Annotated in this window: 52 protein-coding genes (1 of these 52 running past the window's edge); 26 read left to right on the top strand and 26 right to left on the bottom strand. The window is 37.2% G+C overall.

Translation table 11 applies throughout. The features are described 5' to 3' along the window. The first annotated feature begins 51 nt into the window (after positions 1-51). From MM214_RS09550 to MM214_RS09475, 16 genes are all read left to right on the top strand, one after another. Positions 52-879, top strand: coding sequence for a tetratricopeptide repeat protein (locus MM214_RS09550; RefSeq protein ID WP_241294706.1), 828 nt, complete (start codon positions 52-54; stop codon positions 877-879). A 661-nt stretch (positions 880-1,540) separates the two neighbouring features. Then, entirely contained in the window at positions 1,541-2,653 is a 1,113-nt protein-coding gene (locus MM214_RS09545; protein WP_241294704.1) for an ATP-binding protein, read from the top strand. A 551-nt stretch (positions 2,654-3,204) separates the two neighbouring features. Next, entirely contained in the window at positions 3,205-3,711 is a 507-nt protein-coding gene (locus MM214_RS09540) for a winged helix-turn-helix domain-containing protein (protein WP_376856819.1), read from the top strand. 459 nt (positions 3,712-4,170) lie between these two features. After that, positions 4,171-5,385: an ATP-binding protein gene (locus MM214_RS09535; protein ID WP_241294700.1), complete on the top strand. Its 1,215-nt coding sequence runs from the start codon at positions 4,171-4,173 to the stop codon at positions 5,383-5,385. A 905-nt stretch (positions 5,386-6,290) separates the two neighbouring features. Further along, positions 6,291-6,893, top strand: a complete 603-nt coding sequence (locus MM214_RS09530) for a DUF6624 domain-containing protein (protein WP_241294698.1) — start codon at positions 6,291-6,293, stop codon at positions 6,891-6,893. Positions 6,894-7,026: 133 nt separating this feature from the next. After that, positions 7,027-8,268, top strand: coding sequence for an ABC transporter ATP-binding protein (locus MM214_RS09525; protein ID WP_241294761.1), 1,242 nt, complete (start codon positions 7,027-7,029; stop codon positions 8,266-8,268). Then, on the top strand, positions 8,253-9,113 hold the full coding sequence (locus MM214_RS09520; protein WP_241294696.1) for an FkbM family methyltransferase: 861 nt from the start codon (positions 8,253-8,255) through the stop codon (positions 9,111-9,113). Before MM214_RS09525 ends, MM214_RS09520 begins: the two co-directional genes overlap by 16 nt. Further along, positions 9,106-10,110, top strand: a complete 1,005-nt coding sequence (locus MM214_RS09515) for a glycosyltransferase family 2 protein (protein ID WP_241294694.1) — start codon at positions 9,106-9,108, stop codon at positions 10,108-10,110. Before MM214_RS09520 ends, MM214_RS09515 begins: the two co-directional genes overlap by 8 nt. Positions 10,111-10,317: 207 nt before the next feature. Continuing rightward, positions 10,318-11,253: a glycosyltransferase family 2 protein gene (locus MM214_RS09510; RefSeq protein ID WP_241294692.1), complete on the top strand. Its 936-nt coding sequence runs from the start codon at positions 10,318-10,320 to the stop codon at positions 11,251-11,253. Next, positions 11,240-12,085, top strand: a complete 846-nt coding sequence (locus MM214_RS09505; protein ID WP_262916610.1) for a glycosyltransferase family 2 protein — start codon at positions 11,240-11,242, stop codon at positions 12,083-12,085. Before MM214_RS09510 ends, MM214_RS09505 begins: the two co-directional genes overlap by 14 nt. 1 nt (position 12,086) lies before the next feature. Continuing rightward, a complete protein-coding gene (locus MM214_RS09500) occupies positions 12,087-12,983 on the top strand; it encodes a glycosyltransferase (RefSeq protein WP_241294688.1) in 897 nt (298 codons plus the stop codon). A gap of 5 nt (positions 12,984-12,988) precedes the next feature. Beyond that, positions 12,989-13,858 (top strand): glycosyltransferase family 2 protein, encoded by an 870-nt coding sequence (locus MM214_RS09495; RefSeq protein ID WP_241294687.1) that lies wholly within the window; start codon positions 12,989-12,991, stop codon positions 13,856-13,858. A gap of 4 nt (positions 13,859-13,862) precedes the next feature. Beyond that, positions 13,863-15,545: a hypothetical protein gene (locus MM214_RS09490; RefSeq protein WP_241294685.1), complete on the top strand. Its 1,683-nt coding sequence runs from the start codon at positions 13,863-13,865 to the stop codon at positions 15,543-15,545. Position 15,546: 1 nt separating this feature from the next. After that, positions 15,547-16,662 carry a glycosyltransferase gene (locus MM214_RS09485; protein WP_241294683.1) on the top strand — a complete coding sequence of 372 codons (1,116 nt, stop codon included), beginning with the start codon at positions 15,547-15,549 and terminating at the stop codon, positions 16,660-16,662. Between the two features lie 12 nt (positions 16,663-16,674). Next, positions 16,675-17,805 (top strand): glycosyltransferase family 4 protein, encoded by a 1,131-nt coding sequence (locus MM214_RS09480; RefSeq protein WP_241294681.1) that lies wholly within the window; start codon positions 16,675-16,677, stop codon positions 17,803-17,805. 989 nt (positions 17,806-18,794) lie between these two features. Further along, positions 18,795-20,549 carry a DUF6044 family protein gene (locus MM214_RS09475; RefSeq protein WP_241294679.1) on the top strand — a complete coding sequence of 585 codons (1,755 nt, stop codon included), beginning with the start codon at positions 18,795-18,797 and terminating at the stop codon, positions 20,547-20,549. Positions 20,550-20,775: 226 nt separating this feature from the next. Here the strand turns inward: MM214_RS09475 and MM214_RS09470 are convergent, their stop codons facing one another. From MM214_RS09470 to pdxA, 18 genes are all read right to left on the bottom strand, one after another. Further along, a complete protein-coding gene (locus MM214_RS09470; RefSeq protein ID WP_241294677.1) occupies positions 20,776-21,717 on the bottom strand; it encodes a ketopantoate reductase family protein in 942 nt (313 codons plus the stop codon). Between the two features lie 476 nt (positions 21,718-22,193). Then, the gene (locus tag MM214_RS09465) at positions 22,194-23,375 is read right to left on the bottom strand and encodes an MFS transporter (protein ID WP_241294675.1); all 1,182 of its coding nucleotides are present in this window, start codon (positions 23,373-23,375) and stop codon (positions 22,194-22,196) included. A 213-nt stretch (positions 23,376-23,588) separates the two neighbouring features. Then, positions 23,589-24,690, bottom strand: a protein-coding gene (prfB, locus tag MM214_RS09460) for a peptide chain release factor 2 (RefSeq protein WP_241294673.1) whose coding sequence is annotated in 2 segments (ribosomal slippage) — positions 23,589-24,629 and positions 24,631-24,690 — 1,101 coding nt in all. Because the reading frame shifts where the segments join, the coding sequence is not laid out codon by codon here. A gap of 58 nt (positions 24,691-24,748) precedes the next feature. Continuing rightward, positions 24,749-25,267, bottom strand: a complete 519-nt coding sequence (locus tag MM214_RS09455) for a hypothetical protein (RefSeq protein WP_241294671.1) — start codon at positions 25,265-25,267, stop codon at positions 24,749-24,751. Between the two features lie 132 nt (positions 25,268-25,399). Beyond that, positions 25,400-26,467, bottom strand: coding sequence for a branched-chain amino acid aminotransferase (locus tag MM214_RS09450; protein WP_241294669.1), 1,068 nt, complete (start codon positions 26,465-26,467; stop codon positions 25,400-25,402). A gap of 4 nt (positions 26,468-26,471) precedes the next feature. Further along, a complete protein-coding gene (locus MM214_RS09445) occupies positions 26,472-27,020 on the bottom strand; it encodes a cob(I)yrinic acid a,c-diamide adenosyltransferase (RefSeq protein WP_241294667.1) in 549 nt (182 codons plus the stop codon). A gap of 79 nt (positions 27,021-27,099) precedes the next feature. Beyond that, positions 27,100-27,822: an ABC transporter ATP-binding protein gene (locus MM214_RS09440; RefSeq protein WP_262916609.1), complete on the bottom strand. Its 723-nt coding sequence runs from the start codon at positions 27,820-27,822 to the stop codon at positions 27,100-27,102. Between the two features lie 206 nt (positions 27,823-28,028). Then, positions 28,029-30,839 carry a tetratricopeptide repeat protein gene (locus tag MM214_RS09435; protein WP_241294665.1) on the bottom strand — a complete coding sequence of 937 codons (2,811 nt, stop codon included), beginning with the start codon at positions 30,837-30,839 and terminating at the stop codon, positions 28,029-28,031. Beyond that, entirely contained in the window at positions 30,839-31,126 is a 288-nt protein-coding gene (gene gatC / locus MM214_RS09430) for an Asp-tRNA(Asn)/Glu-tRNA(Gln) amidotransferase subunit GatC (RefSeq protein ID WP_241294663.1), read from the bottom strand. The genes MM214_RS09435 and gatC overlap by 1 nt, the downstream gene beginning before the upstream one ends. Before the next feature lie 14 nt (positions 31,127-31,140). Beyond that, positions 31,141-31,878 (bottom strand): lysophospholipid acyltransferase family protein, encoded by a 738-nt coding sequence (locus MM214_RS09425; protein ID WP_241294661.1) that lies wholly within the window; start codon positions 31,876-31,878, stop codon positions 31,141-31,143. Continuing rightward, on the bottom strand, positions 31,875-32,246 hold the full coding sequence (locus MM214_RS09420; protein ID WP_241294660.1) for a globin domain-containing protein: 372 nt from the start codon (positions 32,244-32,246) through the stop codon (positions 31,875-31,877). The genes MM214_RS09425 and MM214_RS09420 overlap by 4 nt, the downstream gene beginning before the upstream one ends. A gap of 77 nt (positions 32,247-32,323) precedes the next feature. Beyond that, complete coding sequence (gene accC / locus MM214_RS09415) at positions 32,324-33,673, bottom strand: acetyl-CoA carboxylase biotin carboxylase subunit (RefSeq protein WP_241294659.1); 1,350 nt, start codon at positions 33,671-33,673, stop codon at positions 32,324-32,326. Between the two features lie 29 nt (positions 33,674-33,702). Then, complete coding sequence (gene accB, locus MM214_RS09410; RefSeq protein ID WP_241294658.1) at positions 33,703-34,173, bottom strand: acetyl-CoA carboxylase biotin carboxyl carrier protein; 471 nt, start codon at positions 34,171-34,173, stop codon at positions 33,703-33,705. A 104-nt stretch (positions 34,174-34,277) separates the two neighbouring features. After that, entirely contained in the window at positions 34,278-34,841 is a 564-nt protein-coding gene (gene efp / locus MM214_RS09405) for an elongation factor P (protein WP_241294657.1), read from the bottom strand. Between the two features lie 26 nt (positions 34,842-34,867). Next, complete coding sequence (locus MM214_RS09400) at positions 34,868-35,866, bottom strand: beta-ketoacyl-ACP synthase III (RefSeq protein WP_241294656.1); 999 nt, start codon at positions 35,864-35,866, stop codon at positions 34,868-34,870. 280 nt (positions 35,867-36,146) lie between these two features. Beyond that, positions 36,147-36,338, bottom strand: coding sequence for a 50S ribosomal protein L32 (gene rpmF, locus MM214_RS09395; RefSeq protein ID WP_241294655.1), 192 nt, complete (start codon positions 36,336-36,338; stop codon positions 36,147-36,149). Between the two features lie 24 nt (positions 36,339-36,362). Continuing rightward, positions 36,363-36,929, bottom strand: a complete 567-nt coding sequence (locus MM214_RS09390; protein ID WP_241294654.1) for a YceD family protein — start codon at positions 36,927-36,929, stop codon at positions 36,363-36,365. Positions 36,930-37,081: 152 nt separating this feature from the next. Then, positions 37,082-38,107: a 4-hydroxythreonine-4-phosphate dehydrogenase PdxA gene (pdxA, locus tag MM214_RS09385; RefSeq protein ID WP_241294653.1), complete on the bottom strand. Its 1,026-nt coding sequence runs from the start codon at positions 38,105-38,107 to the stop codon at positions 37,082-37,084. Positions 38,108-38,248: 141 nt separating this feature from the next. Here pdxA and rsmA point away from each other — a divergent pair, with 141 nt between their 5' ends. The 4 genes from rsmA to MM214_RS09365 all read left to right on the top strand — a co-directional run bounded on the left by rsmA (position 38,249) and on the right by MM214_RS09365 (position 43,416). Next, on the top strand, positions 38,249-39,031 hold the full coding sequence (rsmA, locus tag MM214_RS09380) for a 16S rRNA (adenine(1518)-N(6)/adenine(1519)-N(6))-dimethyltransferase RsmA (RefSeq protein WP_241294651.1): 783 nt from the start codon (positions 38,249-38,251) through the stop codon (positions 39,029-39,031). Beyond that, the gene (gene mgtE, locus MM214_RS09375; RefSeq protein WP_241294650.1) at positions 39,019-40,386 is read left to right on the top strand and encodes a magnesium transporter; all 1,368 of its coding nucleotides are present in this window, start codon (positions 39,019-39,021) and stop codon (positions 40,384-40,386) included. The genes rsmA and mgtE overlap by 13 nt, the downstream gene beginning before the upstream one ends. A 202-nt stretch (positions 40,387-40,588) precedes the next feature. After that, on the top strand, positions 40,589-42,238 hold the full coding sequence (gene pgi / locus MM214_RS09370; protein ID WP_241294649.1) for a glucose-6-phosphate isomerase: 1,650 nt from the start codon (positions 40,589-40,591) through the stop codon (positions 42,236-42,238). A 170-nt stretch (positions 42,239-42,408) separates the two neighbouring features. Then, a complete protein-coding gene (locus MM214_RS09365; RefSeq protein WP_317208455.1) occupies positions 42,409-43,416 on the top strand; it encodes a zinc-binding dehydrogenase in 1,008 nt (335 codons plus the stop codon). A gap of 6 nt (positions 43,417-43,422) precedes the next feature. On the opposite strand, the gene MM214_RS09360 is transcribed toward MM214_RS09365, so the two are convergent. Continuing rightward, positions 43,423-43,755 carry a tetratricopeptide repeat protein gene (locus MM214_RS09360; RefSeq protein WP_241294648.1) on the bottom strand — a complete coding sequence of 111 codons (333 nt, stop codon included), beginning with the start codon at positions 43,753-43,755 and terminating at the stop codon, positions 43,423-43,425. 76 nt (positions 43,756-43,831) lie between these two features. Here MM214_RS09360 and MM214_RS09355 point away from each other — a divergent pair, with 76 nt between their 5' ends. From MM214_RS09355 to MM214_RS09340, 4 genes are all read left to right on the top strand, one after another. After that, positions 43,832-44,569 carry an electron transfer flavoprotein subunit beta/FixA family protein gene (locus MM214_RS09355; protein WP_241294647.1) on the top strand — a complete coding sequence of 246 codons (738 nt, stop codon included), beginning with the start codon at positions 43,832-43,834 and terminating at the stop codon, positions 44,567-44,569. Between the two features lie 30 nt (positions 44,570-44,599). Next, the gene (locus MM214_RS09350) at positions 44,600-45,568 is read left to right on the top strand and encodes an electron transfer flavoprotein subunit alpha/FixB family protein (RefSeq protein ID WP_241294645.1); all 969 of its coding nucleotides are present in this window, start codon (positions 44,600-44,602) and stop codon (positions 45,566-45,568) included. 5 nt (positions 45,569-45,573) lie between these two features. Continuing rightward, the gene (locus tag MM214_RS09345; protein ID WP_241294643.1) at positions 45,574-46,176 is read left to right on the top strand and encodes a bifunctional nuclease family protein; all 603 of its coding nucleotides are present in this window, start codon (positions 45,574-45,576) and stop codon (positions 46,174-46,176) included. Between the two features lie 170 nt (positions 46,177-46,346). Further along, complete coding sequence (locus tag MM214_RS09340) at positions 46,347-47,633, top strand: NupC/NupG family nucleoside CNT transporter (protein ID WP_241294641.1); 1,287 nt, start codon at positions 46,347-46,349, stop codon at positions 47,631-47,633. Positions 47,634-48,263: 630 nt separating this feature from the next. On the opposite strand, the gene MM214_RS09335 is transcribed toward MM214_RS09340, so the two are convergent. Together MM214_RS09335 and pckA are read right to left on the bottom strand one after the other, a co-directional pair. Next, entirely contained in the window at positions 48,264-48,701 is a 438-nt protein-coding gene (locus MM214_RS09335) for a peptidylprolyl isomerase (RefSeq protein WP_241294639.1), read from the bottom strand. 120 nt (positions 48,702-48,821) lie between these two features. Further along, the gene (pckA, locus tag MM214_RS09330; protein ID WP_241294638.1) at positions 48,822-50,423 is read right to left on the bottom strand and encodes a phosphoenolpyruvate carboxykinase (ATP); all 1,602 of its coding nucleotides are present in this window, start codon (positions 50,421-50,423) and stop codon (positions 48,822-48,824) included. Positions 50,424-50,962: 539 nt separating this feature from the next. Between pckA and MM214_RS09325 the strand changes: the two genes are divergently transcribed. After that, the gene (locus tag MM214_RS09325; protein ID WP_241294754.1) at positions 50,963-52,528 is read left to right on the top strand and encodes a peptide MFS transporter; all 1,566 of its coding nucleotides are present in this window, start codon (positions 50,963-50,965) and stop codon (positions 52,526-52,528) included. Between the two features lie 80 nt (positions 52,529-52,608). Here the strand turns inward: MM214_RS09325 and MM214_RS09320 are convergent, their stop codons facing one another. The 4 genes from MM214_RS09320 to MM214_RS09305 form a co-directional block, all read right to left on the bottom strand. After that, positions 52,609-52,761 carry a hypothetical protein gene (locus MM214_RS09320; RefSeq protein ID WP_241294637.1) on the bottom strand — a complete coding sequence of 51 codons (153 nt, stop codon included), beginning with the start codon at positions 52,759-52,761 and terminating at the stop codon, positions 52,609-52,611. Positions 52,762-52,883: 122 nt separating this feature from the next. Next, on the bottom strand, positions 52,884-53,096 hold the full coding sequence (locus MM214_RS09315; RefSeq protein ID WP_241294635.1) for a hypothetical protein: 213 nt from the start codon (positions 53,094-53,096) through the stop codon (positions 52,884-52,886). Positions 53,097-53,521: 425 nt separating this feature from the next. Then, positions 53,522-53,878: a response regulator gene (locus MM214_RS09310; protein WP_241294633.1), complete on the bottom strand. Its 357-nt coding sequence runs from the start codon at positions 53,876-53,878 to the stop codon at positions 53,522-53,524. Positions 53,879-54,016: 138 nt separating this feature from the next. After that, entirely contained in the window at positions 54,017-54,580 is a 564-nt protein-coding gene (locus MM214_RS09305) for a DUF4136 domain-containing protein (protein ID WP_241294631.1), read from the bottom strand. Between the two features lie 138 nt (positions 54,581-54,718). Here MM214_RS09305 and MM214_RS09300 point away from each other — a divergent pair, with 138 nt between their 5' ends. Further along, positions 54,719-55,618 carry a DUF3078 domain-containing protein gene (locus MM214_RS09300; protein WP_241294629.1) on the top strand — a complete coding sequence of 300 codons (900 nt, stop codon included), beginning with the start codon at positions 54,719-54,721 and terminating at the stop codon, positions 55,616-55,618. Between the two features lie 130 nt (positions 55,619-55,748). Here the strand turns inward: MM214_RS09300 and MM214_RS09295 are convergent, their stop codons facing one another. Further along, positions 55,749-57,671 carry the 3' portion of a PKD domain-containing protein gene (locus MM214_RS09295; protein WP_241294627.1) on the bottom strand. The gene runs 1,179 nt beyond the window's last position, so 1,923 of the gene's 3,102 nt are visible here — the last part of the coding sequence; its start codon lies off the right edge, out of view — the gene reads right to left on this strand; it ends in the stop codon at positions 55,749-55,751.

Below are 57,671 nucleotides of genomic sequence, written 5' to 3'. Positions count from 1 at the left end.
TGCCATTGGTAACTAATTACTAGTTGAGGTTTTTATTAAATATTGATAGTCATGCATATTAGAAGTTTGATTTTTGTAGTTTTTATATCTTTTTTGGGTAAAGCCGCCCATGCACAATACAATTGCGAATGGTTTAAAGCGCAAGGAAATATGGTAAGATACCAAGCTTGTCTCGAAGCAAATAAATCAAATGAATTCTATCAGTTTAGCAAAGAATTCCATGAAGTTTATGATAGAGTAATGGAAATGGATCCTACATGGGCTTTGCCTTATCGTGCAAAGTCTGTGTCTTACCTCAAATCAGGAGATTTTATCAATTGGAAAAAGCTTATAGACCAAGCTGTAGCATATGATACAGTTACTTACTTGGGCTATAGAGCAGGATGCAGGTTTCAGTTTTTTAGAGATTATAAAGGGGCTATAGAGGATTGTTTGCTTCTGAAAAAAGTTATGAATAACGATATGGGATATACTGCCAATGGTCAGTATCATTTGGATATCGTTTTGGCCTTGAGCTACAAGGCACTTGGAGACCCAAACAAAGCAATTGAGACAATATTGGAAAGACATCAGGAGGCTAATTACATGATGGGTATATTTGATATGCTTCACCTTGGAGTACTGTATGCAGAGCAAGGTGATTTACAAAAGGCAAAAGCATGTTTTGAAAAGCAAGAAGCATTCAATGACCTTGCGGAAAATAGGTATTACCTAGCTATGGTTTATAAAGAGCTTGGTCAAAAGGAAAATTATATCGAGCAATTGGAAAAGGCTAAATCACTTTATACTATAGGATTAAAGATGAACGATCCATACCAAGCTCCTATGGATAAAATTTATTTAAAGCAAATAGAGATAGCCCTGGCTGAGCATTTTTAGAAATACTGTGTTTTGTCATTCTTGTTTGGGATAATAGATTTGATGCACAAGACATAAGTTACCATACTCAAGATACGACACTCCTTTAAATCCCACATGGGTATTGATAAAGGATTTATATTTCGCCCTAGGCATATATCAACTTTATATCGCTTTGGCATATTTCACCCTTCATCAGTCTCTCAAATATTCTCTCTACATGGTACTTGGTACTTTATACTTCGTACTTTGTACATTTCTCATTTGCTATTTTCCCAACTATCAATAACTTTGCTACTGTTGAGTAAAAAAATTACTCATACAAGCTAAGTTCACCTGTGACTGACAGGGCGAAGCTGTGGACAGGGGAAACGTGTTAATCGTTCAATGTTCAACGTTAATCGTGCATCGCTCAACACTTAACACTCAACACTCAACACTTAACTTATAACAAACCCACGAACTTCGATAATGTTAATCGTTAATCGTTTTACGTTAATCGTGCATCGCTTAACGCACTATCTCCCAATCAACTATTAGAAAAGATCATTCTTTTTGTATAGTCTGATAAACATAAAATAACTATTTTTGTATAGTGTAATAAACAAAATCAATGGAATCTCTTTTTGAACTTTATTTTAAACTTTTGAAAACGACAAATTTGAGTTTTCAGAGGAGTATTATGAAGAAAATTAAGTGGGATCAAAGGTTGATTGGAATCACAGGTGCGAGGGGGGTGGGAAAAACGACACTTTTGCTTCAATACTTAAGTGAAAAGTATCAAAATAATAGAAATGCTTCTTTGTATGTATCATTAGACCACATCTGGTTTTCAAAAAATACATTGCTTGATTTGGCAGATCAATTTTCGAAATCAGGTGGAATTGTACTGGTGTTAGATGAAGTTCATAAATACCCAAATTGGTCCAGGGAAATCAAAAATATAAATGATTTTTATCCGGAACTTCAAATTATTTTCACTGGATCGTCACTATTGGAAATCTTAAATTCAGCAGCAGATCTAAGCAGAAGAGCTGTCATGTATGCACTCAAAGGGCTTTCTTTTAGGGAGTTTTTGAATTATGACCAAGGCTTTGATTTTCCGATAGTCAGTCTTGAAACTATCTTCAAAGATCATCTGCGTATTTCGGAAGAAATAATCTCTGAAGCAAAACCTTTGAAGTTTTGGAATGATTACCTGAGTCATGGGTATTATCCATTTTATAAAGAATTTGGAGATTTGTATCATCAGCAGGTTCGTTCAATTGTCAATCTGATTTTGGAAGTAGAGTTGCCAATGTTAAGAAAAGTAGAAGTAGCATATATTCCAAAGATCAAACAGCTACTAGCTATAATTGCTGATTCTGTTCCATTTACCCCAAATATCTCAAAGCTTAGCGAAAAAATTGGAATAAATAGAACTACGTTATTGACCTACTTACACTTTTTGGAAGAATGTGGGTTGATCTATGGACTTCATCAAAACGCTGAAGGAGTTTCCCTTTTGCAAAAACCTGAAAAAATATATTTAAACAATCCAAATCTTGCTTTTGCTTTGGGTTCAAATGTTGATGTAGGTAATGTCAGAGAAACTTTTTTTCTAAATCAGCTCAGTACCGAACATCAACTCTCCCTTCCAAGAAACTCCGACTTTCAAATCGATAAAAGCTGGGTGGTCGAAGTAGGCGGCAAAAACAAAAAAAGCAATCCAAATTGCGATATATATGCAATTGACAATATTGAATACGGACTTGATAAAAGAATCCCGCTCTGGCTATTCGGTTTTCTATATTGAATTTCATTGTTAATCGTTAACCTTTCAACGTTCACCGCGCACCACTTAACCCTTAACCCTTAACGTTTAACAAACTCACGACCTCAGCAATGTTAATCGTTAATCGTTCAACGTTCACCGCGCACCACTTAACCCTTAACCTTTAACGTTTAAAAAACCCACGACCTCAGCAATGTTAATCGTTAATCGTTCAACGTTCACCGCGCACCACTTAACCCTTAACCCTTAACGTTTAACAAACCCACGACCTCAGCAATGTTAATCGTTAATCGTTCAACGTTCACCGCGCATCGCTTAACCCTTAACCTTTAACGCTTAACAAACTCACGAACTCCGACAATGTTAATCGTTAACCGTTCAACGTTAATCGCGCATCACTCAACACTTAACACTCAACACATCCACCAACTCAGGCAATGTTAATCGTTAACCGTTCAATGTTAATCGCGCATAACTTAACACTTAAAGCTTAACACTTAACATTTAATACTTCCCCATATTTCGCCGGAGGCTTATATCTACAAATATCTACCATATATCATTATAACCCTTTGCTCTCCTCCATCGTTACTTCCAAAACAAGAATTAAGCTCCTTTTGAAGTTTTTTTCTCACAGCAACACAGGATACTTGCGTGCATTGGCAAAGGAGTTTGACGAATCGACCAATTCAGTACGGGTCGAACTCAATCGGCTGACAGAAGCAGGACTATTAGAGACTGCGGATGAAGGTAGACTTAAGGTTTACAAAGCCAATGAAAGTCATCCATTTTTCTCCGAAATCAGAAACATGGTTTCGAAGTTCTTTGGACTCGAGGAACTTATGGAGAAAATCGTCCGACGTATGGGTGCTGTAGAAAAAGCATATATCATCGGTGAATATGCCATGGGTAACGATACTGGGGAGATAGAAATCCTCCTGATTGGCAAAAACCTAGACCTTCAATACCTCGAATTTCTCAAAAACAAAACCTTTGAAAAACTCCAACGCAAAGTCATCGTCCACATCCAGGAAGATGAGCTGGCGGAAGTAAAGGGAATCATGATCTTTGGAAGCTAAGATTCTCTCGCAGAGTGCGCAGAGGGGCAAAGGAAGGCAGAGGGTTATGGAGAAGTAAAGTACCAAGTACGAAGTACTATGTATCAAGAGTCGATATCCGATAGTCTTGATTCTCAAATCTCACATTTCACAAAGACAAACACCCAAATTCAACAACCAACCTTACTTGATACTTGGTACATCGTACATGGTACAAAAATTCTCGTCTCTCCCAAAGACATACACCCAAATTCAACAACTAACCCCACTTTGTACTTGGTACATCGTACTTTGTACAAGGAGTCGAGATCTCACTGGTCTTGATTCTTGATTCTTGTTTCTTGTCTCTTGATTCTTGTTTCTTGTTTCTCGCTTCTCGCATCTCGCTTTTTCTTTTTTCGACAAGTAATATATTTTTTGGCTATAACCATAAAAAATAATCTTTAAGAAATATATTTGTGGCTATAACCCTAAATAATTATGATCAATAGAAACAGCTATATCGAAAAATTAAAAGCATTCATTGGTAAACCCCAGATCAAAATCATTACAGGTATAAGAAGGTCGGGGAAATCAACGGTACTGAAGTTATTGACCAACGAGATCATTAAAACAGATGTGAAAGCATCTGAGATTATATATTTGAACTTTGAAAGTTTCGCTAATTCTCATTTGACTTCGGCAAATAGCTTATACGAAGAAGTAAAAAGTAAAATCAAATCAACAAAAAAATATTATTTACTCTTCGATGAAATCCAAGAAGTAGAGCTCTGGGAGAAGGCTGTAAACTCATTCTTGGTTGATTTTGATGTTGATATCTATATCACTGGATCAAATTCCCATTTACTTTCTTCAGAACTCTCTACATTGTTGGCGGGTAGGTATGTTGAAATACCAATCTACACACTCTCATTTGGTGAGTTTTTAGATTTCAAAAAGTCCTATTCAGACAATTCCCAAAATAAGCATGTGCTTTTTGTGGAATACCTGAGAAAAGGTGGTTTTCCTGTTATCCATACACTGGATTATGAAGAAGAAACAGCATACCAAGTTGTAAGCGATATTTATGACTCTGTCATATTAAGAGACACAGTTCAACGCCATAAAATCAGAGATATTGAACTATTGAATCGGGTAATACAATATGCTTTTGATAACTTGGGGAGTACATTTTCAGGTAAAAACGTAGCGGATTATTTTAAAAGCCAACAACGTAAAATTGACATCAACACAGTCTATAATTACTTATCTGCTTTAGAAGGTGCTTTTATTCTTTATCGTGTCTCTAGATATGATATAAAGGGCAAAGAAATCTTAAAAACCCAAGAAAAATTCTTTTTAGCAGACATATCACTGCTCTATGCCACCATGGGGTATAGAGATAGAATGATCTCAGGAGTATTGGAGAATATTGTTTTCCTTGAACTTAAAAGAAGAGGATTTAAGGTTTTTGTCGGGAAATTTGACCATAGAGAAATTGATTTCGTTGCAGAGAAAAAAAATCACAAAATATATATACAAGTGGCTTATAGATTGGAAAGTCAAAATACGATAGACAGGGAATTTTCTGCCCTGCTTGCAATCAATGATCATTATCCTAAGTATGTGGTATCAATGGATGACTTCTTTACTGATACCATCGAAGGAGTAAAGCATATACACCTCAGCGATTTTCTCCTATCAAATGAAATTTAAACGATGAGCTGGAGGAAGTAAAGGGAATCATGATTTTCGGGAGCTAAGATTCTCTCGCAGAGTGCGCAAAGGGGCAAAGGAACGCAGAGGGTTTTGGAGAATTAAAGTACCAAGTACGAAGTACTATGTATCAAGAGTCGATATCCGCTAGTCTTGATTCTCAAATCTCACATTTCACAAAGACAAGCACCCAAATTCAACAACTAACCCCACTTTGTACTTGGTACATCGTACTTTGTACAAGGAGTCGAGATCTCACTGGTCTTGATTCTTGATTCTTGGTTCTTGTCTCTCGCATCTCGCTTCTTCTTTTTTCGACAAGTAATATGTTTTTTGGCTATGCTTGCAATCAATGATCATTATCCTAAGTATGTGGTATCAATGGATGACTTCTTTACTGATACCATCGAAGGAGTAAAGCATATACACCTCAGCGATTTTCTCCTATCAAATGAAATTTAAATGATGAGCTGGCGGAAGTAAAGGGAATCATGATTTTCGGGAGCTAAGATTCTCTCGCAGAGTGCGCAGAGGGGCAAAGGAACGCAGAGGGTTTTGGAGAATTAAAGTACCAAGTACGAAGTACTATGTATCAAGAGTCGATATCCGATAGTCTTGATTCTCAAATCTCACATTTCACAAAGACAAGCACCCAAATTCAACAACTAACCCCACTTTGTACTTGGTACATCGTACTTTGTACAAGGAGTCGAGATCTCACTGGTCTTGATTCTTGATTCTTGTTTCTTGTCTCTTGTCTCTTGTCTCTCGCTTCTCGCATCTCGCTTCTCGCATCTCACATCTCACATCTCGTCTCTCACAAAGACAAACACCCAAATTCAACAACCAACCCTACTTAGTACTTGGTACATCGTACATTGTACAAAAATTCTCGCTTCTCCAATATGCCTCACTACCCAGCCATAGCAGATAAACTGATCAGCCTTCGTGATGCTGATTTGGCACTTCGGGATAGGCTGATGCGTAGTGGAAAGCTACAAGAAGGGTATGCTGAGGACATGGAGGTATTGCACTTGAAGCATGCAGCCATGCTTGAGCAAGTGATCGATGAGATAGGTTACCCTACGATCAGCAAAGTAGGTGAGGAGGGAAGTGCAGCGGCTTGGTTGATTATTCAGCATGCGATCAGCAACCCAAGTTTTATGCGAAAGTGTCAGCAACTGCTCGCAGAAGCTGTAGATCAAGGAGAAGCTTCAGCGCTGGACTTGGCCTACCTCAGTGATAGGATTGCAGTACTGTCAGGACAGCAGCAGCTGTATGGGACACAGTTTGACTGGGACGATGAAGGAAAGCTGAGTCCCAATGCCTATGATGATATAGCCTTGGTCAATGAAAGAAGGGCCTCCCTCTGTCTCCCCACCTTAGAGGAACAGACCCAGTCCATCAGACTCCGAACCCAATCCGAAAACCACCAAGCTCCTACAAATCTTCAGCAAAGAAACCTAGAAATGAATGCATGGAGAAAGAAAGTGGGATGGTTGGATTGAGAGGGGTTGGTGTTGTTAGCGGGGTTGGGAGGTTTTGAGGGGTTTTACTGCATGGGAGATTTGGAGGGTATAAATATTCAAATATAATTGGCAGATCATATCAGGAATAAATGAGAAAAATTCATAAGATTAAATATCGATGTCGATAATTAAAGTAGAAGGAGTTTCCAAACGCTACCGGCTTGGCTTAAAAGAAAAACAAGCTAAAACCTTGGCTGGTCAGCTGGCTAATGTGATTAAATCGCCTTTTGAGAATTTTAAGCGGTTGAAAAGTTTGAGTAAGTTTGAAGGAAATGAGGATGAGTCTATATTTTGGGCTTTGAAAGATGTAAGTTTCGAAGTGCAGCAAGGTGAGGTATTAGGTATAATTGGAAAGAATGGAGCTGGAAAATCCACATTACTAAAAATCCTTTCTCAGATTACAGAGCCGACTTCAGGAAGAATAGAAATGCGGGGTAGGGTAGCATCCCTTTTGGAAGTGGGAACTGGTTTTCATCCTGAGCTTTCTGGTCGGGAAAATATCTATATGAATGGCACTATCCTAGGGATGACAAAGAGAGAGATAGACTCAAAACTGGATGAAATCATCGACTTTTCAGGTGTGGAAAAATTTATCGACACTCCAGTAAAATTCTATTCATCTGGAATGAAAGTTCGGCTTGGTTTTTCTGTAGCAGCTCATTTGGACCCGGAGATTTTGATTATCGATGAAGTGCTTGCAGTGGGAGATTATGAGTTCCAACAAAAGTGCTTGGGGAAGATGGAGGATGTGAGTAAGAATCAGGGGAGGACGGTGTTGTTTGTGAGTCATAACATGGGGGCAGTACAAGAATTATGTGACTCTGGCTTGATGATAAGTGATGGAAAAGTAATTTATAAAGGTAATCTTAATACTGTAATTTCAAGTTACTTAGAATTTCAAAAGGATGTTGACAACAATTATAAAGGTCCTAATCAATCTCTAAAAAAATATTGGATTAAAGAGATTTGTTATATTGATAATTCAAGAAAACGGGTTTCTGAGTATTTCCATAATGAAAGGGTGATAATTAATTTTGTGATTGGTTCAAATAATAAATTTCAGGATTCAAAGTATACACTTTTTTGTACAATTCTGAATGAACAAGGATCAAGGATTTGTTCATTTGAATCTAGTCAGTTATCTGAGTTTTTATATTATGAGTTAGACGCTGAATTTTTGGTAAGAGGAACATATTTTCTTCATGTTTTTTTACATGAACAAGGAATTGAAAAAATTGAGGAGCTCCAAAACGTTTGTAAATTAAATATTATAGACAAAGGGTCTAAGTTCCTTAAACATGGGAATTATAATTATGGAAATGTATTTTCAAAAGGAAAATGGGTAGACTTTTAATTATTAAAACTATTTTGTTGAATTTTCATCCACAAGAATTGATTTCAATTGCTAATTTTTATTTGAAAAGAAAGGATAAGCTGGGCAAGGAATTTATACGATTTGTCGAAAATTCATTTAAATATTACTACCATATTAGTAAAAAGAAGGAATTGACAAAGATTAAAATTTTTGTGAATTCAAAATTAACTTTAATTTTTATAAGAAGAATTTACCCAGACTTAATGGTGTTTAGGCAAATTTTTATCTTCGAAGAGTACTCTAGAGTAATAGAGGTTTTTGGAAAACATAATTTTCAACCTAAAACTATGATTGACGCAGGAGGTAACCTAGGTTTTACAAGTATTTATTTCAGTCGATTTTATAAAGATATTAAAATTTTAGTGATTGAGCCGAATCAAGCAAATTTTGAAATATTAAGAAAAAACAAAAAGATTAATGATTTAAAAAATATAAAATTAGAAAATAAAGGGGTTTGGTCTAGAAACACAACTTTAGGACCTATTGATGTTCAGAATGAAAAATCAACTGGTTGGGGATTTGAGACGAAAGAATCAATTGGTGGAGAAATTATGGGTGTTACAATAGAATATTTGTTGGAAATGGAAAAGATAGATTTAATTGACTTCATGAAAATTGATATTGAGGGTGCAGAGTTGGAGGTTTTTAAAGATCGTGATACTACTTGTAGGATTTTGAAAAAAGTGAATTCAATTGCTTTAGAACCTCATTCAGAGCAATTTGAAAATGAATTTAAAATTGTATTGCAAGAAGAAGGATTTGAAGTATTTTTATTTGGAGAATTGATATTTGGAATAAGGAAAAATATTATAATCCATGCCTAAAGTTACAATTTTATTGCCTGTTTTTAATTGCGAAAAGTATGTTAGTCAAGCAATAGAGTCAATTTTAAATCAATCTTTTACTGATTTTGAATTTTTGATAATAAATGATGGGTCAACTGATTCCACACCTGAAATTTTAAAAGAGTTTTCGGACTCAAGGATAAAAATTATTAATAATCTTTCAAACGAAGGTCTGGTTCCTACTTTAAATCGGGGAATTACATTAGCAAATGGTGAATATATTTTTAGAATGGATTCGGATGATGTTTCCCATAGAGAAAGAATTAAAAGACAAGTTCAGTTTATGGAAATAAATCCTAAAGTGGTAGTATGCGGAACCAATAGGTTTATATTAGGAAGAGAGAATTCAAAAGGAGGTAAGGCGTTAAAAAATTCTGATGTATTAGCAATTTCAATTTTCAATTGTCCATTGGTTCATCCAAGTGTATGTATTAGAAAAAGATTCTTGGATGAATATCAATTAAGATATAATGTTAAATATATTCATTCTGAAGACAATGCTCTTTGGCTAGCTATTTTAAAAATTGGTGGTGAAATTTCCGTATTATCAGAGAGGCTAGTTGGTTATAGGTTACATGATGACCAGGTCTCCAAGAGATTTGCTGAAAAACAAAAAGAGAGTAGTACGAAAGCTAGAGTTGATTTTCTAAATTATTCATTTGGAATTAGAATGAATGTATCTGAAATAAAACTGTATAGAGCATTGTCCTACAAAGAAGAAATCGAAAATATTGATATGTTACAAGTAATCCCAAGTTTTGTAGAGAAATTGAATTCTATAATATTGAATAATGGTACTTTAATTATAGATAGAGATGTTTTCTTGAAAATTCTTTATGAGAGATTAAGTTTGTTGTACTTGAAAAGCTCATTTATGGGCTTGACCTTAGTAGCTCATTATTTGACTCATTTTTTATTTAATAAAAATATTTATATAGGGTTCAAATTACTTAGAAGAGTTTTTTTAAAAATCTGATTATACGCTTTTTTGCCAGTAACTTCAATTCATTGGCACAACAGGTTGTTAATGGTCAATATCCATAAGTATACAATATCAATTTATATCGGAAGTTAGATAAATCGGAATATTGCAATGTTATTGGCAAAGTTCAGTATATCCATATTTTAAAAATAGTAAGAGAGTTTAAAAGGTTAAAAAGAGAAATAAAATATATATAGTTTCATGAAGATTAAATCGGATTTTTTTAAGATTTCTGTAATAATTCCTGTTTTTAATACCTCTAAATTTGTTAGGAAAGCTGTAGAATCAGCTGTAGACATAACTGAAGTAGGAGAAGTTATTCTTGTTGAAGATGGTTCTACAGATAGTAGTTTGATTGAATGCATTGATCTAAACAATCAATATGAAAAAGTTCGATTGTTTAGACATCCAAATGGTGAGAATAGAGGAGCAGGGGCGTCTAGGAATTTAGGGATTGAAAAATCAACATGTGATTACATAGCTTTTTTAGATGCAGATGATTGGTATTTGCCAAATAGATTTACGAAAGATAGAATGGTATATGATAAATTCCCCAATGCAGATGTGATTTATTCATGTTCTATCTACGAAGAAGATTTCATCCAAAACAGAAAGCTTTTATATGGTGTCACTGAAGATCCTAGGATGAAATGGGGGAAAGAAATTGAGCCAATAAAATTTTATGAATTGAAACTTAAGTCGAAGTTAGTTCTTTTTAATACAAATAGTGTAACTATAAAGAAAGGTTTTCTGATTAGCAATAAATGTTTTGATACTAGACTAAGACTTCATCAAGATTCTGAGCTTTGGAACAGGTTAATGCGGAGAGGTAGTTTTTACGCAGCTGAATGGGAAGAACCTGTTTCAGTAGTAAGAAAACATTCTGGAAATAGAATTACACATAGAAGTTCTCGAAGCCAATTGAAAATGATTGCTGTACAAATTGATAACATAGGTTTGGATAATCTCCATTCTTTTGAAATTGACGATTTATATTCAAAAGTAATTAGGTTGCAAAGTAAGGGATTTATATATAATCTATTTAGAAGGGTTTATTATTATAGCTTTTATTGTGTGAATTTTTTTGATAAAAAAAACTTATTGGAAAAGATAAGAAAAGCTTATGCCATTGATTAGTGTAATCATACCTACTTACAATCGTGCACACGTGTTGGCTAATGCAATAAGAAGTGTCTTGAATCAGACCTTTGAGGATTGGGAGTTGATTGTTGTAGACGATGGGAGTGAGGATGAAACTAGGGAGTTGGTTTCAGTGTTTTTCGATGACAAAAGAATAGTTTACAAATATCAGATAAATAAAGGAGTATCTGCTGCCAGAAATTTTGGAGCTTTAAAAGCAAAAGGCGAATGGTTGATTTTCTTGGATTCCGATGACGAAATGGAAGTGGATAGTTTGTTTTTTTTTAGTAATGAAATTTTGAGAAACGCGCACTCTCTTATTTTTGGTGGGTACAATGTGTATATAGATGGTGAATTTAGTGATGAGAGTCTGCCAAATCCTACAGCTTATTTTGCGAAATTATCTGGTACTTATGCGATAAAAAAAACTCTTTTTGAATATAACAATGGATTTGATACTCATTTAAAGTATTCGGAGAATACAGAATTTTTCCATCGTTTAGATCAAATTGAAATTTATGTCGGATATTTATATCAACATGTTTTAAATTATCATAAAAGCAGTCGAATTGGCTCACAATATTATCTTAATCAGATAGAAAGTTTAGGACATATTTTGAACAAACATTCAAGTTCGCTTTCTAAAAGAACAAAAACTTTATATCATAGAATTATTGGAGTAAATTACCTGAGAATCAGTGATTTTAAGAATGCTAGAATAAGTTTTCTATTAGCCCTAAGTATCAACCCGTTCAGCTTTAAAACTATAGTTAGATTTCTTATTACTTATTTACCTTTGTTTTCAAAAAAAATATACAAATCTAAATAAATTGAAATTCAACGGGTTTATCATCACTTATAACAGACCTAAGGAATTGCTAGAAACAATTCAAAAGGTTTTTGCTCAAAGTTATCCTCCGCAATCTTTATGGATCATTGACAATTCATCAGATGATCTTACGGAAAAGGAGATGAATTCCTTCCTGACAGAAAAGATTAAGTATCATCGAATTGGGTACAATGCAGGACCAGCTGGTGCTGCTGTAAAAGGGTTGGAATTGTGTGTAGCTGATGGAGCAGATTGGGTTTATTGGGGTGACGATGATGATCCACCCCCATTTACAGACACTTTTGAAAAATTATTTAGCTTAATTGATGAAATTGATGATGTTTCAAAAACAGCTCAAGTTGGGCTAGTAGGTACGCTATTTAATAACATGAAAGGAGAATTTAGAAGATTTACGGATAGTGAATTAAAAGGGAAAAAAATTCTTGAAGTTGACAGTATTGCTGGTAATCAATCGAAAATAGTAAACAAAATGGTAATTCAATCAGGAGCAATGCCGTGTGAAAATCTTTTTTTTGGGTTTGAAGAGTTGGATTTCGATTTAAAAGCTAAAGAATTAGGGTTTAAAAGCTATATAAATGGAACACTGAATTTTGAATTAAGAAAAAAATATAAAAAGGATAATTTTAAAGCTGGGATTATTAGAAAACGAAAAATAGAAAACCTTTGGAGACAATATTACTCAACGCGAAATTTGTTGTTTATTTTACAACGTAATCGTTTTTATAGTGCATTAAATTATCAAATCTTAAAAATGATAATTAGAGCAATTTTCTCCTTCAAATTCGGATTGAATTATGGAATGAAAACCACAAAATTCACTTTTTATGGAATTTTAGATTTTATCAGAGGTGTTAAAGGACAGTTACTTCAAAAATAAACATTATGGTCGCCCCTTTTTTTTCTATCATAGTCCCAACCTTCAATAGAATCGAGTTTCTGAAGGACGCAATAGATTCTGTTCTTTCCCAAGATTTTAACGATTGGGAATTGATAATTATTGATGATTGCTCCAATGATGGTACTGGTGACTTTTTAAATCAAAAAAACTATGATAATAGGATTAAGTATATTATAAACCAAAATAACATTGGTGCTGCTGGATCAAGGAATATTGGAATAAACTTAGCTAAAGGGAAGTTTATTGTATTTCTAGATAGTGACAATATTCTTGACTCGGAATATTTAACAAAGTTCAAAAATAGTATAAAGAGTGAGCCTTACGCCCAAATATTTTGGTGTGGAGTTGTAAGAGAAATTTCTTTATCTAATAGAAAAGTTTTATTGGAATATCATTTGTGGGAGCCTGATCCAAATGATATATTTTTTTACTTGAAAGCCATCAAAACAAGTACAGGAAGAGGGTTAATTATTAATAGAATTTCTCTATTAGAAGTTGGTTTGTTTGATGAGAGCCTTCCTGCGGCTGAGGATACTGAGCTTTTGATTAGGTTATTTAGAGTTTGTAGATTTTTCGTCATAAAGGAGTATTTATATTTTGCAAAAATCCATGATGGTGAAAGGCTCTCAACAAATTTCAAAAAACAAGCCCAAGCTTATGACTTAATTATAGAAAAACACTCGGGGTTTTTTAAGGAAAATAAAAAACATTCTGGGAGATTTTATAGAAAAGCGGCAAATTACCACTTCAAATCTGGATCAAAGGTTAATGCCTTCAAATACATATTTTCAGGTATAAAGATTAATTGTTTTGATTTCAAGTATTATCCTTATTTAATTAAATTTTTATTTTAGTAAGATGGCCAAAATATTTTCAATAGTATTCAAATCCTTTGATATTGCAATTAGATATAATAAAAGAATTCAAAAAACTTATTCTTGGTTAGAAAGTGAATTTGGAAAGGAAACTAAGCTAAAAACTATAAATAATGGAGAAATATTTCATTTTTTAGTAGGTTACAATGAAGACCTTAACATTGATGTTAACAAAGGATTGTTGGGTTTTACGAATTCAGAAGATTGGTATAAAAAGAATATATATCCTGATGGGAATTATTTTATATACAAGTTATTTAAGGAAGAGATTGAATTAAATTCAGACTTTACAGGTAGTAGAAATATTTGGTATTATTTTACATATGATTATTTTATTTTTTCATCTATTCAAATCCCTATAATAATTTTTAAGGAATCATTTAAGCTTAATAGTCATATGTTTGGCTGGATGCTAAGTTCAGGATCTCTGGGACCTGAGAATTCATGGGACAATGAAATTAAGATTTTACCACGAGCATCTATTTTGAGGTTTAATTTTAAAGATTATATAGTTAGAATTCAAGACGCTTCCGATTTTGATTTTATTGATAGTTATTTTTTTAAAGGCTCTAAAAATATTCTAAATGGAAGTATTGAGAAAAATATTGAATCTTTAAAAATCTCTAAAGAAAGAACTTTGCATCTACTTTCAGGGGGAATTGAGAGTAGATTTTTGTTTCACTCTTTAGCCTTAAAAAAGAATCTTCCGTGCTTAACATGGACAACTAAAGAGGGTAAAAATTCAATAAATTCTGATTATGCTGTTTCAAAAACATTAAAAGAATCCTTTGGTATAACACATTTTGATTATATAATTGATGATCAAATTCAAGATCCAGGAATGATTTTTGATAATTTCTTAAAGTTTGGAGAAGGGAGAATTGATCATATTTTCAGTTATTTAGATAATTTTAGACTTTGGAGAGAACTAGCTGAAAAAAACATAACATCTGTAATTAGGGGAGATCATAATTTCGGTAGGTATAAAACTTATTCAGAAAAACAATCTAAAAAAAGCCTAGGTTGTCTGATGTACAGTGATATCAGAGTAGATTTTTTTAATGAAATTGCTAAGTCACAAAACTTACCTTTGTTTTTAAATAAAAAGCTAAGCGAAAATCTAGATGAGTATTCAGCAAGATTGGGATTAGATTTCAGACTGCCTTATGTAAACAGTTCATTAAATGATTTGAAGTTAACTTTTGTAGAGATTAATAATCCTTTATTAAATAATTCATTAGTTCAATTTTCCAAGAAGTTAGACCCTAAATATTTATTGAACAAAAGTTTATTGAAATCAATAAATGATATAAAGATTAAAGGAGTCCCTTATGCTAAATCTCATTATACCGAAAACAATGATTATGTATTTGAGAAGTATTTTAAGGAATTTATTGTTGGAAGAATTGAGTATAATTTAGATTTAGGATATTTTCCTAAGCTAGGGTTTGATGAATTTGAAATTAATAAATTGAGAAACAGGTTAATAAAAGTTAGAAGCAAAAAAAAGTCACATTTTAATCTTAAGGAAATACTCCCAAAAAGCATAAAAAAATTTTTAAATCAATTTAAGTCTGAAAATGTTTCTGACATAAGAATTGCATTTAGGTTAGTACTGATAATTGAAATGGTGAATAAAATCAATAAACTTACTCAAAATCAGTAGGGTGAAAGTGCTTTTTGCTTTAGATACTATGGGGAATGCAGGAGCTGAAAAAAGTCTTTTACAGATTTTGCCATTTTTTTCCAAAGAGATTGATTACCAGGTGGTTTATTTGTACCCAAGACATGACCTTCGAGAAGAATATCTTGCAGCTGGGATTCCTTTTGAATTTTTGGATTTAGAAGGGAATTATGATTTTTGGAGGGGGTATTTTCGATTAAAGCAATTGGTTGAAAAAGAACAGCCTGATTTGTTGGTTTCTTCCTTGATGAGAAGTAACCTCCTTTGCAGATTGTTGTCAAGATTTACAGGCATCCCTTTGATTGGGACATTTGTCAATGATAGTTACAGCGAGCACCGACTAGCAGCCAAAAGAGGGGCTCAGTTATGGAAATTCAAATTTTTTTGGGCATTGGATCGCATGACGGCAGGAATTCCGAAGCTGTATATCTCCAATTCATGTTATATAGCCGAGTCCCATGTGAGGACATTGGGAGTTACCTTGTCAAAATCTACAGTGGTCTATAGAGGGAGAGCTGTTCCGAACCGAGTTTGGGATGCAAGTGAAGATGAAAGTTATCGGTTTATCTCCTATGGACGCTTATTGGAAGTGAAAGGCTTCAAGGAATTGATTGGGGCTTTTGCGAAAGTAAATGCGAAATATCCAAATAGCAGTTTGGTGATCTATGGGGAAGGAAACTACCGCCCTGAGCTTGAAAAAATGATAGAGCAGCTTGGATTGAAAGACAAAGTTTCACTCCCCGGAGTAATCTCCAATGTCACTGAGAAACTGTACGATGCAGAGTGTTTTGTTTTTCCATCTTGGTACGAAGGATTTTCAGGAGCATTGGTAGAAGCCATGATGTCAGGAATTCCCATTATTGCTTCCGATATCCCCATGAATTTGGAAGCTGTGAAAGTTGATCAGAGCGCATTGATTTATCCAGTAAAGGATGTTGAAGTTTTGGCTACCAAGATGATGGAAGCAATCTCCAATCCTGATAAGATGAAGAGATTGGGACAAACAGCGAGAGAAGAAGCCATTCAGCGCTTCGATATCAGCAAAATCGCTAAGGAATATGAAATGGTGCTTAATATCTTTTTTAAATCATATAGTTAACTAATATTAAAATTGAGAATTCTAATAATTGATACATACCCTGTTAGAAGAGGAGCGCAGATTTTTGTGTCAGATCTTGCAAGTGCTCTCTCGAACACTGGGCATGATTGCAATATAATTTATCTTTATAGTGAAATTGGCTATGGTTCTAGGTTAACATCCAAAGTAGATACATTCTGTTTTCATGAAAACCCCAAAGATTTAACTGAAAAGATTCCTGGATTTAATTTTAGACTTTTATTCAAGATCAGAAAATACATAAGGAATTATAATCCTGAGGTGATTTTGTTAAATGGTTCGAGAACTTTGAAGTATGGGGCAATTTTAAGATACCTCACTGATAAAAATCTAAAATGGATTTATAGAGTAATCGACGATGCGTCATATTGGAATTCAAGTTTCTTTTCAAACTTTCTATACAAACATTTTATTATTTCAAATTTCGATGGAGCAATTGGTGTAAGTAGGCATAGCTTAAATGCTATGATTGCACATTACAATTTCAAAAAGCCAACTAATGCCATTCATAGAGCATTTGATTTTAATAAGTTTTCAGAAAGTCTCAGTAAATTGAATTCAAGGAGACTTTTAGGTCTAAATGACAACGATGAAGTATTATTATTTATTGGGAATATTTCAAGTCAAAAAAGGCTGGATCGTTTTTTAGAGATTTCAATGAGGCTTAAAAGTAAGAGGCCTAGCTTGGTGGCATTGATAATAGGTGATGGTCCTGATCTTCTAAAATATAAAAGTACCATAGATATTCATGATTGGATATCATTTCACGGTTATCAAGAAAATGTTGGGCTTTATTTAGCCGCATCAGATATCCACATTCTTTGCAGTGATACAGAGGGTCTACCAGGAGTAGTGTTAGAAGCAGCATTTTTTAATGTACCAACTTTAGCTTCTAATGTAGGTGGTGTTTCCGAGTGTATAATTGATGGGCAGACGGGATATTTAGTGGACAAAGACAAAGTTGATGAATTTGTGAATTTAGCTGACATTTTATTTTCCGATCCTGAATTAATTGAAATTATAGGAAGAAAAGCAAATGATTTTATCCGAAACAATTTTAGAATGGAATTAACTGCTAAGTCATATTTGAAATTTTTTGAAGATGTTTTCAAAACTAACAATTAACACGTTATAGTGTCCAGTTTTTTTAAAAGCCAATTAGTTTTGGACATTAGCTCACCAGTTAATTTTTTGAACATGAAGTAATTGTAATTTTCTCAATTTATCTAGATCTTAATAAATTGAAATTAATTCCCCGAAAAACCTCCCATCTCCCCAAATCATTGATTTATGCTACCCTTTCAGGGTGCAGTTTGTGTGGTGATGTTACGATACTCAAGGCGATTCCTTGAGTTGGAGATATCAGAGGCTTTCAGCCAAGGTTCGGTAAGTGGATATTCCGGATTAGAGGGGTCAACATGCTCCAGAATATCCAGTAAGTCTTGTGAAGGAAATTAACCTTTCTGATAAGTTTAAAAGCTAGGTTAGTATTACAATAAACCATATTCCCTGAAAGGGAAATATACCCCAAATGCAAGGCCTCGCCTTGGGGTATCAAGCTACTACAGTGCACCGCGCCTTGAAAGGGCAGAATAAAAGTAGCTTATGCAGCATTGGTACCCATCTTTTAATGCATTGTAATACTAAAATAACTCCACCCTTACCTTGAATCTTCCACCAAACTCCATGATTTTTTTATGAAATAGCTTTTGATAGCTGGTATTTAGTTTGTTATGATTATAATTGGGAACTATTTATTAGTTAATAATATTATAATGTTGACTCATAAAATATAATTGAAATGAAACTAGAGAAGGTGTCAAGTAAATCGCAGAAATCTAAAGGTGAGAGGCTTGGTTGGAAAAGCAAAGGCGATGAAGTAATACATTTAGAAGTTAGACTAAATAAAGTTGTCAAACTAAGTAATTCAAACACTATTAAAATTGATTCGCAAAACTTTTTAATCCCATAAAAGAATTGGATTTTTTATTTGATGGATATGAGTTAAAATTTATTACAAAATTTTTTTCTTTTTGACTAATATAAGACCTTTTCCCGTCACATCTCTTTCTTTAATCTAATACATATTTAAAGTACATTACACCGCCCTGACCTTGAATCTTCCCAAAAATCTAAAAATCAATCCACTACTGTTAGGCATCTTGATGGTGCTGCTTTTTTACTCGCCATACTTGTGGCTTGGTCAGGATAGTGTATGGTATGCCAATGACTACTTAGAGCTTGTCGTTCATTGGTACAAGCTACTCATAGACAGCGGATCAATGTTTCATCCCAATGATACGGGCATAGCTGGCATGTTAGGGATATTGCCTAGAGGATCTTATGCTTCAGAGTTTTCTTTGATGACATGGATATTCTATAGCCTAGACACTTTCCATGCTGTCCTGTTCAATAAGCTTCTGATCCACCTTATCGCTTACCTTGCAGCCTATTACTTTTTGATCAGTTTGACGAAGGACATCATTCGTGGCCCAGTGTATTTGTATGCTTTGTTTTGGGCCTGTTCACCATTTTGGCCAGAGGCAGGGATAGGTTTGGCCTTTGTTCCAGTCTTGTTTGTGATGTTTTATAAGTTGGCTCAGGGCGAAATTCTAAGGTTAAGCCATATTTTCCTCCTGATTTTCTACTGTTTTTATTCAAGTGTACATCTCAATGGAATATTTGTCTTAGCAGTTATTGGCTTGGTAGGAAGTTATGACCTAATGATTCGAAAGCATTTTAGGACTTCCTATTGGTTGGCTTTGACCTTACTTTTTATAGCATATTTGGGGTCCAACTATAGGCTGTTTGATATTTATTACTTTCAGCGTGACTGGTTTGTTCCTCACAGGGTGGAGTTTGATATTTATAGTTTTGGCAGGTATCATGATGCATTTTGGTCAAAACTCATTCAAATACTCTTCATGGGGCAGGTACATGCGATGTATATTTCACCTTTGGTTTATGTTAGTTTGATGGGGTACATGATGTACTTGCTAAGGCAGGAGGGGAGGCAAGCTTGGAAAAGGCATCGGTTGATGATTGGTCTATTTTTGGGGATTCATGTGGTGGCGCTGCTTGCTGCGCTTTTCACTTACCTTCCTTTGGTAGAGCGGATTTCCTTGGTGCTGAAGATCAATCAATTTAGTTTTGAGCGGTTTTATTTTCTGATTTATCCATGCATGCTGTTTTTGTTTGTTTTGATGCTGGATCAGCTTTCACATTTGGGGAAAAAGTACAGCAAGCAAGTTGCCTATGTGTTAGGGATAAGCGTGTTAAGCTATAATTTTTTTATCCTAGACGATAATGTCAAAAATCAGCTGATTAAACCAATGCTAGTCATAGGGGAGAAATATCCTACTTATAGACAGTTTTTTGCGGAAGAGCAATTTGCAGAGATCAAGGCCTTTTTGGTAGAAGACCGAGCAGGAGAAGTGAAATATCGCGTTGGGAGTATTGGGATGCATCCTGCTATAGCTTCATACAACGGTCTCCAGGCTATAGATGGATACACCAGTAATTACCCTTTGGCTTACAAACATTTCCTATATGAAGTGCTAGAGCAAGAGTTGGGTTTACCAGACAAAGAGAATTGGCTTTATTGGCATTTTCAAGGCTGGGGCAATAAGGCCTATCTTTTCAACCATACCTTGGGAGATGATTTCATGCGGTTCAAATGGAGAGAATCATTAGAAATCAAGGATCCTAAATATAATTTTGAAAAATTGCAGTCTTTAGGTTGTAAATATATCCTTTCAGCAGTTCCTGTGATCCATCCACAACTTAATTTAAAAAAAGTTTTCACCCACACCAATTCCGCTTGGGACGTGCATGTGTATGAGGTAGTTTTATTTAAAGAGCAGATTTGAGCCCGGCTTTGAATATGCAATGTGCAATGTACCATGTACCATGTACCAAGTACCATGTACCAAGCACCATGTACCAAGCACCAATTTTGAAGAATATGGTACATATCGTTTTGCCGCTTTGCGGAGGCGGGGATTTTCAGCACTAAAATTCATTAGAAGCACAAAGCTTGAATTTAGCACTTCACTGTCATAGAAGCACGAAACCCCCGCTTTTGCAAAACGGCTGTTATATGCCGCTTTTCTTTTTAAGTTCCTCATACATTTCCATATACATTGGTGTTGCTAAATTGTATTTTCGTCCTTCCTTAATGACATATTCAGTCAATGATTTTAATTCGTTGTGAGGTTTGTTGTTTTTAAAGTCAGTATGCATTGATGATGTTGTTTCAAAGGGTAGTGCTTTTAATTTGTTTACAGTTTTCTCTGTGATTTCGTCTGAAACATAAATCTGTTTTACTTTTGCTATTTGTTTTACTTCTTCTATTAACGTAGTAGTCATTTTAAGTTTTTCATTGTCGGCAATAAGTTCGCCTATGCACTTATCAAAATAGGAGGTAGCCGTTGCTGTCGGTGAAATAAATATAAATTTCTCCCAAATAATTGTTGAAATATTTTTTGATAGAGATATTTCTATGTTAGCTTCTTTTAACAAATTTTCAAGCAATAGTAATTTGTCACTAACAAAGTTGTCAAGCCCGAAATAAAGCGTTTGAATGTTACCGCTATTTTCAATTACGCCAACCTGTTTCAAACGGGAAACTATATAAGCACAACCGTCCAAAACAATGTTGTCGGGAAAAATGTCCTTAATTCGTTCTTTGCTATCAACTCCATTAAGCAATGGTAAAATTATGGTGTCTTGATTTATGCAAGGTCTTAATTGCTTAATAACTGCTTCAAGGTCGTAGCTTTTCGTGGTTATGATAATAAAGTTTGCAATGCCAATTTCAGCAGGATTGTCTGTCGCTAATGTTGGTTTGGCAATAAATTCACTTTCCCCTTTTATTACTTTCAAACCATTAGCTTGAATTTCTTTAAGGTGTTGTCCACGAGCAAAAAAGTTGATTTCAACATTTTCATTATCATAAAAATGATTCGCTAAAAGTCCCCCAAAGTAGCCGCCCACTCCGCCAATTCCAGCTATAATTATTTTCGTTTTTGTCATCATTGTTATGTCGTTCTAAAGTGGCATATATCAGACTTCCTGCCTCCTATTTTTCGATTTATCACCCAAAATTAAGCAAAAAGACTTATGATATGATCCCCTAGCCACTCGCCTTAACTCTTGTTTCTTGTCTTCGTGTATCTTATTTCCAACATTTGAACGCATCACCTTCACCCTTCAACTCTTCATCCCTTCAACCCTTCATCCCTTCATCCCTCACCCTTCATCCTTCATCCTTCATTTCACCCCTCATCCTTCATCCTTCATCCTTCATCCCTTCATCCTTCATTACACCCTTCATCCCTTCAACCCTTCAACCCTTCAACCCTTCATCCCTCATCCTTCATCCTTCATCCCTTCATCCTTCATTACACCCTTCAACCCTTCATCCTTCATCCCTTCATCCTTCATCCTTCATCCCTTCATCCTTCATTACACCCTTCATCCCTTCATCCCTTCAACCCTTCACCCTTCATCCCTCACCCTTCATCCTTCCTTTTGCGTGATATGAACAGGAGTAAAACGAAAGCAAGTAGGGCACTAATGGCACCTGACAGGAATACTAAGGGGAAATTGGCTGCCTTGTTGGCAAAAAGGAAGCCAGAAGAAATCGCTCCGATACCAATACCTGCCTCTAGTGCTATGTACATGGTAGCCAAAGCCCTACCTCTATACTGATCAAGAGATAAGTCAATGGTCCATGCGGCAATGGTCGGGGAGTTCATCCCTACAGATGCACCGAATACAATTCCAGCTAGTAATAGCTGGGTGCTAGTGGATGAAAGCGCTATCAAGAGCATGGCCAGCGCCATAGAGATGGTAGACACTTGGAGTACTGGTATCCTCCCGTACCTATCGGAGGCCTTACCCGCTATGATTCGTATGCCCAATGAGGAAAGCGTGAATACGGCAAAGAATAAACCCTTGTTTTTGATGCCTAGGAACTCTGAGTAATCTGGTATGATTGTCAGTACGATTCCAAAGGAGAATACTGCCAGAAATAAGACAGATGAAGGCATCCAGACACGTTTTTCAATGATTTCATGACGCTTTAGTTTGAAGTGACTGAGGTTTAGTTTCTCTTTTACAGGCACTGATTCTTTCAGCCTGAGGATGATTAGGATAGAGGCAATGGCTGTAGCTGCTGAGGTGTAAAATAGAGGATTGATGCCATAGTTTGCTGCTATAAGACCTCCCAAGGCAGGGCCAGCAGCCATACCCAGTGATCCGAAGAGTGATTGTATACCCATGGCTTCCCCTCTTTTATTGAAGGGGACGATATCGGCTACAAAAGCAGAAGTTCCAGTAGGAGTAAAGCCCGTAGAGAAGCCATGTATAAATCTCAAGAGTAAAAATCCCGCTACCGAGCTGATCAGAGGATACATCAGACTGACGATAAAGCAAACCGCAGCCCCAAAAACCATCACTGGAATCCGTCCAATCTTATCAGCTAGCTTTCCACTGAATGGCCTAGAGAGTCCTGCTGTCAAGGTGAAAAGTGAGATGATCAATCCCTTGTATTCTTCTCCACCCAGAGAGGTCAAGTAGGCGGGAAGCTCTGGGATGATCATATTGAAGCTTGCAAAAAAGAGGAATGAACTGATGCATAAGATGAAAAAGTTCAAAGTGAAGAAAGGTGGAAGTATGCGTTTCAATTGCATATTGGGGAATTTTGGTACCGGCAGGTACACACCAGAGACTTTTAAATGGAGAATATAATTATGGGTAGATGCAGATAGCCTAATACCAGCTTTGATACCCTATCACACCCAGATTCTTATACAAATTTGATTTTTGTAAGTTGGGTAAAATTGCTTTTCGAAGAAAGAGAAAGCCCCTTAGGTAAATCCTAAGAGGCTTTTTATGGGTTTAGATCAATCTTGGCTAGCTTCCTCTTCGTTTTGAGCAAGCAAAAATGCCTTGATAAAGTCATTTAGTCCACCGTCTAATACTGACTGTGCATCTGAGGTCTCGTGTGCTGTCCTTGCATCTTTGACAAGCTTGTAAGGATGAAGTACATAATTCCTAATTTGCGAACCGAAGTCAATTTTCATTTTGGTAGATTCGATTTTAGCCCTTTCTGCATTTCGCTTTTCCATTTCCATTTGGTAAAGCCTTGATTTTAGCATTTGCATGGCTTTTTCTCTATTGGCCAGCTGGGATCTTTCTATCTGACAGACTACTACAATTCCCGTAGGCTTGTGTGTAAGCTGTACTTTGGTTTCTACCTTGTTTACATTCTGTCCACCAGCACCACCTGATCTGGAGGTATGGAGCTCTACATCTGCTGGATTGATTTCAATTTCTATCGTATCATCGATCACAGGGTAGACATATACAGAGGCAAAAGAAGTGTGTCTTCTTCCGCTGCTATCAAAAGGAGATATTCTTACCAGTCGGTGTACTCCGATTTCAGATTTCAAAAATCCATAGGCAAGTGGCCCATCAAATTCCAAAGTCACAGACTTGATACCTGCTACCTCTCCTTCTTGAAGATCTACTTCACGTACTTTGTAGCCATTTTTTTCACCCCACATGATGTACATCCGCATCAGGATGGAAGCCCAGTCGTTACTTTCTGTACCACCTGCTCCAGGGTTGATCTCCATCAATGCGCTAAGCTGATCTTCCTCGCCGCTTAGCATTTTTTTGAGCTCTAGGTCTTCGACTTCTCGAAGCACCCTGCTGTATTCTGATTTTAGTTCTTCTTCTGGTACTTCGTCCATAGCGTAGAACTCATAAAGTACCTCCAAATCTTGAATTCCTGTTTCTATTTTCTCATAGGAGTTGGTCCAGGACTTTTTGCTTTGGATCACTTTCATGGTTTTTTCGGCTTCTTCTGGATTGTTCCAGAAATCTGCCTGGGCTGATACTGCCTCTAGATCTTCGATTTCTACTTTCTTACGATCGTAGTCAAAGATACCTCCTCAAAGCCGATACTCGGGCTTTCAAGTCTTTCAACTGGTCTGATGTCATAATTTGATTTATTTATTTTGAGGTGCAAAAGTCGGAAAATTATTAGTCTTAACCTATTCTAAGATGCATCATCATAGAGAATGATCAGCTTTATCTTTTTTCTACCTTGCTGCTTGAAATGCTTGTAGCGCACTTTGGATAGTGCAAATCCTGTCCCAAGGAGAACTCCAGTACCGATCAAAGCACTTTCATCGACTTTCCAGTTTTTCTCCTGATACAGATTGTTTACCAAGTTGGTAGTCAGCCATAATGCCCCTCCGCCATAGCTCAATTTGGAAAGGTTTCTTAGGGTGTGGTTTCTTGGATCTTTGTCATGAATATAGACTGATGTGATATCTTCAGGTCTTAGGATATTTTCCGAAAGGATGATGATATCTTTTTCTATGTCTTTGATGACATCTGTGATGTAGTAAGCATTGTTTTTTGTTTGATAAGTGAAAGATTCACCTATTTCATACTTCAATCTTGTTTTTTGGTTGTTGCCTTTTTGAAGTAAAATAAATTTTTGACCATAGGCCTGAAAGCAAAGACCAATAAAAAATGCTGAAAAAAGAAAAGTCCTGATGGGTAATTGCATAGCTATATAACTTAACGATAGGCAGGATCGTGGCACTGGCTGATACTTAAGGTTTTGGTTCTAAATCAAAATAAAGAAAGACCCGTGAGGTTGCTTTTATTCAACCTCACAGGCCTTACTTGTCAAGATTAATTAGAGCTTGATGATCCAGCCGTGGTTGTCTTCCGTTTTGCCGTATTTGATTTGATCCAATTTGTCCAATACCTGATTGCTAAAAGCTGATTGATCTTTTTCAGGCAGTTCATAGTCATTTCCATTTACGTGGATTTTGGCGATATGGGCTATGGTAGCAGCTGTGCCAGTCCCGAAAGCCTCCTTCAAAGATCCTGATACCAAAGCATCTTCAAGTTCAGTGACACGAAGAAATCTTTCTTCTACCTTGACACCCATCTCTTTTGCTAGGGTCAATACAGAGTCTCTAGTGATGCCCTTTAGAATGGTGCCTGTGGTGGTGGGAGCTGTGATGAGTGTGTCGTTGATCATGAACATGACGTTCATGGTGCCACTTTCCTCGATATGCTGATGAGATTTGCCATCTGTCCACAGAAGCTGATCGAAACCTTCTTTCTGTGCCAGAAGTGCGGGATAAAGTGATCCTGCATAGTTGCCAGCAGCTTTGGCAGATCCTGTTCCACCTTCCGCAGCGCGGGTATATTTGGTTTCTACTTTTACAGATACAGGCTTGGCGTAGTAGTTTCCTACTGGACAAGTGAAGATGATGAATTTGTATTTTTCAGAAGGTCTTATGCCTAAGTAGTCATCTGTGGCAAATACAAATGGTCTGATATACAGGGAATACCCAGGTTTGTTTGGAATCCAATCTGCATCCACTTGAATCAAGGTTTTCAAACCTTCCATGAATATCTCTTCTGGAACCTCAGGTATGCACATTCTCCTTGCGGATTCGTTTAATCTTTGTTGATTGGCATCAGCTCTGAAGATCAATACTTCTCCATCTGCATTCTTGTAGGCTTTCATACCTTCAAACACAGACTGACCATAATGCAAAGTGGCATTGGCAGGATTGAGCTGAAGAGGCGCATAGGGTTCAATACGGAAATTCCCCCAGTTTCCATTTTCAAATTCTGCCACAAACATGTGGTCACTGATGGTTTGTCCAAATTTTAAATCATCAAAATTGGTAGATGCTATTTTAGACTTGGAGGTCTTATTGATGTCAATGGTTAATGTCGTATTCATCTGTTTATGATCTTGGATTCCAAATTACTTCTTCTACGTCAAGTTCGATTGCCATCAATCGTCCAAGTACAAAAAGATAGTCAGAAAGTCTATTTAAATATTTAACTAAAATCTCGTCAACGGTCTCTATTTCCATTAGGTCTATTACTGCTCGCTCAGTTCTCCTACACACTGTCCTAGCCACATGACAGAAAGAGACGGCTTGGTGTCCACCTGGGAGAATAAAATGTTTCAAAGGTGGTAATTTTGTCTCCATGGCGTCTATTTCACGCTCGAGGATTTCCAAATCATCTTCGTGGATATCTGGTCTTTTTACATTGGTCTTACCTACTTCGGTCGCCAAAGTAGCACCTATCGTGAAAAGCCTATCTTGAATTTCTTTGAGGATATCTATTCTTCCCTTATTGACTTCTTGATCTCTGAGTAGTCCGATGAAAGCATTCAATTCATCGACTGTCCCATATGCATCAATTTTTGGATGTCCTTTGGGAACACGTTTACCTCCTAGAAGGGAAGTTGTCCCTTGATCTCCTGTTTTTGTGTATATTTTCATATATCCCCTTGTTGAACAAACCTATCTGCTTCACTTTAGAAGCACAAAAATAACATTCTATTTGGACAATAAGGTCAAATTACTCTTCTATTTGAACAATTTGAGCACGGGTAGGATTTGGATTGATTTCGTCAGTCTCCACGAGTCCGTCTCTTAGTCGAATCACACGGTGTGCATAATGGGCTATATCATCTTCGTGTGTCACCATGATGATGGTGTTGCCCTTTTGATGCAATTCATGAAAAAGCTCCATGATGCTGTAGGAGGTTTTGGTGTCCAAGTTACCTGTAGGTTCATCTGCGAGAATGATACTAGGGTCATTCACTAAGGCCCTGGCGATGGCTACCCTTTGTCTCTGACCTCCAGAAAGCTCATTTGGCTTGTGATGTACACGATCTGCCAAGCCCACATTTTTCAAAGCCTGAAAAGCTTTTTCTTCTCGATCTGATTTATTGTATCCTGCATAGATCAATGGCAAGGCGACATTCTCCAAACATGATGCTCTGGGAAGTAGGTTGAATGTCTGGAAGACAAAGCCAATTTCCTTGTTTCTGATCTCAGCGAGTTCGTTTTCAGACATGTCACTGACATCTTTTTCATTCAAAATATAGGTGCCGTCGGTAGGAGTGTCTAGACAGCCTATGATATTCATGAGGGTGGATTTTCCAGAACCTGAAGGGCCCATGAAGGCTACGTACTCTCCTTTATTGACGGATATTGAAACGGACTTCAAAGCTCTAACTTCTTCAGACCCCATTTTGTAGATTTTTTTGATGTCGGATGTTTCAATAATTTTTTTCATCTGTTTTAAAATTTAATTGGACAAGTTTTGCACTTGCTTGGAACGGTGAGGTGGCCTATCTTGAACTTTTCAAGCCTGACTTGAGCCAGGCCTTTTTGTATAGCGCATTTTCGAAATGACAGCTTGTTGTCAATTAAGGATTTCTGCTCCCAAATTAATCAAAAGTATGTAATTCGGAAAACGCTTTTGATAAACGGTGCGATAAGTTAAAGGTTTTCCATCAATAATTTCTCAAACTCATTCTTTTCTACCCAATTTGCCAACTCCTCCAACGCTTTGGTTGCGTAATTGCCAAGTCCGATTGTTCTGCTTTCTTTTGCGTAAGCCATCCACAATTTAGGATCTTTGTTGTGCTGTATCGCTTCTTGAAGGATCTCATATCTTTGCAAAGCATCATTCAATTGAGCAACTTCTAAAAGAATCAAAGGTGTCAAATAGGCATTTCTAGTAGGGGATAATTCAGGTTTGATGAGTTTTTTGATGTTTTTGGGCAGCTTATCAGTTTTTCCGTTTTTCAAATATGCCACATAGCTATCAAATTCATCTTCATCCCATATGGTATTTTCTGATTGTGTTAAAATGGACTTCAAGAGTTTCATTTCCTCCATGCTGAACCAATGTGCTTTGTGAAGCATGAGAAAATAAGCCAAGTCTGTTTTTAGATTGTCAGCCGAAAGCATATTCATTTCTGCCAGAAGTTGCTTACCTGTTTTTTGATGAAACTTTCCCAATATTCTAAAAAAAGCCACTTGGTCATTGCTTATCAATTCACCATTAAGCTCAAATGTCATCCATGGTGGAAAAGATGCTTGAAATCTTTCGATATAGGCTTTTGCTGCTGCTTCTCGATCTCCAAAATATAGCACTGCAAGATGATGGGGTTTGATTTTCGTACTTTGGGTAGCCACTGCAAGTGCCAGCTCCTTGGCTGCTTTTTCCAAATCCACCTGACTGATCAAGAGGTCCGCAGCTAGCAATTGGAATTCTTCGGCTTGATTAGGATAAGTGATTACTGCTCCAGAAAGGTATTTTAGGGCTTCGTTGATCTCATCGTCTTGGATCAATCTTATGATTCTGGACCCTAAAAAATTTCTTTCATGTAGACCAGTTTGAGCAATGGAAATCAGGCTATCTATGTAGCTTAGATCTGTTGTCAGAGGACTATTTGTATGATTGCTCCATTGGTTTCTAATAGCAGCAGCTTTCACGATCTCTATATTAGGGACCTGCTGAAAATCAACTGTAAAGTCAGCAAAATTCCCTTTTTTGTTTTCCAAAGCTAGCAAATTGATGTGCTGAATAGGGTCGTCTTTTGGTTCTACATCTTTTTCCAAATCTATTTGGTGTCTTACGGCTAAAGCCAAAAGGTTGGCTTTTACTACTTCCGAGGGATCTTCTAGGTCTTTTAAAACTGAAATGGCTTCTTTTGGCCTGTTTGTCTTGGCATAGAGTAAGGCCAAGTTATTGGCTAAGTATTCGTTTTTAGGAAATTTTTCAAGCCCCTTTTCTAGGTAAAAAATGGCGTCAAGCACTTTATTGGATTGATGAAGCTTATTGGAATAGAGTATAATGTTCAATATGCTTGGAGCAAAATCAAAACTCTCCTCCAAATGTCTGAGACCTAATGCTGGCTGTTTTTCTGAGAAATATAAATGTGCCGTCATATTTTTCACCCTATCATTGCGATGATACTGATCCCAGGCATTTTCATAAAGGATACGAGCATGCTGCGGCCTGTCTGTCATGTAATAATAATCAGCGCTGAAAATCGAAGAGGCACTTGAAAGCTGCGTGACGATGATGCCGTTTGCGAAAATCACCAAAATGACCAAAGTCATCACTGAACCAATTCTCATGTGAAAGTAAGCGAAAAACTGTGGCTTGAATAGCACTTTTTCTATTTCACTCCCCTGATTGATAATGCTTGAAAAATTGGTCATCAGATAGCCAAAAAACAATAAACTCAAAGCAATCTGACCATACAGAAAGGTGTGATTAAGAAAGTCTATCAGGGCTTGATTTTCTGTGTAGAGTCCTTTATTCCATGTCAATATACAAATTGCAAAACCAATAAGGTAGCATGATGGCCCCACTATGGGATGGTCATAAACTTGGGTTGTCTGATCAATTTTAAATTGTAGCACATAGTACCCTAATAGACCAGCCAAGATCATCAATACAATCGGTGGAAGGGTGGGGAAGGGAAGGCTCACTTCACCCATCAGCTCTAGCAGGGTAAATAGTACGAGGAGAAAGTAAAGTGAGCTCAATATGGTGATATGCCAGCTGATTTTGAGCTTGACACCTTGATTTAGCTTCAGTAAAAATATTGTACTTCCTGAGATAAAGGCATGACCAATATGGAAAAGGAATAGGCATGAAATGACAGCTAAAGGCAAGGTAAGGTTCTCTGAGACATACAAAAATGGCTCTTCTATGGGAGAAAGGTAGATAAGAAAAACAAATGCAAGCGTCTGGATGGAAGTGACTAAGATCAATCTTTGAAGTAAAGTCCAATGACTTTTGAAAAAGGAAATAAATCCAATAGGGAGCAGGGACGCACTCATCATGATGATCAAGGGAAGATTGCCACCTACAGTCATCAAGTTAAGCCCGCTCAATCCTGAAAAAGTGAGTAAGAAAATAATTCCAGCTGCTCCACCTATGAAATACATTCGCTTGAAAGTACTGACCAATGAGGTTCCTAACGAAATCAACAATAAGCAGAGTACTCCAATTGATTGATGAAAAAAGGGGGAGAGATTTTGGGGAAGTGATTCAATATTTTGGAAAACTATATAATTCTCCACATCTATACTAAAGATATCTGTGCCTAGCTTGGTAAGCTGAAGTGGTGTAAGAATAGGTTCAATAAAATAACCATTCAATAACCTAGATACAGGATAGGGATTGGTGAAAAAGAGAATCAAGAGGAAAAGGCCTCCAAAAGCTGCAAGCGCTCCTGGTAGGCCTTTGAAAATGATATTGGATATTTTTCGTTGATTTTCTATGGTCATTATTCTAGAACCTTTGGAACGCGGAAGTAATCAGAGTCACGCTGTGGTGCATTTTTGAGGCCACTTTCATGTGCTAAGTGCTCGCCTACTTTATCTTCTCGCAATACATTTATTTCTGAGGACATGGTAGTGATCGGTTCCACTTTATCAGTGTCTATTTCATTTAGTTGCTCCACCCAATCTAGGATTTGACTCATGTCTTGGGTCATTTTCTCAGCACTGGCTTGATCAAATTCAAGTCTGGCTAAGTGGGCAATTTTCTTTAAAGTATTGGTGTCGATTTTCATAACTTACAATTTACTTAAATATTCATTCCATTGTCTTTCAATAGCTGTGCCTGAATGGTATCAAAACAGTGCCTTTTGATATCTTGAAGGCTTTCCTTACCCAAACCCTGAGTAGATACAGCAGGATGAAAGGTCATCTTCCCACGCTTGAAGTGAAGTCGAATGGATTTTTGATCAGGTAAAATTAAATGATTATATGATAAAGTGACAGGAATAATTGGGATTTGTTTTTCTAAGGCCAAAGTAAATGCACCATCTTTGAAATGACTCATGAAAGGTGGGTTTTGAGTGATCATCCCCCCCTCTGGAAATATGACCAAGCTGCTACCATTTTCCAAGACATTCTTAGATCTCAAAAGCACCTCAGCGCGACTTCTAGCACTAGAGCGATTGACCGCAATGTGTAATTTCTTGAAATAGTATCCGAAGAGTGGGATTTTTCCCAGAGAACTTTTACCTACAAATACGACATCGCCGGGCACAAATCCCATCATCGCAATGTCTAGGTATGAGAAGTGGTTGGCAACGAATATGTAAGCTTGATCTTTTTTGACATACGCTTTGCCTTCTATTTTTATAGGTTTGAAAATGAGCAGAAAGTACAAATTTGCCCAAAACCTGTTGATCTTTCTCCCATATTTTTTCATGTCTGGAATCCATATACTCAAAAGTATCAATGGAAACAAAATCAGAAAACTAAGGCAGAAGATCAAAAATCCATAAACGGTATAAAGTGTTCTCAAAAAGTTCATTGATTGACCATATGGTTTGCTACTTGGACAAAGTATTTCAACATAGCTTCTCTGGTATTCTGGTCCATTTCGACCTTATCCATTGCTGCAAACATACAGTTGAGCCATTTGTTTCTCATGTTACCATCAATTGCCCATTGGAAATGTCTTTTGCGCAGCATGGGGTGACCACGCATCTCCGAGTAGGTCTGCGGTCCACCAAATACTTGCTGCAAGAAGAGAAATAGTCTTTCCTCAGCAGGATCTAGCTCCTCTGGGTATAGGGCAAGGAGTTCTGGTGTCTGCTTTACTTGTAGATAGAAAAGATGGGTTAGCTTTTTGATCTTATCTTCTCCTATGGACTGATATATAGTTTGGAATTCGTACATCTTAGAATTGACAATATGAGTGCTAAAATCAAAAAAGACTGCATAAGCAGCCTTTTTTGATTAGATTGAAAATCAGCTTATTTTTTGATTACTGAAAAGTCAAATGTTTCAAGGAATTTTGTTGTAAAATCACCTTGCTTAAACTGCTCATTTTCCAAAAGGGCAATGTGAAATGGTATCGTAGTTTTGATTCCATCGATTACAAATTCTTCCAAAGCCCTTTTCATTCTGACGATGACTTCATCTCTAGATTGACCACTTACGATCAGCTTGGCAATCATCGAGTCATAGTTTGGTGGGATCACATAGCCTGCGTATACATGGCTATCGATTCTTACGCCACGTCCACCAGGTAGGTGAAGGTTGATGATTTTCCCTGGACTCGGTCTGAATCCATTGGCAGGATCTTCGGCATTGATCCTGCACTCCATTGCATAGAGCTTAGGATAATAGTTTTTGCCTGATATTTTTTCTCCAGCAGCTACTTTGATTTGCTCTTTGATCAAGTCAAAATCAGTCACTTCTTCCGTGATAGGATGCTCTACTTGTATCCTGGTATTCATCTCCATGAAGTAGAAGTTTCTATGCTTGTCCACTAGAAACTCAATAGTGCCAGCTCCTTCATAGCCTATAGCTTCAGCACCTTTGATAGCTGCATTGCCCATAGCTTCTCGGAGTTCGTCCGTGATGAATGGAGAGGGAGTTTCTTCTACAAGTTTTTGATGTCTTCTTTGGATAGAGCAATCTCTTTCGGAAAGGTGACAGGCTCTGCCGTTGCTATCACCGACTACTTGTATTTCAATGTGGCGAGGTTCTTCGACAAATTTTTCTAGGTAAAGACCATCATTACCGAAAGCTGCTCCAGATTCTTGACGAGCATCATCCCATGCTTTTTTGAATTCACTTTCTTGCTTGACGATTCGCATTCCTCTTCCACCACCGCCAGCAGTTGCTTTTAGGATGACAGGATAGCCCATTTCGTTGGCTATTTTGATGCCTTGCTCCATGGACTCAAGGAGACCCTCCGATCCTGGGATGGTAGGCACTCCAGCTTCTTTCATAGTAGCTTTTGCGGTAGCCTTGTCACCCATTTTATTGATCATCTCTGGGCTGGCACCGATGAATTTGATTTTGTATTCTTCACAGATTCTGGAAAATTCGGCATTCTCAGACAAGAAGCCATATCCAGGGTGAATAGCATCAGCATTGGTGATCTCCGCAGCGGCGATGATTCTAGGGATATTCAAATAAGATTCTCTACTTGGGGGAGGACCTATGCAGACCGCCTCATCTGCAAACCGAACGTGTAAGCTGTCCTTGTCTGCGGTGGAGTATATAGCTACAGTTTTGATGCCCATCTCTTTACAAGTACGGATCACCCTGAGCGCAATCTCTCCTCTATTGGCTATAAGTATCTTTTTAAACACAATTTTTGGGTTTGGTAAATAAAATAAAATTAACCTGCTGGATCTACCAAAAACAATGGCTGATCGTATTCTACTGGAGTAGCATTCTCTACTAAAATTTTAACGATTTTTCCAGAAACTTCAGATTCAATTTCATTAAAAAGCTTCATGGCTTCGATAATACACACTGTCTGTCCTGAGCTGATAGTATCACCTACGTTCACAAATGCCGGTGAGTCAGGGTTTGGAGTCTTATAGAATGTCCCGATCATTGGGGATTTGATCTCGATATATTTAGAAGTGTCTTCTTTGGCAGGTGCAGCAGGAGCAGCAGGTGTAGATGCAGCGGGTGCTGGCGCAGGAGCTGGTGCCGCTACAGCAACAGGAGCAGGAGCTGCTACATATTGAGCTTCAGAATTTTTCTTTATGGAAAGTTTGAACTCTTCAGTTTCGATTTTCACCTCTGCAAGTCCAGAGTTTGAAATAAAATCTATCAGGTCTTGTATCTCTTTTGCTTTCATAATAAGTAAAGTTCAAAAATCAGTCAGGCTGATTATAGTTTTTGTTTGGGTTAAAATAAATAACAATGCTGTGTAAGTTAGCTAAATCACACAGGTTTTAGAAATTATTTTACTCTTTCTGAGTAAGAACCATCACGCGTGTCTACTTTGATCATGATGTCTTGTTCTACAAATAGGGGAACCATGACCGTAGCACCAGTTTCTACTGTTGCTGGTTTCAAGGCGTTGGTTGCTGTATCGCCTTTGATGCCTGGCTCAGTGTAAGTGATCATCAACTCTACAAACGGAGGGAGCTCCACCGTGAGAGGAGTCTCTGTCTCTGCATGTACAAGGACATCTACCATTTGGCCTTCTTTCATCAAGTTAGCTCTTTCGATAAGTTTTTCATCTATTCTTACTTGCTCGAAAGTCTCCGTATCCATGAAATGAAGCCCCATATCATCAGCGTATAAGTATTGATGAGGTCTCTTTTCTACTCTAGCGGTAGTTACTTTTTCTCCTGAGTTAAAAGTTTTGTCAAGGACCTTTCCACTCGTCAAACCCTTTAGTTTGGTCCTAACAAAAGCCGCGCCTTTACCAGGTTTTACATGCTGGAATTCCACAATGGTGTAAATGTCATTGTTGAATTCTAAACACATTCCATTTTTGAAATCTGCAGTACTCGCCATTATTATTTAGTTATTTTGTTACTGAATTAATTAGAATCATAGCCCCACTTGAGGTAGATAGAGCCCCAGGTAAATCCTCCTCCAAAAGCTGCAAGGATGATGTTGTCTCCTTTTTTGAGCTTACTTTCATAATCCCATAGGCAGAGGGGTAATGTTCCTGCTGTGGTATTGCCGTATTTTTCTATGTTCATCATCACTTTATCAGGTCCTACTCCCATTCTATTGGCAGTAGCATCGATGATTCTTTTGTTTGCTTGATGGGGTACAAGCCATGCTACATCATCAGCTGTCAAACCATTTTTTTCCATTATTTTGGCACTGACTTCGGCCATATTGGTCACTGCGAACTTGAATACAGTTGACCCTTCTTGATAGGCAAAATGCTCTCTTGCATCTACTGATTCATGTGTGGCAGGTTTTCTACTTCCGCCAGCCTTCATATGTAAGAATGGTGCACCTGAACCATCTGCATGAAGCATACTATCCATGATACCTACTTCTTCTGTGGTGGATTCCAAAAGTACTGCACCACCACCATCTCCAAAAATAATACAAGTAGCCCTATCTTGATAATCAATGATCGAAGACATTTTATCTGCGCCTACGATGATCACTTTTTTGTGCATGCCTGTCTCTATAAATTGACTTCCCATCGTCAGTGCATACAAAAAGCCCGAACATGCAGCTGATATATCGAAACTGAAACTGTTTTTCGCACCTACATTGTCCGCAATGATATTAGCCGTAGCTGGGAAAGGCATATCTGGAGTTACAGTGGCGCAGATGATCAAGTCAATTTCTTCTGGTGCTGTGTTGGTCTTTTTCAATAGTCCCTTCACTGCTTCTGTACCGATGACGGAAGTTCCTTGGTTTTCACCTTTGAGGATTCTTCTTTCTTTGATGCCGGTACGAGACACTATCCATTCATCATTGGTGTCTACCATGGTTTCTAATTCTTGATTGGTCAGTACATATTCTGGTACCCAACCTTGAACTCCGGTAATTACTGCTCTGGTTTTTTTCATCAAGTTTAATTTATTATGTCAAAGGATCTTCTCTTTTTTGAGACAAACCTGTTGACTGACAAGTAGATAGAGGTAAAGTATTGATAGGCCCTCTCTATCTGCTTTTTATTGAGGCTTCAAAAATATTTAAAATGTCCTGTACCGCCAAAGATTTTTACTTTTTGGGTAGCATTATGTCGTTCTTTTGGAGAATATTAAGGATGAATTCAGCCCAAAAACAAAAATCCATCCCAAAACATTGAGATGGATTTTTTGTAAAAGGCCTTTTTTGTAATTTTTGTTAAGCAAGAACTTCTTTCTCCATGATAACTTGTCCTTTGTAGTACAGTTTACCATCTAGCCAAAATGCTCTATGAGGAAGGTGAAATTCTCCTGTAGTAGGACATTGTGCCAATGAAGGAGCAGTTAACTTATAGTGAGTTCTTCTCTTGTCTCTTCTGGTTTTCGAAATTTTTCGTTTAGGATGCGCCATCTCTATACAATTTTTAGATTAATCTTATTTCTTTAACTTTTTCAATATGTCCCATCGGGGATCATTTTTTTCTGATGATGTATCTTCAGAAGATTCATCTTCTTTCTCCTCCTCAGCGTCTTCATCATCATAATATACCAACTCACCCTCTCCTTCAAAGTCTTCATCATCCATTTCTTCATAATAGTCTGGATGAATCTTCTTGGCGGGTAGGGCCAGTAGAATAAATTCATAAATTAATTGCGCTACATGTATGCTGGGTGTGTCACGTGTGATCATGAAAACATCTTCTGTAATTTCAGCCTCTTCTTGGCCATATTTATAGATGACTCTTTCCGTCGTCGAGAGCTTATAGTCAAACTCCTCCAGACTTCTATCACATATCAACCTGACTTTACCTGCTATCTTGAAAGCTACTTCCATGAGTGAAGTTAGCTTGTTGATTTCTACCGTAGCATTTAAATTCCCATCTTTTAGGAAATCTTGAACTTCAAAGTGACTGAAAAACTCTCCATCTACAGGGAAGGTGAATTCATGCTTTCCTTCCTTGAGTTTGATGACATCTATACTATAGTTTTTTAAGAATTTCATCTAGCCCTCCTTATTTCAAGACCGCAAATTTAGAGATTCCATTTAGAAAAATAAAATTTGGCAGGAAATAATTTTATGGTATTTTGATATATTATTGATTTAAGTAAGAAATCACTTCAATTTTGTTCCATTCGGTCTATTATACCAGACTATCATTCCTCTTCCTCTTCCCAGTTGCCTCTGTTTTTGAGTATATCATAAGCTTGAAATATCGCTGATTTCATGGATCCTTCATCTGCAACATTTTTTCCGGCTATGTTATAAGCAGTGCCATGATCAGGAGATGTACGCACTATCGGAAGACCTGCGGTGAAATTCACGCCTGTTTCGAAAGCTAATGATTTGAATGGAATCAATCCTTGATCATGATACATGGCTAGCACGGCATCAAATTTTTTCTGATGAAGCATTCCGAAAAAGCCATCTGCGGAGTATGGGCCAAAGACCATGTCACCATTTTCTTTGTAGGATCTAATGGCGGGGGAGATTATTTCTATCTCTTCATCTCCCAACAAACCATCTTCTCCTGCATGTGGATTCAATCCTAGGACCGCAATTTTTGGTTTGAGTATTCCAAAATCATCCTTGAGTGATTGTTGCATTAAGTCGATTTTTTTCTTAATGTTTTCTATCGTGATGTTTTTTGATACATCTTTCAAGGGGATATGCCCAGTGACAACTCCAACCCTAAGGTCTTCTGCCACTAAAAACATCAAGCTCTCTTTTGTTTCAAAAGCCTCGGTGAGGTATTCTGTGTGTCCAACAAATTTTAATTGCTCGGAATTAATGTTGTTTTTGTTGAGAGGAGCAGTCACCAAGGCGTCTATCTTGGCGGCCTTTAAGTCGGCGATAGCAAAATCTAAAGCAGCTAGTGCAAGCTTACCTGCTTCCTGTGTTTCGACCCCTGGGATGACTTCTGGACTTTCTTCTACTACATTGATAAGGTTTATTTTTTTGTGGTGGATTTCATCCACCGATCTGATTTGCATGAAGTTAAAATCATCCATCTCCAGCTGCTTGCGGTAGAAAGTAATCGCTTTTCCATGAGCATATATCACAGGCGTGATAAGTTTCTGTAGTCTATTATCCGCTAAAGCCTTCATAGTAACCTCAGCACCTATACCATTTATATCTCCTATACTTATTCCAATGACTGGTTTTTGTTTTCTCTGATTCATCAGTTTTGTCTATACTTAAATAAATAATAAACTACCTATTTGACCATCTTGAGAATGATCGTTTTTCAAATAATTTAGACCTTAATGATTATTGTCTTATTTTTGGAATTGCAATTTAGATAAAAAAATTAGAGTAATCGTATGGAAAAGGTCAAACCAAAGAAACACCTTGGTCAGCATTTTCTCAAAGACTTGAGTATAGCAGAGAAGATTGCCAAGGCAGTGACAGGCCATCAAGGAGTCAAGAAAGTCCTTGAAATAGGGCCTGGTATGGGGGTATTGACTGATTTTTTGTTGGTCGAAAATTGGGATCTTTATCTGGTTGATATCGATAAAGAATCTATTGCCTATCTCCAGCAAAAGTACCCTGAGATGGGAGACCGAATCATCGATGGAGATTATTTAAAGGAGGATTTTGGATCTGTGATGGGAGAAAAATATGCTGTTGCAGGAAATTTTCCCTATAATATTTCCAGCCAAATTTTCTTCAAAGTGCTAGAAGAAAAAAATCAAGTCACAGAAGTAGTTTGTATGCTGCAGAAGGAAGTTGCAGAACGAATTGCCTCGCCAAAAGGCAATAAAGACTATGGAATACTTTCTGTACTACTTCAGGCTTATTATGATATAGAATATCTTTTCACAGTTCCTCCTGGGGTTTTTAATCCTCCTCCCAAAGTCAACTCAGGGGTGATCAGACTCAGGAGAAACCAAGTTGAAAAATTGGATTGTGATGAAAAACTCTTTTTTAGAACTGTCAAGCAGGGTTTTAGTACTCGTCGGAAAACACTAAGAAATGCGCTCAAAAGTATGGGATTGTCTGAGGAGCTAAAAGCTGATCCTATATTGGATAAGCGAGCCGAACAATTGGGTGTGGAGGATTTTATTTATTTAACCCACAAAATCAAATCATCGTGGAATCAATAAGACTATTTGAATTATCCAAAGAATACCTTGAAAGCTTGAGAGAAGCCATAGAAATGGCAGAGAATGATTTTATCAAGCAATCACTCGAAGGTGTCAATGAAGCAGATATTGCAGCACTTCTAGACGAGCTCAACATGCAAGAAGCTCTGTATGTGCTACGCTTGCTAGATGCCGAAGTGGCAGCAGATATTTTGATAGAGCTAGATGAGGACTCTCTGACCAAGGTGATCTATGAAATGGAAGCCTCGGAGCTTGCTGCATACATAGATCAGATGGATTCTGATGATGCAGTGGATATCTTGAATCTACTGACGGTAAGAGAAAGAGAAGATGTGATCAGCAATCTTCAAGAAAAGGAGAAATCAGCCCACATTTTAGATTTGCTTCGCTATGATGAAGACAGTGCGGGTGGTTTGATGGCTAAGGAATTTATCAAGGCAAATAAAAATTGGAATGTAGTTCAGACTATTGACGAAATAAGACGGCAAGCTGAAAAGGTAGAAAAGATATACTCTATCTATGTAGTCGATAATAAGCAACACCTTTTGGGAAGGGTTTCACTCAAAAAAATCATTTTGGCAGCTTCTGATACCAAGATTGCGGATATATATGAACCTGAATTGATTTCTGTACAAGCACATCAAGATGAAGAAGAAGTGGCAGAAATCATGAGAAAGTATGATTTGGAATCTATCCCAGTGGTGAATTCTAAAAATAAACTGGTAGGACGAATCACCGTAGATGATATTCTTGATGTGATTCATGAGCAATCTGAGGAAGATATTCAAGCGATGACTGGTATTTCCTCGGACGTAGAAGAGTCTGATTCCATATTTAGAATTTCAAAGGCTCGTCTACCTTGGTTGCTCGTTGGAGTCATTGGCGGTCTCATGGGGGCTAGGATCATAGATTTCTTTGAAGATGGATTGAGTAAGGAATTGGCTTTAGCTTCTTTTATTCCCTTAGTAGCTGCTACAGGAGGGAATGTGGGAATTCAATCTTCTTCTTTGGTGGTCCAATCTTTAGCCTCCAAATCTGTATTTGATGATACACCTTGGCAACGATTTGTAAAAGGCTTTTTGATAGCTTTGTTGAATGGGCTAGTTCTCGGAACTTTTGTCTTTTTGGTGGTCAAATTCATCTATGGTCACGAAGCTAAATTTGGACTTACCATTGGTTTAGCTATGTTTTGCGTAGTGCTATTAGCCTCCTTTATGGGGACAGTAACTCCTTTGGTGCTGAATAGATTTGGTGTTAATCCGGCAATAGCTTCAGGACCATTTATCACTACAGCAAATGACTTGATAGGTCTTGCGGTGTATTTTGGTATTGCGATGATGGTTTTGCAATTGTAAAAATCAATGTATTGAGCTATATAAAATTGATCTTACCCCTATTTTCGGATTATGAAAACTATAAACAGATAACTAGTGAAAATTCACCAATCTTTACAAGTTATCTAGATGGCATATGTAGATAGTTTAAAGAACATAATTAGATTTCGAGAAAACATATTTGAAACTTAAAAACATTCACCTGTTAAATCAATATCAATCAATGAAAAACATTAACCCTACCCAGACAAAGTCTTGGAAGAAATTGTCTCAATTGTCGCAAACTCATGCAGAGACCAGTATCAAGCAACTTTTTGAATCATCAGAAGATAGGTTTGAAAAATTCACCCTACAATTAGAAGATGTATTGGTGGATTTTTCTAAAAATAGAATCAATGAAGATACCATGCAGGCTTTGCTTGATTTGGCTGAAGAAGTTGATTTGAAATCAGCTATCGAAGCGATGTTTGCAGGAGAAAAAATCAACTTGACTGAAGATAGGGCTGTTTTGCACACAGCATTAAGAAATAGAAGTAATACCACCGTGAAGTTTGAAGGTGCAGATGTGATGCCTGATATCAACGCGGTGTTGGATCAGATGAAAACTTTTGCTGATCAGATTCACCAAGGGAAGTGGCTTGGCTACACAGGTAAGCCTATCAAGTCACTGGTAAATATAGGTATTGGTGGTTCTGACTTGGGCCCAGTGATGGTAACAGAAGCCTTGAAGCCGTATCAGCATCCGGATCTTGAGATTTTTTTTGTATCCAACGTAGATGGTACGCATATCGCAGAGACATTGAAGAAAGTAGATCCAGAGACTACCTTGTTTTTCATTGCATCCAAGACTTTTACCACACAAGAGACCATGACCAATGCGCATACTGCAAGAAGTTGGTTTTTGGATCATGCCAAGGATGAAGCTGCTGTTGCTAAGCATTTTGCAGCACTTTCTACCAATGCAAAATCTGTTGCAGCATTTGGTATTGATACCAAAAACATGTTCGCCTTCTGGGATTGGGTAGGTGGTAGATATTCTCTTTGGTCTGCAATTGGTTTGCCTATCGCTTGTATGATTGGATTTGATAACTTTGAAAAATTACTCTCGGGTGCTCATAGTATGGATAATCACTTCAGGTCGGCTTCCTTTGAAGAGAATATCCCTGTGATTTTGGCCTTGATAGGTATATGGAATACCAATTTCTTGGGAGCTACTTCTGAAGCTATTTTGCCATATGATCAATACCTGCATAGGTTTGCTGCTTATTTTCAGCAAGGCAATATGGAATCAAACGGAAAATATGTAAGTAGAGAAAATACAAAAGTAGATTATCCTACAGGACCTATCATTTGGGGTGAGCCTGGCACAAATGGACAGCATGCATTTTATCAGTTGATTCACCAAGGAACTCATTTAATTCCATGTGATTTTATCGCTCCAGCGAAGTCACATAATCCGATCGGAGATCATCATGTCAAATTACTTTCTAATTTCTTTGCACAAACGGAAGCTTTGATGAACGGCAAGTCATTGGAAGAAGTCAAAGCCGAAATGGAAAAAGCAGGTAAATCAGCTGAGGAGATTGAAAAAATAGCACCACATAGGGTTTTTGAAGGGGATAGGCCTACCAATTCAATATTGGTAAAAGAAATTACCCCATACACTCTAGGTCAATTGATAGCGATGTATGAGCATAAGATTTTTACCCAAGGTGTAATTTGGAATATCTTGAGTTTTGATCAATGGGGCGTTGAGTTGGGAAAAGTATTGGCCAACGCAATTTTACCTGAGTTGTCAGGTGAGGAGGAAGTCAAAAGTCACGATGCCTCAACAAACGGACTGATCAATGCATATAAGCAAATGAGAAAATAGAATAAGAAAATGAAAGGCTGTCTCTAGAAATTGGGACAGCCTTTTTTGACTCATATTAAGTGTCAATGTAAATTCTTTGTGTAACCATATACATAAACTTATCCTGATTCAAATATACAATTTTTCTATGCTTTGTCAGTCAGTTTATCATTTGTTAGTTACCTTTAGATATGAAAGATATGAAAGCTGTAGTCTTGAATACATCAATTCCAGAAAAGATTGAAGTCAAAGAATTAGCATTGCCAGAATTAGGCCCCAAGGAAGTCTTGATAAAGGTGAAAGCAGCCGCACTTAATCATCGAGATGAGTGGTGCAGGCAAGGATTGTATCCAGGACTGAAGGATGGGGTGACTTTGGGGAGTGATGGTGCAGGAATCATCGAAAAGATTGGGAGTCAAGTGGACCAAGAATTTTTAGAAAAAGAGGTTATCATCAACCCTGCAATGAACTGGGGTGATGATCCTATAGCTCAGTCCAAAGATTTTAAGATATTGGGCATGCCAGACCATGGGACGCTTGCATCATACGTCAAAGTAAAGGTAGATAGGGTTCATGATAAACCCGATCACATGACTTGGGAAGAAGCCGCCGCTTTACCATTGGGAGGAGTGACTGCCTACAGGGCCTTGATGGTTCAAGGAGAATTGAAATCTGAGGATAGTGTATTGGTTACAGGTTTTGGGGGTGGTGTAGCCCAGTTTGCAGCGCAGTTTGCGATAGCACATGGATCAGCTGTATATGTAAGTAGTAGCTCAGAGAGTAAGCTGAAGAAAGGTCAGGAAATCGGGGCCAAAGGTGTATTTAATTATACTGATACTTCCTGGACTAGTAAAGCATTGGAGCAGACAGGAGGCTTTGATTTGATAATAGATAGTGCCATGGGTGAAACTTTGGCTGATTTGATCAAAGTGATCAAACCTGGTGGAAGAATTGTTTTTTATGGAGCCACCAAAGGTAATCCTCCCCAGCTAGATGCAAGAAAAGTATTTTGGAATCAAATCCGACTAATTGGTAGTACCATGGGGAGCGATGCTGATTTTGAAGCTATGCTTGCTATGGTTAGTAAACAAAAAATCAAGCCACTCGTAGATAAAGTTTATGGCATGGAAGATGTTGTAAAGGCATTTGATAAGATGAAAATGGGGGAACAAATGGGTAAAATTGTTATCAAGCCTTGAGTTCATTCAAAACAAATCGTTGTCAATCAGGAAGTTTTGGTAGCTATTTTGTAGTTCTCTCAAGGCGTGATTATCGTTTTGGGACTTAGCTACATTGATTCCTTTTTGATAGATCAACTTTGATTTTTCAACTTGTGCAAGATCAGCAAATAGTTGAGCTGCATGGTAATAGGTTGGGAGATATTCGGGGTGATTTTGTAGAAGGTGATCAAAATGCTTAGCGGCTTCTTCTGGTTGATGTTCTCTGTGTTCGAGAGCCAAAGCATACCAATTAAATGGATTGTTAGGTTCTTGATCGATGAAGGTTTTGAGAAGACTGATTCGGGACAAATTGCTCATGATTTCTTTTTTTAATTAAAGCCTGAATGACTAAATTCACGCAATTTAAAATAAATAAATAACCTAAATATACATAATGAAAATTCTTGTTTGTATTACACACGTACCGGATACCACATCCAAGATTCAGTTTACTGACAATAATACCAAGTTTGATAAAAATGGTGTTCAATTTATCATTGGTCCCTATGATGATTATGCTTTGGCAAGAGCGGTGGAATTGAAAGAACAATTAGGAGCAAGTCTTACCGTACTGAATGTGGGAGAGGCCGATACGGAGCCTACTTTGAGGAAGGCATTGGCGATAGGAGCAGATGATGCTATCCGTATCAATGCATTTCCAAAAGATTCACTTTTCGTTGCTAGTGAAATAGCTGCCATAGCCAAAGAAAATAACTATGACCTTATCCTCATGGGAAGAGAATCTATTGACTTCAATGGTGGAATGGTACATGGAATGGTTGGTCAACTGCTTGGAATGCCTTCAGTATCTCCTGTAATGAAGCTAGATATCGAAGGAGATACAGTCAAAATGGCTAGAGAGATCGAAGGGGGTAAAGAATATTTGGAAGCCAAATTGCCTCTAATTGCGGGATGTCAAGAACCAATCGCCGAATGGAAAATTCCAAACATGAGAGGAATCATGTCAGCAAGAACAAAGCCACTGAATGTCATCGAGCCAAGCCAAAACCAGTCAGCTACAGCTGTAGTGGAGTTCAAACTTCCACCAGCAAAAGGAGCCGTGAAGTTAGTGGACAAAGACAATGTAGAAGAATTGGTCAAATTGCTGAAAAACGATGCCAAGGTTCTTTAATTTTCAATAACCCTATAAAAAATAGATATCATGTCAATTTTAGTATATATAGAGCACGCTGATGGTGCTATCAAAAAAACAAGTTTGGAAGCTGTATCCTTTGCCCATGCGCTTGCTCAGCAAACGGGCGGAGGTGATGTGGTGGCCGTAGGTCTAGGTACCATAGCAGAAGATCAGCTTGCTAAAGCTGGTGAAGCTGGTGCTTCGAAGGTGTTGTATGTCAAGGATAGCAACCTAGATGCAGGAGTGATCCAAGCTCATGCTGATGCAGTTGCTCAAATTTATGAGAAGGTAGGAGCAGAGACATTGATTTTAGCTACATCTTCATTGGGAAGTGCTGTAGCTGCTCGCCTAGCTGTAAGGTTACAGGCTGGATTGGTATCCAATGTAGTAGAACTACCAGATCTTTCTTCAGGGTACCAAGTCAAAAGAAGTATCTACACAGGAAAAGCATTTGCTGTGACTACAGTAGATACAGCGCATAAAATCTTGGCGATCAAGAAAAATGCTATCGATTTGAAAACAGATGGTGCTACAGCTTCAGTAGAATTGGTGTCGTTAGATATAGCTCAAGCCAATTTTGCAACTACGATTACCTCTACGGATCAAGCTACGGGAGAAGTATTGCTTCCAGAAGCAGATATTGTAGTGTCAGGGGGTAGAGGACTTAAAGGTCCAGAGAACTGGGGGATGATAGAAGATCTTGCAAAAGTTTTAGGAGCTGCTACTGGCTGTTCCAAACCAGTCTCAGATATTGGCTGGAGGCCACATCATGAGCACGTAGGACAAACGGGAGTAAAAGTTGCACCAACTTTGTACATAGCAGTTGGAATTTCGGGGGCGATTCAACATCTTGCAGGTGTAAATTCCTCAAAGTATATTGTAGTTATCAATAAAGACCCTGAGGCGCCATTTTTCAAAGCGGCAGATTATGGGATCGTTGGCGATGCATTTGAGGTATTACCCAAACTAACTGAAGCAATTAAAGCCGTAATATAGGAACTGTGGATAATACTATTGAATTAGAAATTCTTGGGCTAACATCAAATCATTCCCAATCGGGATCATTTACCTTGGTATTGGGAGAAGTAGAAGGCAGGAGGAGGCTTCCCATCGTTATTGGGATGTTTGAAGCTCAGGCGATAGCTATAGAGATAGAAAAAATCATCCCTAATAGACCAATGACTCATGATTTGTTCAAATCTTTTGCGAATGGATTTGGATTTACTGTCGATTATATTTTGGTTTCTGATATGCAAGAGGGCGTCTTTTTTGCTAAGATAGTATGCAAAAGTGGTGTGCGAGAAATAGAGATCGATGCAAGACCATCTGATGCAATTGCTATTGCTGTCCGGTTTGATGCTCCAATATTTTGCACTGCTAAAGTAATGTCTGAGGCTGCAATTGAAGTGAATGAAGGGGATGGGTTGGAGCCTGAAAAAGCACACAAACCTAAAAAGGCAACACCATCATCGCCAAAAAAATCGAAAGATAGCTTGAAAGATTTCAGCTTAGAGAAGCTTAATCAAATGTTAGATTTGGCTATCAGTAATGAAGATTATGAAAAAGCAGCTCGTATAAGAGATGAAATCAATAAAAGGAATTGATTCATTGAGAGTTTTTGTATAATCAATTGAAAGACCCAGCTATAAGTTGGGTCTTTTTATTTTTTTGATTTTGTAGTCAATCCAATCAAATCGTACTTTTTTGGCTTAAATCATTTATCTTTAGCGGATAAATAAAAAAATAATTAATTAACCTATCCGAATTTGCTTGAATGGATTATTTCAGAGGACTTATTGGAATCGCAGTATTACTGTTAGTAGCGTTTATTTTTTCGGCCAATAAAAAGAAGATTGACTGGCGATTGGTCGGTATAGGAGTGATTCTTCAGGCTGTATTCGGATATTTGATCACAAAGGTTGAGTTTGTAGCTCAGATTTTTGCGACAGTTAGCAGGGGGTTTGTGAAGTTTTTGAGTTTTTCAGAAGCTGGAGCCACCTTTATTTTTGGAGATTTAGCGACCAATTCCTTTGGTTTTATATTCGCCTTCCAGGTTTTGCCTACCATCATATTCTTCTCGACTGTATCTGCTGGATTATACTATTTAGGAATACTTCAGAAAGTTGTTTTTGTGATTGCATGGATCATGTCTCGGACGATGAGGCTTTCAGGTGCAGAGTCACTGTCTGCCGCAGGTAACATTTTCTTGGGCCAGACCGAAGCACCATTGCTGGTAAGACCATTTATTCCTACGATGTCTAAGTCCGAGCTTATGTGTCTGATGACAGGAGGAATGGCAACGATTGCTGGAGGAGTACTCGCTGGATATGTAGCTTTTTTAGGTGGTGATAGCTTGGAGGAGCAAAGTAGATTTGCAGCGTATCTTTTAGGAGCAAGCATCATGAATGCACCTGCTGCGATTGTGATGTCCAAGATCATGATACCAGAAGTCAATAAGGAAAATATCAATGATAAATTAGAAGTCAATCAAGAGAATATGGGAGTGAACCTGATTGACGCCATGTCTATAGGTGCGTCAGAAGGTTTGAAATTAGCCTTGAATGTAGGAGGGATGCTACTTGCATTTATTGCGGTCATAGCGGCCTTGAACTTCCTACTTTCTGGTTTGATTGGAGATTGGACAGGTCTTAATGCATTTGTTGTATCAAGTACAGACGGTCAGTTTAGTGGATTTTCTTTGGAATATATATTAGGTCAGATTTTTAGACTTTTTGCATGGGTGATAGGAGTGGAGTGGAGTGATACTTTAGCCGTAGGCTCACTTTTAGGTCAAAAGACCGTGATCAACGAATTTGTAGCATATCTTTCTTTAGCGGAATTGAAAGCAGGAGATAGCTTGTCCCCGAAGTCTATTGTGATTGCTACTTATGCTTTATGTGGTTTTTCTAACTTCAGCTCTATAGCTATTCAAGTGGGAGGCATAGGAAGCATTGCACCGAATCAACAAGGAAACCTTTCAAAACTTGGAATGCAGGCACTTCTAGCTGCCACGTTGGCTTGTATGATGACTGCCACCATTGCAGGGGCTCTCTTTGGTTGATAGCGTCAACTTTATCATATCAAAAATCAAAAAGTAGCACTTCCCTGAAAGGGAAATATATTTAAAACTCAAGGCATCGCCTTGGGGTGTTAAGCTTCTTGCCTTCATAGCGCCTTGAAAGGTGAATGAATGGAAAAAGTGTACGGTGCAAGAAGCGGTGGTATAGGGAAGATGTATACTGCCCTTTCAGGGCGTAAGTCGCAAGGTGGAAAGAAACTGTCCAAGGCGATGCCTTGGGATAGTGTAAAAAAGGCTTTCAGCCTTGTGATGTGCTTTGGGTGTGCCAGAAAATGTTAATAAAATCTGATTATACGCTTTTTTGCCAGCAACTTCAATTCATTGGCTCAACAGGGTGTTAATGGTCAATATCCTTAAGTACCCAATATCGATTAATATCGGAAGTTAGATAAAACGGAATTTTGTAATGTTATTGGCAACGTTCAGTATATATTTATATAATAAAATTCAATTTTCATAACCTTTTAATTAATGAGCAGATTTAGCAGATTTTCCAGAATTATTAAGATTTTTTAGAGAGAAGGATATTAAACTCTAGATTTTGCTGAATTTTTTGCTGATAAAAAAGTCTTCCCAAAAAAAAGACTTGAGTTTCCCCAAGTCTTTTTCATATTAATTTTCGTGGATGATGATTTTTTCTATCGCATCCCCAGGTCTAATGTCATCGATTACATCTAGCCCTTCTACAACTTTGCCGAAGCAGGTGTGATTTCTATCTAAGTGACTGGTATTGTTTCTGCTGTGACAGATAAAAAATTGGGAACCTCCGGTATTTCTTCCAGCATGAGCCATAGAAAGTACTCCTCTGTCATGATACTGATTGTCTCCAGTTAATTCACAGTCGATTTTGTAACCTGGTCCTCCAGTACCAGTTCCGTTCGGGCAACCGCCTTGAATAACGAAGTCTGGAATAACTCTATGAAATGTAAGTCCATCATAAAAGCCTTTCTTTGCTAAAGTCGTAAAGTTTTCTACTGTTTTTGGAGCGTCATTTTCATAAAATTCCACTTTCATCACGCCTTTGACGGTATGTATTTCTGCTGTTTTCATATTTTTTATAAGGTTTGGACAAAAATAGCAATTCTTTAGAGAATTGAAGTAGCATAAATCACAAAAAGGAGTGCGAGAGCACTCCTTTTACTTGGGTTTATATGAAATAGGGTCAATCGTTTATAGGTTTGGAGATCCTGCTAAGATATCCTCAGTTGCGAAATCTTTGTACTTTTCAAAGTTTGCGATAAAGGCAGCTCCAAGTTCTCTTGCTTTGATATCGTACGCATTTTTGTCTTCCCAAGTTGCTCTTGGGCTCAAGACTTCATAGGGGACATTTGGACATGTCTCAGGTATAGATACCCCAAAGACGCTATGTTTTCTATAGTTTACGTCATCTAAATGACCTTCAAGTGCGGCAGAAATCATAGCTCTGGTATACTTGAGCTTCATTCTGCTTCCAATTCCATAAGGCCCACCAGTCCAGCCTGTATTGATGAGCCAAACATTTACCTGATGTTTTTCCATTTTCTCACCAAAGAGCTGTGCATACTTGGTAGGGTGTAGGGGTAGGAAAGCTGCTCCAAAACATGCTGAAAATGTGGTGCTAGGTTCAGTTACTCCAACTTCAGTACCTGCTACTTTGGCTGTATATCCAGATATAAAATGATACATTGCCTGACTTTTATTCAATTTTGAAATTGGGGGAATAACCCCAAATGCATCTGCTGTGAGGAAAAAGATGTTTTTAGGGATTCCAGAAAGAGATGGGATAATAGCATTCTGGATGTGATGTATAGGGTATGCTGTTCTGGTGTTTTCTGTTACCTCAGAGTTGCTATAATCTACAGTTCTTGTACCTTTTACAAATCGCGTGTTTTCTACAATAGCCCCAAACTTAATAGCATCCCATATTTCTGGTTCTTTTTCTCTGCTTAAATCTATAACTTTTGCATAACAACCCCCTTCGAAATTAAACACAGTATCTTCTGTCCATCCGTGCTCATCATCTCCAATGAGTCCTCTATGAGGATCAGCTGACAAAGTCGTCTTTCCTGTGCCTGAAAGGCCAAAAAAGATAGCCGTATCACCATCTTTCCCAACATTTGCAGAGCAATGCATGGAGAGTACTCCATGCTCGTGTGGAAGGATGTAGTTCAAGACTGAAAATATACCTTTTTTCATTTCACCAGCATAGCCAGTACCGCCTATCAGAATGATTCTTTTGGTGAGATTTATGATTGCAAAGTTTTTTTGTCGTGTCCCATCGATCGAAGGTTCTGCTTCAAATTCTGGCACACAAATGATTGTAAAATCTGATTCGAAATTTTCTAAATCATTTTCAGTAGGTCTCAAGAACATGTTGTAGCAAAAAAGATTCTGCCATGCCAAAGTGTTGACAATGGTAAGGTTAAGCCTATACTTGGCGTCTGAACCAGCAAAAGCTTCTCTGACATACAAGTTTTTGTCAGCCAAAAAGTCGATCATTTTATGGTATAAAGCATCAAATTTTGCCTCTTCGAATGGTATATTGACATCTCCCCACCACACTGTATTGGATGTATTGTGATCTTTGACGATATACCTATCCTTTGGAGATCTTCCTGTGAATTTACCAGTATCTGCCATAAGTGCTCCAGTATCTGTGAGCACTGCTTCCTGATTTTTGAGTGCATGCTCTACCAATTCGGCAGGACTTAAGTTCCAATGTGTGTTGGAAGCGTGATGGATGCCAAGCCCAATTAAGCTTTTACCAGCTGATTTGAGCTCTAGTTCTTGCATTGTCATGTTGTTTTATTTGGGTTATTTCAGAAGCCAAAGATATGGAAATATGAATTCTAATTTTTCAAAAAAGTGCTTTTTTTTACATTGCAATCGATTACGTAATCGGATTTAGTTTCTTTAACCCCTTAACTCATTACGTGTTGTATTTACACTTTTTGTATTCAGATTCAATTGATCTTTTTTTAGGAGTGAAAATCTCACCTAGGATAATTTTGAGAAAATCAGCAAGTGTTATAAAAGGTAGGAGGGATTCAGTAGGTAGGTAAAAATTATAATTCAAAAAAAACACTTATCATTGTAGCTGTAATATGTAACAGTTTTATGAGTCAGGCTACATGGATAATTGGGAGGCTTCATTTTCAATTTTGTTGATGATCTTGTGTTCTGGATGATGATAAATCCCCATTTATCAGGATTGAATTGTAGCTAGCTTTTAAATCTAAAAATTGTATTACGGACAAAATGATGTAATACAATAGGAAGAAAGTTTCAACCTTAAATAATTAAAAGAATTGGAAAAACTGCCAAATGACGCAATGAAATCAGTCGGTCAGAATTTATTGGATGGGCCTACGGTTTTTGGTCATCCTAAGGGACTTATGACACTCTTTTTTACTGAAATGTGGGAAAGGTTCAGCTACTATGGGATGCGAGCTTTATTGATTTTATTCATGACCACACCAGTATTGAGTGGTGGGATGGGATTTGATGATCGTACCAGTGGAGCTATTTATGGACTTTATACCATGGGGGTATACTTGCTGGCTTTACCAGGAGGCTGGGTAGCAGATAGGATTTTTGGATTGAAAAGATCAGTTTGGTACGGTGGAATCATCATTACTATTGGTCACTTTACAATGGCACTTCCGGGATTAATGAGTTTGATTGGAGATCATGCTGTAGGGAATTCTACTGAATTGAGCGCATTAGACATCAATTCCTTTTTTCTGGGATTAGTCTTAATCGTTGTGGGTACAGGTCTTTTGAAGCCTAATATAAGCTCTATTGTGGGACAATTGTATCCAGATGGTAGTAGCAAAAGGGATGCGGGTTTTTCAATCTTTTATATGGGAATCAATATTGGGGCTTTCATAGCGCCTATTGCCTGTTCTACACTGGCAGTTTATGATTGGCATTTGGGTTTTGGTCTTGCAGGCTTGGGCATGCTTATTGGATTGGTACAATATAAGGCTACAGGGCATTACTTGAATGGCAAAGGAGAGCCAGTGGCAGCAATTACACCAGAAGAGGTCGAATCGAGAAATAAGCTCATCAAGTTTACTACACTGGCAGCTGTTGCTGCTACAATTTTGATCAGTCTGTTTTTTATGGGAGTGGTTAGCATTGATGCTATTCAAATTTCCAATTGGGCATATAACATTATCGGAATTGTAACCCTAGTATATTTTGCTTTTATTTTTATGTTTGGGGGTTTGAATGCAGATGAGAAAAAGAAAACATTTGCGCTGGTTTTTGTGATCATATTTTCAGCACTTTTCTGGTCTGGATTTGAGCAAGCTGGTTCAACTTTGAATTTGTTTGCAGAAAGGTTTACTGATAGAAACTTTTTGAATTGGGAGATTCCTACAGGATATTTTCAGTCCGTAAATTCCATGTTTATCATTATTTTTGCACCAATATTCGGTGCAATGTGGGTTTGGCTAGGTCGAAGAAACCTTGAGCCAAGTTCACCTCTAAAGTTTACTTTTGGACTTTTGCTCTTAGGTTTAGGGTTTTTGGTGATGTATTTTGCAGCTAAGATCGCTGCCTCTGGTGAGCTTGCTGCTCCAACTTGGTTAGTGTTTACTTACATGTTGCACACTTTTGGTGAGTTGAGTTTGAGCCCTGTTGGATTGAGTTTGACTACCAAGCTAGCTCCCAAAAAGTATCAAGGTCAGATGATGGGGATGTGGTTTATTTCTGTTGCTTTGGGGAATTTGATCGCTGGGAAAATAGCAGGTGAGGTGAGTGGAGGAAGTGAAGAAGCTATTCAAGCTATGCCAAGCCAGTACTTAATGATCGTAGCTACAGCTCTAGGTGCAGCGCTTTTACTTTTTTTGATTAGTAAACCAATTAAAAAATTGATGGGGAATGTACATTAAAAAAAGAGGCTCTAATTTGAGCCTCTTTTTTATTTGTTTTATTTGGACTGTTTTACAGGTCTTAAGTAGAACAAGAATGATTAATGATTGTCTTCTTTATTTGACTTTTTGAATAGCGTACTTCTTACATCTATGGCTGTGATACCAGCTCCAAGTCCTATCAAAATGCATACAATGAGTAGAAAAGCTTGAGCTCCAGGAGCAATAGGCGAATTGAATATTTGTAATAACATAGTATATTGATTTGATCAGTTGTCTTTTTAATTTGGATGCAAGATACTACACAGAACTAAGTCATCAAAGTAGTAATAAAAAAAAGCGAGATTTGATTCAATCTCGCCTTGAATTGGTTCTGTTAGTCAATTTCGTCGTCGAAATCATCATCCTCAAAGTCATCGAAGTCTTCATCGAGTCCATCGAGTTCATCATCATCGAAATCTAGAATTCCATCATCGATCAGTTCTGTGTCTTCATCTAGATCATAAACTTCGTCTTGGAACTCTTCGGAAAATTCATCATCATCCTCGAAGTCTTCAAATTCATCAAATTCATCTTCAAAATCGTCCATAATATGCTGTTGATTAAGTTTCTTATATATGCATTGGATTACACTATGCTAAATACTGGAAAATTTTTATTTACATCAATAGTTAGCCTCTAATATTTTTTTATTCTTATTAATAGTCATTGATTTTCAATAACCTAAAATATTTTCCGTTTGGTGGGAAATAAACTTGGTAAGTTTTGGAATGTTTCAGGTATAGATAAAAAATTATGGATATACGGAACTTTGCCAATAACATTACAAAATTCCGATTTATCTAACTTCCGATATAAATTGATATTGGATACTTATGGATATTGACCATTAACAACCTGTTGAGCCAATGAATTGAAGTTGCTGGCAAAAAAGCGTATAATCAGATTCATTTATCACTATGATAAATAAAGATGATGATATAAAAGTTTTCTCTTTTGAATGGAACAAATTTTTTAATTGAAAATCGTTTTTATGTATTTATTAACCAATGGCTTAGAAAGGTATTTTTTTACCAAACTATAATTATTGGCTTTATTAATATCTTTTTCATCTACAGAACTGCTGAGAATGTATATCTCGGGTTGATAATCAGCTGGGGAAAACTCCTCGAGAAAGTCCCAACCTGTCATTTCTGGCATATTAATATCCAAAAATAGATAATTGGGATGGATTTCATTTAAGTCTTGAAGTGCATCGGTGGCATTTTCAAACTTGAAAAACCTACAAGGCTCTTTGATGTATTTGGTTATTAGCTTTTCAGTGATAAAAGTGCTAATTGGATCATCATCTATTAAAACGATTTTTAACATTTCAAGTGCAGAAAATTTATTTTAAAATACATTAATATACATTCAAAATTAATTATTTTATTTTTCTAAACAAATAACTTTTCAAGATATTTTTGGAGAATTCTAATTTTAGATTTACGGCTTATGATGAATACTATTTTAAGAATTCTTCATATGCTGATCGTATGCATCAATTATTTTATCTACTGATTTGATAAGTTTCTTTTGTTTTGATTTTTGGGAAGAGGCTTCTGATACTGCGGTGATAGTCATTAGCATTTTGTCTTGCTTGGGATCTATGAAATCTATAATCAATTGAATGAGCTCATAATCTTTGGTGGAGACCATGTTTCCACGATTCATAAATCTGGGATCAAACATCCACGGATCCCATACACGCATTCCCCACATAGGAAATTGGTTTTGATAAACGTCCTTTTGTCTAGGATCCTCATTGGAACTGAATCTAATCACTACGTCAGGTCTTTCTTTGTCATAAGTGAGACCTAGGTTTTGCATGTTTCTTTCAATCTGATTGATGATTTTTTCATTCATCAATACATCCTCAAAGCCATGAATAGCAACTTCCTTGTTGACGATTACGAAAGTCTTATTTTCTTTGTAAGGTTTTTGTTCAACTCTTTCTTTGAAAAGCTCAATGGAGCTACAAGAGAAAAATAAGCCAGATAAGCTAATGAATAATATAAATTTCTTGATGTTCATAGTTGCACTTTTAAGATAAAACGATTAGAATGTTTGAATAAGCATATAAAATCCTCAATTTTGAATCATGAATCTAAAATGCTTTCTCAAACTGTTGAGATTGAATATTAGCATTTATTTTAACTATAACTTATATCGATGAAACATTTGTTTATTTATGTATTCGCCTTGGCAATGGTATGTAATGTACAGGCACAAACCTTAGATTCACTGGCAAGTGAATTGGTTAAAGATACGACCTATTGGCAGTCAGAGTTTAGTGCAGGACTTAATTTTAATCAGGCAGCATTTAGTGGGAATTGGAAGGCAGGGGGAGTCAACTCAGTTGCTTTTGGTACATTAGTTACAGGAAAAGCGAATTATGCCAAAGGTAAATGGTCATGGGATAATCAAGCTGAGTTAATATATGGCATTGTAAAAAATGAAGGACAAGAATTCCGAAAATCAAATGATAGGATTTTCTTCGATTCTAAAATAGGATACAAAACTGGAGGTAGTTGGTCATATTTTAGTTCGGTGAACTTTCTTACACAATTCAGTGATGGATTTGAGTATGGACCAGCAGACCAAACAACTTTGATATCTGGTTTTTTTTCTCCTGCATTTTTGACTACAGCATTTGGTATGGAGTATAAGCCAAACAAAGAATTTGCGCTGAGAATAGCACCATTTTCACCACGCTTTACTTTTGTAACTGACCCAAATGTAAGTACAAATGTTCCCAATAATTATGGTGTACCCATAGGCCAGACAGTAAGGACAGAATGGTTGGCTTTACAGCTTTTTGCTACTTACGATAAGGATATTACCGATAATTTATCAATCAAGACCAGGTATCAGATGTTTGCCAATTATGAGACTTTGGCATTCAAGACAATTGATCACAGATTGGACCTGATGCTTATTGCAAAGATTACTAGGTTTGTAGATGTGACATTTACCAGTATCAATGTTTATGATATTGACATGGATCCGGGAATTCAATATTCACAAGCATTAGCACTAGGGATTTTATACAAAGTCAGTAACAAAAAGTAGGTCTTTGTATACCTTTTTCTTTAAATATTTTGAAAATTATTTTTTTATAGTATTTTTGTTCTAATTGTGGTAGTTAAATAATAGTTGGTTTAGTTTTCATATAAAGAGCAGAGGAAATTCCTCTGCTTTTTTATTGGATAATGGTCACCGAACCATTAGTTACATTTCGCATTTGTAATCCATCTTTGAGGTAAAAGTATTCCACCTTATATGCATAAGTCCCTCCAGCTATATTTTTTCCTTTTAAGGTACCGTCCCATCCGCTGTTTCCTGAGTAAACTAACTCCCCCCATCTGTTGTAGATATACATTTGAAAAGTAAGAGGGCAATCGGAAATTGGTTCAAATAGTTCTTCTGTCGGATTTAATCCCGTAGCAAGTCTAACAACTGGGTCTGCTTCTGACATTGTTGTTGTGGTGATAACCTCACAACCATTTGCATCTTTGACTGATACGGTGTAGCTGCCAATTGGTACATTTGATAGGGTTCGACCTATTGCATTGGCCTCTATCCAAGTGAATTCATAAGGAGCACTACCGCCAGATGCAGTGGCTGACAACTTTCCAGTGGATTCATTGGGGCAAGTCAATTTGTCGATTTCAATATTTACAACCAATGGGCTTGGTGATCCTACGAAAAATCTATGGGTAATACTACATTCGTTGTTATCATAAATGACGATTTCATGATTACCTGAACTTAACCCCTCCAAAATCCATTGGTTATTCTCAAAGCTAGCATTCTCTACCCTAAATGGACCAAGTCCCTCCTCAATTTCAAAAATATGTAAACCATCGCTACTGTCATGGCAGCTTGTTTGAATAGTGGTAATTGGAGAGACCAATATGCTTGGACTTGCGTTTATTTCAAGATCATTCAATGATATTTGACAGCCATTTTGATCCGATATAGTTACTGAATAGAGGCCTGGAGCTAAGTTTGAAGCCTTGTTCTCACTTAAACCTGGGATTTCATGCCACCTATAGTTGAATGGTGGAATTCCACCAGATACAGAGATTTCAATCACTCCGCGATCTTGCCCTGAGCAGAACTGATCAATGATTGTGATATTTTCTAAAGCAAAAGCATTCCATACATCCACAAAAAGTGGATCAGAAGTACCTTCACAGGATTGATTCGTACTGCTCACTTCTTGATACCAAATTTCTCCAGTTATTCCAGGTGTTGACCAGTTCACCTCTATAGTTGGTAAGTTATCTTGTGATACGATTTCTCCTCCATTGATAAACCATTGATAATTTCTACCAGAAACTTCTTCAGCTACGCTGTATTCATAAGTAACTGATTGATCAAAGCAGATTGCCTCAAAGCCCAGAGGTGCTTTGGGTTCAAGTTTCTCTAAGATTTTCACACGATATTCTATAGTATCTCCTGGGCATCCCAAAGGAGAGAATGGGATGGCTTTAATCCATGCTTCATCATTTGAATCTCCCCAGTTTACTGTTGCACTATAGTCTTCTATATTGCTAATTGTGCCACCAGATATGAGCCACTCTACTCGATCAAAATCACGATAGGCATCAAAAGTATAGGTTAAGAATTCAATGTTAGGACAAGAGATTTCGGGACCAGTTACTTCTCCATTAAGGGATTCTACTGTGAGTTCGAAGAACACATTCTCCTGATCTTCACAGCTATTTGGACTAATTGACGCTGTAACCATTACTTCATAAGTGCCGGGAGATTCATAAGTATGAGATACGGTCTGGCCTTCTTTGATATCCGATCCATCACCAAAGTTCCAAAGGAAATAGGTAAATCTCTCATTTGATGGTTCGATTGTCCATGTCCCCTCTGAATTTAGACACGCAACTTTTTCACCAAATACTTCAAAATCATATTCACTATCGACTTCAAACTCTAAATTGTCAAAATTTGCTCCTAGAGAGAAGCCGTAGGAATCTAAGTTTCCAAATCCATATACATACCCAATAAATCCATCAGGGTTTGTCAAATGATAGTCTAATTCTTCAAGAGTAATTCTTGCGTAAGCATATTCGGGGTTGAAAGGGACTGGATTAAATTCATTTCC

This window comes from Belliella kenyensis, from assembly GCF_022549675.1.
GTDB lineage: Bacteria > Bacteroidota > Bacteroidia > Cytophagales > Cyclobacteriaceae > Belliella > Belliella kenyensis.
The sequence above is the reverse complement of the archived record's forward strand: the minus strand, read 5'-3'. Positions and strand labels throughout refer to the sequence as shown.

Coding starts and splice junctions, on each gene's coding strand:
- MM214_RS09550 (WP_241294706.1), top strand. CDS start 52: ATGCATATTAGAAGTTTGATTTTTGTAGTTTTTATATCTTTTTTGGGT.
- MM214_RS09545 (WP_241294704.1), top strand. CDS start 1,541: ATGAAGAAAATTAAGTGGGATCAAAGGTTGATTGGAATCACAGGTGCG.
- MM214_RS09535 (WP_241294700.1), top strand. CDS start 4,171: ATGATCAATAGAAACAGCTATATCGAAAAATTAAAAGCATTCATTGGT.
- MM214_RS09530 (WP_241294698.1), top strand. CDS start 6,291: ATGCCTCACTACCCAGCCATAGCAGATAAACTGATCAGCCTTCGTGAT.
- MM214_RS09520 (WP_241294696.1), top strand. CDS start 8,253: ATGGGTAGACTTTTAATTATTAAAACTATTTTGTTGAATTTTCATCCA.
- MM214_RS09515 (WP_241294694.1), top strand. CDS start 9,106: ATGCCTAAAGTTACAATTTTATTGCCTGTTTTTAATTGCGAAAAGTAT.
- MM214_RS09510 (WP_241294692.1), top strand. CDS start 10,318: ATGAAGATTAAATCGGATTTTTTTAAGATTTCTGTAATAATTCCTGTT.
- MM214_RS09505 (WP_262916610.1), top strand. CDS start 11,240: ATGCCATTGATTAGTGTAATCATACCTACTTACAATCGTGCACACGTG.
- MM214_RS09495 (WP_241294687.1), top strand. CDS start 12,989: ATGGTCGCCCCTTTTTTTTCTATCATAGTCCCAACCTTCAATAGAATC.
- MM214_RS09490 (WP_241294685.1), top strand. CDS start 13,863: ATGGCCAAAATATTTTCAATAGTATTCAAATCCTTTGATATTGCAATT.
- MM214_RS09470 (WP_241294677.1), bottom strand. CDS start 21,717: ATGATGACAAAAACGAAAATAATTATAGCTGGAATTGGCGGAGTGGGC.
- MM214_RS09465 (WP_241294675.1), bottom strand. CDS start 23,375: ATGCAATTGAAACGCATACTTCCACCTTTCTTCACTTTGAACTTTTTC.
- MM214_RS09455 (WP_241294671.1), bottom strand. CDS start 25,267: ATGCAATTACCCATCAGGACTTTTCTTTTTTCAGCATTTTTTATTGGT.
- MM214_RS09450 (WP_241294669.1), bottom strand. CDS start 26,467: ATGAATACGACATTAACCATTGACATCAATAAGACCTCCAAGTCTAAA.
- MM214_RS09445 (WP_241294667.1), bottom strand. CDS start 27,020: ATGAAAATATACACAAAAACAGGAGATCAAGGGACAACTTCCCTTCTA.
- MM214_RS09440 (WP_262916609.1), bottom strand. CDS start 27,822: ATGAAAAAAATTATTGAAACATCCGACATCAAAAAAATCTACAAAATG.
- MM214_RS09435 (WP_241294665.1), bottom strand. CDS start 30,839: ATGACCATAGAAAATCAACGAAAAATATCCAATATCATTTTCAAAGGC.
- gatC (WP_241294663.1), bottom strand. CDS start 31,126: ATGAAAATCGACACCAATACTTTAAAGAAAATTGCCCACTTAGCCAGA.
- MM214_RS09425 (WP_241294661.1), bottom strand. CDS start 31,878: ATGAACTTTTTGAGAACACTTTATACCGTTTATGGATTTTTGATCTTC.
- MM214_RS09420 (WP_241294660.1), bottom strand. CDS start 32,246: ATGTACGAATTCCAAACTATATATCAGTCCATAGGAGAAGATAAGATC.
- accB (WP_241294658.1), bottom strand. CDS start 34,173: ATGAAAGCAAAAGAGATACAAGACCTGATAGATTTTATTTCAAACTCT.
- efp (WP_241294657.1), bottom strand. CDS start 34,841: ATGGCGAGTACTGCAGATTTCAAAAATGGAATGTGTTTAGAATTCAAC.
- MM214_RS09400 (WP_241294656.1), bottom strand. CDS start 35,866: ATGAAAAAAACCAGAGCAGTAATTACCGGAGTTCAAGGTTGGGTACCA.
- rpmF (WP_241294655.1), bottom strand. CDS start 36,338: ATGGCGCATCCTAAACGAAAAATTTCGAAAACCAGAAGAGACAAGAGA.
- MM214_RS09390 (WP_241294654.1), bottom strand. CDS start 36,929: ATGAAATTCTTAAAAAACTATAGTATAGATGTCATCAAACTCAAGGAA.
- pdxA (WP_241294653.1), bottom strand. CDS start 38,107: ATGAATCAGAGAAAACAAAAACCAGTCATTGGAATAAGTATAGGAGAT.
- rsmA (WP_241294651.1), top strand. CDS start 38,249: ATGGAAAAGGTCAAACCAAAGAAACACCTTGGTCAGCATTTTCTCAAA.
- pgi (WP_241294649.1), top strand. CDS start 40,589: ATGAAAAACATTAACCCTACCCAGACAAAGTCTTGGAAGAAATTGTCT.
- MM214_RS09365 (WP_317208455.1), top strand. CDS start 42,409: ATGAAAGATATGAAAGCTGTAGTCTTGAATACATCAATTCCAGAAAAG.
- MM214_RS09360 (WP_241294648.1), bottom strand. CDS start 43,755: ATGAGCAATTTGTCCCGAATCAGTCTTCTCAAAACCTTCATCGATCAA.
- MM214_RS09355 (WP_241294647.1), top strand. CDS start 43,832: ATGAAAATTCTTGTTTGTATTACACACGTACCGGATACCACATCCAAG.
- MM214_RS09350 (WP_241294645.1), top strand. CDS start 44,600: ATGTCAATTTTAGTATATATAGAGCACGCTGATGGTGCTATCAAAAAA.
- MM214_RS09340 (WP_241294641.1), top strand. CDS start 46,347: ATGGATTATTTCAGAGGACTTATTGGAATCGCAGTATTACTGTTAGTA.
- MM214_RS09335 (WP_241294639.1), bottom strand. CDS start 48,701: ATGAAAACAGCAGAAATACATACCGTCAAAGGCGTGATGAAAGTGGAA.
- pckA (WP_241294638.1), bottom strand. CDS start 50,423: ATGCAAGAACTAGAGCTCAAATCAGCTGGTAAAAGCTTAATTGGGCTT.
- MM214_RS09325 (WP_241294754.1), top strand. CDS start 50,963: ATGAAATCAGTCGGTCAGAATTTATTGGATGGGCCTACGGTTTTTGGT.
- MM214_RS09320 (WP_241294637.1), bottom strand. CDS start 52,761: ATGTTATTACAAATATTCAATTCGCCTATTGCTCCTGGAGCTCAAGCT.
- MM214_RS09315 (WP_241294635.1), bottom strand. CDS start 53,096: ATGGACGATTTTGAAGATGAATTTGATGAATTTGAAGACTTCGAGGAT.
- MM214_RS09310 (WP_241294633.1), bottom strand. CDS start 53,878: ATGTTAAAAATCGTTTTAATAGATGATGATCCAATTAGCACTTTTATC.
- MM214_RS09305 (WP_241294631.1), bottom strand. CDS start 54,580: ATGAACATCAAGAAATTTATATTATTCATTAGCTTATCTGGCTTATTT.
- MM214_RS09300 (WP_241294629.1), top strand. CDS start 54,719: ATGAAACATTTGTTTATTTATGTATTCGCCTTGGCAATGGTATGTAAT.